The 42,432-nt window shown below is 71.2% G+C and carries 40 protein-coding genes and 1 tRNA gene (1 of these 41 cut by a window edge); 23 read left to right on the forward strand and 18 right to left on the reverse strand.

What is annotated here, in order from left to right; translation table 11 throughout:
• On the forward strand, positions 1-41 hold the end of the coding sequence (locus PSEJ35_RS0111400) for a Rieske (2Fe-2S) protein (protein WP_028917908.1). 322 nt of this gene lie to the left of the window's left edge; only the last 41 of its 363 coding nucleotides appear in the window; its start codon lies off the left edge, out of view; it ends in the stop codon at positions 39-41.
• Here PSEJ35_RS0111400 and PSEJ35_RS0111405 read toward each other — a convergent pair.
• From PSEJ35_RS0111405 to thiS, 4 genes are all read right to left on the reverse strand, one after another.
• Entirely contained in the window at positions 38-1,900 is a 1,863-nt protein-coding gene (locus tag PSEJ35_RS0111405) for an SLC13 family permease (protein WP_028917909.1), read from the reverse strand. The two genes, PSEJ35_RS0111400 and PSEJ35_RS0111405, sit on opposite strands and share 4 nt — an antisense overlap.
• Positions 1,901-2,004: 104 nt before the next feature.
• Positions 2,005-2,808, reverse strand: coding sequence for a tRNA (guanosine(46)-N7)-methyltransferase TrmB (gene trmB / locus PSEJ35_RS0111410; RefSeq protein ID WP_028917910.1), 804 nt, complete (start codon positions 2,806-2,808; stop codon positions 2,005-2,007).
• A gap of 2 nt (positions 2,809-2,810) precedes the next feature.
• Positions 2,811-3,605, reverse strand: coding sequence for a thiazole synthase (locus tag PSEJ35_RS0111415; RefSeq protein WP_028917911.1), 795 nt, complete (start codon positions 3,603-3,605; stop codon positions 2,811-2,813).
• A 55-nt stretch (positions 3,606-3,660) separates the two neighbouring features.
• The gene (gene thiS, locus PSEJ35_RS0111420; protein WP_028917912.1) at positions 3,661-3,861 is read right to left on the reverse strand and encodes a sulfur carrier protein ThiS; all 201 of its coding nucleotides are present in this window, start codon (positions 3,859-3,861) and stop codon (positions 3,661-3,663) included.
• A gap of 143 nt (positions 3,862-4,004) precedes the next feature.
• Here thiS and PSEJ35_RS0111425 point away from each other — a divergent pair, with 143 nt between their 5' ends.
• The 6 genes from PSEJ35_RS0111425 to PSEJ35_RS0111450 all read left to right on the forward strand — a co-directional run bounded on the left by PSEJ35_RS0111425 (position 4,005) and on the right by PSEJ35_RS0111450 (position 9,764).
• Positions 4,005-5,804 carry an autotransporter domain-containing esterase gene (locus PSEJ35_RS0111425; protein ID WP_037083148.1) on the forward strand — a complete coding sequence of 600 codons (1,800 nt, stop codon included), beginning with the start codon at positions 4,005-4,007 and terminating at the stop codon, positions 5,802-5,804.
• Positions 5,805-5,884: 80 nt separating this feature from the next.
• A tRNA-Gly gene (locus PSEJ35_RS0111430) sits at positions 5,885-5,958 on the forward strand.
• A gap of 76 nt (positions 5,959-6,034) precedes the next feature.
• On the forward strand, positions 6,035-6,973 hold the full coding sequence (gene rimK, locus PSEJ35_RS16115; protein ID WP_051412653.1) for a 30S ribosomal protein S6--L-glutamate ligase: 939 nt from the start codon (positions 6,035-6,037) through the stop codon (positions 6,971-6,973).
• Positions 6,974-7,239: 266 nt separating this feature from the next.
• Entirely contained in the window at positions 7,240-7,728 is a 489-nt protein-coding gene (locus tag PSEJ35_RS0111440; RefSeq protein ID WP_028917914.1) for a hypothetical protein, read from the forward strand.
• Between the two features lie 7 nt (positions 7,729-7,735).
• A complete protein-coding gene (locus tag PSEJ35_RS0111445) occupies positions 7,736-8,419 on the forward strand; it encodes a response regulator transcription factor (protein WP_024867715.1) in 684 nt (227 codons plus the stop codon).
• Positions 8,406-9,764, forward strand: a complete 1,359-nt coding sequence (locus PSEJ35_RS0111450; RefSeq protein WP_028917915.1) for a HAMP domain-containing sensor histidine kinase — start codon at positions 8,406-8,408, stop codon at positions 9,762-9,764. The genes PSEJ35_RS0111445 and PSEJ35_RS0111450 overlap by 14 nt, the downstream gene beginning before the upstream one ends.
• Positions 9,765-9,794: 30 nt before the next feature.
• Here the strand turns inward: PSEJ35_RS0111450 and PSEJ35_RS0111455 are convergent, their stop codons facing one another.
• From PSEJ35_RS0111455 to metF, 3 genes are read right to left on the reverse strand one after another with little or no spacing between them, the layout of a single operon-like run.
• Positions 9,795-10,706: a branched-chain amino acid transaminase gene (locus PSEJ35_RS0111455; RefSeq protein ID WP_028917916.1), complete on the reverse strand. Its 912-nt coding sequence runs from the start codon at positions 10,704-10,706 to the stop codon at positions 9,795-9,797.
• A 55-nt stretch (positions 10,707-10,761) separates the two neighbouring features.
• Positions 10,762-11,478 (reverse strand): DUF4124 domain-containing protein, encoded by a 717-nt coding sequence (locus tag PSEJ35_RS0111460; protein ID WP_028917917.1) that lies wholly within the window; start codon positions 11,476-11,478, stop codon positions 10,762-10,764.
• 57 nt (positions 11,479-11,535) lie between these two features.
• Entirely contained in the window at positions 11,536-12,360 is an 825-nt protein-coding gene (gene metF, locus PSEJ35_RS0111465) for a methylenetetrahydrofolate reductase [NAD(P)H] (protein ID WP_028917918.1), read from the reverse strand.
• A 196-nt stretch (positions 12,361-12,556) separates the two neighbouring features.
• Between metF and PSEJ35_RS0111470 the strand changes: the two genes are divergently transcribed.
• Entirely contained in the window at positions 12,557-13,111 is a 555-nt protein-coding gene (locus PSEJ35_RS0111470) for a DUF3228 family protein (RefSeq protein ID WP_028917919.1), read from the forward strand.
• Positions 13,112-13,183: 72 nt separating this feature from the next.
• On the opposite strand, the gene PSEJ35_RS0111475 is transcribed toward PSEJ35_RS0111470, so the two are convergent.
• Positions 13,184-13,759, reverse strand: a complete 576-nt coding sequence (locus PSEJ35_RS0111475; RefSeq protein WP_028917920.1) for a hypothetical protein — start codon at positions 13,757-13,759, stop codon at positions 13,184-13,186.
• Between the two features lie 269 nt (positions 13,760-14,028).
• Between PSEJ35_RS0111475 and PSEJ35_RS0111480 the strand changes: the two genes are divergently transcribed.
• Both PSEJ35_RS0111480 and PSEJ35_RS16120 read left to right on the forward strand, forming a co-directional pair.
• Entirely contained in the window at positions 14,029-15,189 is a 1,161-nt protein-coding gene (locus PSEJ35_RS0111480; RefSeq protein WP_028917921.1) for a zinc-dependent alcohol dehydrogenase, read from the forward strand.
• The gene (locus tag PSEJ35_RS16120) at positions 15,189-15,620 is read left to right on the forward strand and encodes a hypothetical protein (protein ID WP_232207648.1); all 432 of its coding nucleotides are present in this window, start codon (positions 15,189-15,191) and stop codon (positions 15,618-15,620) included. Before PSEJ35_RS0111480 ends, PSEJ35_RS16120 begins: the two co-directional genes overlap by 1 nt.
• Before the next feature lie 70 nt (positions 15,621-15,690).
• On the opposite strand, the gene ahcY is transcribed toward PSEJ35_RS16120, so the two are convergent.
• Positions 15,691-17,136 carry an adenosylhomocysteinase gene (gene ahcY / locus PSEJ35_RS0111490; protein ID WP_028917922.1) on the reverse strand — a complete coding sequence of 482 codons (1,446 nt, stop codon included), beginning with the start codon at positions 17,134-17,136 and terminating at the stop codon, positions 15,691-15,693.
• Between the two features lie 501 nt (positions 17,137-17,637).
• Between ahcY and PSEJ35_RS0111495 the strand changes: the two genes are divergently transcribed.
• From PSEJ35_RS0111495 to PSEJ35_RS0111510, 4 genes are all read left to right on the forward strand, one after another.
• A complete protein-coding gene (locus tag PSEJ35_RS0111495; RefSeq protein ID WP_232207650.1) occupies positions 17,638-19,959 on the forward strand; it encodes a prolyl oligopeptidase family serine peptidase in 2,322 nt (773 codons plus the stop codon).
• A 122-nt stretch (positions 19,960-20,081) separates the two neighbouring features.
• Positions 20,082-22,793 carry a phosphoenolpyruvate carboxylase gene (gene ppc, locus PSEJ35_RS0111500; protein WP_028917924.1) on the forward strand — a complete coding sequence of 904 codons (2,712 nt, stop codon included), beginning with the start codon at positions 20,082-20,084 and terminating at the stop codon, positions 22,791-22,793.
• 343 nt (positions 22,794-23,136) lie between these two features.
• On the forward strand, positions 23,137-24,231 hold the full coding sequence (locus tag PSEJ35_RS16125) for a glycosyltransferase family 4 protein (protein ID WP_051412654.1): 1,095 nt from the start codon (positions 23,137-23,139) through the stop codon (positions 24,229-24,231).
• A gap of 7 nt (positions 24,232-24,238) precedes the next feature.
• Complete coding sequence (locus tag PSEJ35_RS0111510) at positions 24,239-26,356, forward strand: amylo-alpha-1,6-glucosidase (protein ID WP_232207649.1); 2,118 nt, start codon at positions 24,239-24,241, stop codon at positions 26,354-26,356.
• Between the two features lie 85 nt (positions 26,357-26,441).
• Here PSEJ35_RS0111510 and metK read toward each other — a convergent pair whose 3' ends face one another.
• Positions 26,442-27,662, reverse strand: coding sequence for a methionine adenosyltransferase (gene metK, locus PSEJ35_RS0111515; RefSeq protein ID WP_028917926.1), 1,221 nt, complete (start codon positions 27,660-27,662; stop codon positions 26,442-26,444).
• Between the two features lie 185 nt (positions 27,663-27,847).
• Here metK and PSEJ35_RS0111520 point away from each other — a divergent pair, with 185 nt between their 5' ends.
• Positions 27,848-28,912, forward strand: a complete 1,065-nt coding sequence (locus PSEJ35_RS0111520) for a metal-dependent hydrolase (protein ID WP_028917927.1) — start codon at positions 27,848-27,850, stop codon at positions 28,910-28,912.
• Between the two features lie 4 nt (positions 28,913-28,916).
• Here the strand turns inward: PSEJ35_RS0111520 and PSEJ35_RS0111525 are convergent, their stop codons facing one another.
• From PSEJ35_RS0111525 to PSEJ35_RS0111540, 4 genes are all read right to left on the reverse strand, one after another.
• Positions 28,917-29,249: a hypothetical protein gene (locus PSEJ35_RS0111525; RefSeq protein WP_028917928.1), complete on the reverse strand. Its 333-nt coding sequence runs from the start codon at positions 29,247-29,249 to the stop codon at positions 28,917-28,919.
• 179 nt (positions 29,250-29,428) lie between these two features.
• Positions 29,429-30,427, reverse strand: coding sequence for a tRNA dihydrouridine synthase DusB (gene dusB, locus PSEJ35_RS0111530; RefSeq protein ID WP_028917929.1), 999 nt, complete (start codon positions 30,425-30,427; stop codon positions 29,429-29,431).
• 73 nt (positions 30,428-30,500) lie between these two features.
• Positions 30,501-31,466, reverse strand: coding sequence for a ribokinase (locus PSEJ35_RS0111535; RefSeq protein WP_028917930.1), 966 nt, complete (start codon positions 31,464-31,466; stop codon positions 30,501-30,503).
• An 84-nt stretch (positions 31,467-31,550) separates the two neighbouring features.
• Positions 31,551-32,849 (reverse strand): nucleoside transporter C-terminal domain-containing protein, encoded by a 1,299-nt coding sequence (locus tag PSEJ35_RS0111540; protein WP_028917931.1) that lies wholly within the window; start codon positions 32,847-32,849, stop codon positions 31,551-31,553.
• Positions 32,850-33,108: 259 nt separating this feature from the next.
• Between PSEJ35_RS0111540 and PSEJ35_RS0111545 the strand changes: the two genes are divergently transcribed.
• The gene (locus tag PSEJ35_RS0111545) at positions 33,109-34,083 is read left to right on the forward strand and encodes an aldo/keto reductase (RefSeq protein ID WP_028917932.1); all 975 of its coding nucleotides are present in this window, start codon (positions 33,109-33,111) and stop codon (positions 34,081-34,083) included.
• Between the two features lie 68 nt (positions 34,084-34,151).
• Complete coding sequence (locus PSEJ35_RS0111550; protein WP_028917933.1) at positions 34,152-34,343, forward strand: hemin uptake protein HemP; 192 nt, start codon at positions 34,152-34,154, stop codon at positions 34,341-34,343.
• Positions 34,344-34,472: 129 nt separating this feature from the next.
• Here PSEJ35_RS0111550 and PSEJ35_RS0111555 read toward each other — a convergent pair whose 3' ends face one another.
• Genes PSEJ35_RS0111555 through PSEJ35_RS0111565 form a run of 3 tightly spaced genes read right to left on the reverse strand, consistent with a single transcriptional unit; the run spans position 34,473 to position 36,939 of the window.
• Positions 34,473-35,531 (reverse strand): PDZ domain-containing protein, encoded by a 1,059-nt coding sequence (locus PSEJ35_RS0111555; RefSeq protein ID WP_028917934.1) that lies wholly within the window; start codon positions 35,529-35,531, stop codon positions 34,473-34,475.
• A 33-nt stretch (positions 35,532-35,564) separates the two neighbouring features.
• Complete coding sequence (locus PSEJ35_RS0111560) at positions 35,565-36,281, reverse strand: hypothetical protein (protein WP_028917935.1); 717 nt, start codon at positions 36,279-36,281, stop codon at positions 35,565-35,567.
• The gene (locus tag PSEJ35_RS0111565; protein WP_084635531.1) at positions 36,274-36,939 is read right to left on the reverse strand and encodes a sigma-70 family RNA polymerase sigma factor; all 666 of its coding nucleotides are present in this window, start codon (positions 36,937-36,939) and stop codon (positions 36,274-36,276) included. The genes PSEJ35_RS0111560 and PSEJ35_RS0111565 overlap by 8 nt, the downstream gene beginning before the upstream one ends.
• A gap of 148 nt (positions 36,940-37,087) precedes the next feature.
• Here PSEJ35_RS0111565 and PSEJ35_RS0111570 point away from each other — a divergent pair, with 148 nt between their 5' ends.
• The 6 genes from PSEJ35_RS0111570 (at position 37,088) to PSEJ35_RS0111595 (ending at position 42,091) form a co-directional block, all read left to right on the forward strand.
• On the forward strand, positions 37,088-38,050 hold the full coding sequence (locus PSEJ35_RS0111570) for an SPFH domain-containing protein (RefSeq protein WP_028917937.1): 963 nt from the start codon (positions 37,088-37,090) through the stop codon (positions 38,048-38,050).
• 4 nt (positions 38,051-38,054) lie between these two features.
• A complete protein-coding gene (locus PSEJ35_RS0111575) occupies positions 38,055-38,486 on the forward strand; it encodes an NfeD family protein (protein WP_028917938.1) in 432 nt (143 codons plus the stop codon).
• 42 nt (positions 38,487-38,528) lie between these two features.
• Positions 38,529-39,164: a cation transporter gene (locus tag PSEJ35_RS0111580; RefSeq protein WP_028917939.1), complete on the forward strand. Its 636-nt coding sequence runs from the start codon at positions 38,529-38,531 to the stop codon at positions 39,162-39,164.
• Between the two features lie 68 nt (positions 39,165-39,232).
• On the forward strand, positions 39,233-40,339 hold the full coding sequence (gene gcvT, locus PSEJ35_RS0111585; RefSeq protein ID WP_028917940.1) for a glycine cleavage system aminomethyltransferase GcvT: 1,107 nt from the start codon (positions 39,233-39,235) through the stop codon (positions 40,337-40,339).
• A gap of 76 nt (positions 40,340-40,415) precedes the next feature.
• Positions 40,416-40,811, forward strand: a complete 396-nt coding sequence (gene gcvH, locus PSEJ35_RS0111590; RefSeq protein ID WP_028917941.1) for a glycine cleavage system protein GcvH — start codon at positions 40,416-40,418, stop codon at positions 40,809-40,811.
• Between the two features lie 878 nt (positions 40,812-41,689).
• Positions 41,690-42,091 carry a hypothetical protein gene (locus PSEJ35_RS0111595; RefSeq protein WP_028917942.1) on the forward strand — a complete coding sequence of 134 codons (402 nt, stop codon included), beginning with the start codon at positions 41,690-41,692 and terminating at the stop codon, positions 42,089-42,091.
• A 72-nt stretch (positions 42,092-42,163) separates the two neighbouring features.
• Here the strand turns inward: PSEJ35_RS0111595 and PSEJ35_RS0111600 are convergent.
• A partial coding sequence (locus tag PSEJ35_RS0111600) for a transposase (RefSeq protein WP_028917943.1) occupies positions 42,164-42,432 on the reverse strand: 269 nt, incomplete at its 5' end.

The raw sequence follows: 42,432 nt of genomic DNA on the forward strand, positions 1-42,432 counted from the left end.
GCCAGGTCTGGCTGGCCGCGGCGCCGCGCGGCGAGGCCTAGCGCCCGCCCCAGAACATCAGGTTCACCACCACCACCACGATCAGCGTGTAGATCGCCGACAGCGGCGCGCCGACGCGCCACAGGTCGCGCGAGGCGTAGTTGGCCGGGCCGGTGATCATCGAGATCACCGGGTTGGAGGCGGTCATGAAGTTGTTGGACGCCGACAGCGCGGTGACCAGGGCGAACGCGGTCGGGTCGCCGCCCACCGCCAGCGCCAGGTTGATCGCGATGGGTACCATCACGATGGTCGCGCCGACATGGCTGATCACCAGCGAGAACGCGGTGGTCAGCACCGCCACCACGATCTGCAGCAGCCACGGCGGCGTGCCTTCGGGCAGCCGGTCGAGGGTGTTGCCGGCGACCCAGGCCGCCGCACCGCTGCTGTCCATCGCCCAGCCCAGCGGGATCAGGCCGGCGGTGAGGAACACCGTCTTCCAGCTGATCGCCGCGTAGGCTTCGTCCATCTTCAGCACGCCGGTCAACAGCATGCCGGCCACGCCGGTCATCAGGGTCAGCGACACCGGCAGCTTGGCGGTCAGCGCGATGAGGATGGTGAAGGCGAAGATCGCCATGGCGATCTTGAACTTGTGCGGGCGCTGCTCGCCCTTCGGATAGTCGGTGACCACGGCGAAGTCGCGGCTCTCCGCGGCCTGCGCCAGGTCCTGCCAGATGCTGTGGAACACCAGCATGTCGCCGGCGCGCAGCGGCACCGAGCGCACGTCCTCGCGGATCACCTGCTTGTCGCGGTTGATCGCCAGCAGGCTGATGCCCAGCTGCTTGCGCAGGCGCAGCTCGCGCGCGCTCTTGCCGATGAAGCGCGAGGTCGGCGGCAGCACCGCTTCGGAGATGCCGGCGCGCGCCGGATTGAACAGGTCGCCGAGGTTGCGCAGGCGCGAGGACATGCGCAGGAACTGGTTCTGGGCGAAGTCGGCCACCTGCTGGCGCGGGCCCATCACGCCGAGCACGCTGCCGACCCAGATGCGCATGTCCGCCGGCGGCGCCAGGCGGGTGTCGTTGCCGGACTTCAGCGCCAGCAGCAGCGGCGCGTTGTGCAGCGACTCGGCCTCGGCCACGGCCATGCCGACCAGCGGGCTTTCCGGGCTGACCACCAGCTCGAACACGTCGCCCTCGATGCCGTAGGTGCGGGCGAAGTAGCTTTCGGTGCGCGCGGGGGTGACGTTCTCCTCGCCGCCTTCGCTTTCCAGCTCGGCGAGCTTGCGGTTGCCGTAGAAGTGGAAGTACAGCAGCGCCGCGGCCAGCAGGGTCACGCCCACCGGCGCCGGCGCGAACATCGGCAGTTGTTCCAGCGTGGCGGCGCCCGAGGGCAGGTTGTTGTTGGCCGAGACCAGCAGGTCATTGAGCAGGATCAGCGGCGAGTTGCCGACCATGGTCAGCGCCGCGCCCATCACGATCGCCGCCGCCAGCGGCAGCAGCAGGCGCGACATGGACAGCCCGCTGCGCGCCGACAGCCGCGCCGCCACCGGCAGGTACAGCGACATCACCGACGGGTTCTGCATGAACGCGGAGTTGAGGCCGGCGACCAGCGAGGTCATCGCCAGCAGCCGTTTCTCCTTGCCGTGGCCGCGGCGCAGGAGCCAGCCGGCCAGGCGGTTCAGCGCGCCGGTGCGGTCAAGCCCGGCGCCCAGCACCATGGTGGCCATGATGCTGATCACCGCGTTGCCGGAGAAGCCGCTGAAGATCTCCTCCGGGGCCACCAGGCCAGTGACGCCCAGCACCACCAGCACCACCAGCGCGACCAGGTCGGCGCGGATCCGGTCGAACAGGAACATGGCCATCGAGAACCCGACCAGCCCCAGCACCAGGCGCATGTCGTTGGTCAGGGTGAGGCCGGATTCCATTGGCGCGCCGGGTCCTTATGGCGATGCGGGAACGGAGGCGGAAGCGGGACGCGCGCCCCCGGCAGGGCCGGAGCAGGAGGGGCGGGATGCGGACGGCGCGACGCTCATGTGGGATCGAGTTTAGCCGTCCGCGGCGGGGTTGGGTCCGCGATCGCCTCACCCCTGCCGCTTTTGCCGACGCGGTCGTAGAGCAGGTCCCACACCCCGTGGCCCAGCTTCAGGCCGCGGCGCTCGAAATGGGTTTCCGGCCGCCATTCCGGGCGCGGCACGTGGCCGCGCGGACCGGCGCGGTTGGCCAGGCCGGCGGTGGCCTCGAGCACGTCCCACATGTGTTCGGCATACGGTTCCCAGTCGGTGGCCAGGTGCAGGCGGCCGCCGATGCGCAGCTTGCGCACCAGCAGCGCGGCGAACTCCGGCTGCACCAGGCGGCGCTTGTTGTGGCGTTTCTTGTGCCAGGGATCGGGGAAGTAGATGCGGATCTCGTCGAGGGTGCCGTCGGCGACCTCGTTGCGCAGCACCTCGACCGCGTCGTGGTGGTAGACGCGCACGTGGTCGCTGCCGTCGGCGGCCAGGGCGTTGAGCAGGCGGCCGACGCCGGGAGCGTGGACTTCCAGGCCGATGTAGTCGCGCGAGGGATCCTGGCGGGCGGCGAAGCGCAGCGCCTCGCCGTTGCCGAAGCCGATCTCCAGCACCTTCGGCGCGCCGCGGCCGAACACCGCGTCGTAGTCGCGCAGGCGGCCGGTGTAGTCGAGGCCGAAGCGCGGCCAGGCCTCGTCGAAGGCGCGCTGCTGGGCCGGGGTGAAGCGGCCCTGGCGCAGGACGAAGCTGCGGATCTCGCGCCGGCCTTCGCTGGCGGTATAGGGCTTGGGCGGGGCCTTGGCGCCGTCGCTGCTGAACGGGTCGGTCATCGTCAGCCGATCAGTCCGTCCACCGGCGAGGAAGCGCTGGCGTAGCGCTTGCGCGGGATGCGCCCGGCGAGGAAGGCCTCGCGCCCGGCCTGCACGGCCTTGCGCATGGCGCTGGCCATCAGCACCGGGTCCCTGGCCCCGGCGATGGCGGTGTTCATCAGCACGCCGTCGCAACCCAGCTCCATGGCGATGGCCGCGTCGGAGGCGGTGCCCACGCCGGCGTCGACGATGATCGGCACCCTGGCGTTGTCGATGATCTCCAGCAGGGTGTAGCGGTTCTGGATGCCCAGGCCCGAACCGATCGGCGCGGCCAGCGGCATCACCGCGCAGCAGCCGATCTGTTCGAGCTGGCGGGCCAGGATCGGGTCGTCGGAGGTGTAGACCATCACGTCGAAGCCGTCGGCGACCAGCAGCTCGGCGGCCTTCAGGGTCTGCACCACGTCCGGGTACAGGGTGCGCTGGTCGCCCAGCACCTCGAGCTTGACCAGGTTGTGGCCGTCCAGCAGTTCGCGCGCCAGGCGGCAGGTGCGCACCGCGTCCTCGGCGGTGTAGCAGCCGGCGGTGTTGGGCAGGATGGTGTAGCGCTCCGGCGGCAGCACGTCGAGCAGGTTGGGCTCGCCGGGGTTCTGGCCGATGTTGGTGCGGCGGATGGCGACGGTGACGATCTGCGCGCCGGCGGCTTCGGTGGCCAGGCGGGTCTCGTCGAGGTCCTTGAACTTGCCGGTGCCGGTCAGCAGGCGCGATTGGAAGGTCCGCCCGGCGATGACCAGCGGATCGTGCGTGTGGGGGGTGTCCATGCGCCAATTATGGCCCGCCGGGGCGGCGGCCGATAGCGCGGGCGGCCCCGCCGGCTCAGCCGCCGCCGAGGGCGTGCACGATCTCGATCCGGTCGCCGGCGCCCAGCGCATGGTCGGCGTGGCGGCCGCGCGGGACGATCTGGCCGTTGACCTCCACCGCCACGCGGCGGCCGGCCAGGCCTTCGGCTTCGAGCAGAGCTTGCAGGGTGGTTCCGGCCGCGACGCTGCGCGGTTCGCCGTTGATCACGATGTCCATGGCGCGATTGTCGCATCGCCGGCGGCTTGCCGCAGCGCAGCGTGAGTGCCGGCGGCCATCGGCGGACCATTGGGACCATCCGCTCGCGTACGTCCTGTTGCGCCTGCGTCCGCATCCCAGTTCCACGAATCTCAGGAGATTCCATGACCGTATCCCGTCCGCTCCGCACCCCGCTGGCCCTTGCCCTGGCCCTCGCCGCCGCCCCGGCCTTCGCCGGGCAGTTCGACGGCGGCACCGTGTTCTTCGGCGACAGCCTCACCGACTCGGGCCACTTCCAGAACCAGCTGCCGGAAGCGGTGCGCCCGGCGACGGGCCGCTTCACCACCAATCCGGGCTGGGTGTGGGCCGAGTACGTGGCGAGGAACTTCGACGGCGACGGCCGCACCGACAACCAGGGCGGCGACAACTACGCCCAGGGCGGCTCGCGCGTGACCGTGCAGAACGGCGCCGCCGAATCGACCCTGTCGCAGGTCGGCCGCTACCTGGCGGCCAACGGCGGCCGCGCCAACCCGGATGCGCTGTACACGGTGTGGACCGGCGCCAACGACATCTTCGCGATCGCCGCCGGCGCCCCGGCGCAGTCGACCATCGCCACCGCCGTGGGCGGGGTGGTGCAGATCGTCGGCACCCTGGACGCGGCCGGCGCGCGCTACATCCTGGTGCCGAACCTGCCGGACATGGGCCTGACCCCGAACGCGATCGCCGCCGGCCCGGCCGGCCAGGCCGCGCTGACCCAGCTGGCCGCCACCTACAACACCGCCATGTACGGCGCGCTGGCGCAGCAGGGCTACCGGGTGATCCCGCTGGATACCTTCACCATGCTGCGCGAGGTGGTCGCCAGCCCGTCCACCTACGGCCTGCGCAACGTCACCCAGACCGCGTGCCTGCCGCCGGACGGCAGCTCGCTGACCTGCAACCCGACCTCGCTGGTCTCGCCGGACGCGGCCTCGACCTACCTGTTCGCCGACGGCGTGCATCCCAGCGGCGCGGCGCACGCGATCCTGGGCGACTATGCGATCTCGGTGCTGGAAGGCCCGCAGCTGGTCGGCCTGCTGCCGCAGTCGGCGCGCGCCATCGGCCGCAGCCGCGCCGAACAGGTCGCCTGGCACCTGGGCGGCGCGCCGGAAGCGGCGGGCCTGCGCTGGTGGGGCGGCCTGCGCGCCGACAACCAGCGCCGCGAGCACGCCGACCTGTACGACGGCCTCGCCCCGGCCGGGCTGTTCGGCCTGGACTGGTCCAACGGCCAGGGCCTGGTAGCCGGCGGCTTCGCCGGCTACGGCCGCCTGGACGCCGATTTCGGCGGCCGCCGCGGCGGCTTCGAGCAGACCGACGCCAGCATCGGCGGCTTCATCGGCTGGTACGGCGCGCACGGCTGGGTCAACGCCCAGGCCAGCTACACCGGCCTGGACTTCGACGTCGAGCGCCGCGTGCGGATGGGGCCGGCGGAGCGCCGCCACGCCGGCTCGGCCGACGGCAGCAACACCGCCATCGGCGTGAACGGCGGCTGGGAGTTCGGCCAGGGCGCGCTGCGCCACGGCCCGGTCGCCGGCCTGCTGTGGCAGAAGATCGAGCTGGACGGCTACGCCGAGGACAACCTGGCCTCGACCGCGCTGGCCTACCCGGACCAGGACCTGGATTCGCTGGTCGGCAGCCTGGGCTGGCAGGCCCGGATCGACGCCGGCAGCTGGTCGCCGTACGTGCGCGCCACCTGGGACCACGAGTTCGAGGACGCGCCGGCCGAGGCCTTCGCGAGCCTGCAGACCGTGCCGGGGATGGAGTACGCGGTCCCGGCGGCGATGCTGGACGACAACTCCGGCACGGTGGTGCTGGGCGCGCGCATGCGCCTGGGCGGCCTGGAGGCCGACGCCGGCGTCCGCGCCACGGTCGGCCAGCGCGGCGGCAACGACACCGGCCTGTTCCTGGGCATCGGCGGCAGCTTCTGAGCCGCCCGCCCCGCCGGGCGCCGCGCGCGCCCGGCGGCGTTGCGCCGGCGCCCCGCTGGCGCATAGACTTCCGGTCCCGCGCGGGTGTAGTTCAATGGTAGAACTGCAGCTTCCCAAGCTGCTAACGTGGGTTCGATTCCCATCACCCGCTCCAGACACCACGCCAGGCGCCGCGGATGCTCCCGCGGCGTTCTGCGTTTCCAGGGGCCAGGCTCCACGGCGGCGCATCGATGAAACTGGCGATCCTTTCGCGCAACGCTTCCCTGTATTCCACCCGCCGGCTGGTGGAGGCGGCGCGCGTGCGCGGCCACAGCGTGCGCGTGCTCGACCCGCTGCGCTGCTACATGCGCATCGCCCCGGACGGCTTCGCCATGCGCTACAAGGGCAAGCCGGTGAGCGGCTACGACGCGGTGATCCCGCGCATCGGCACCTCCATCACCCGCTACGCCACCGCGGTGCTGCGCCAGTTCGAGCTGATGGGCAGCTGGACCCCCAACGGTTCGGACGCGATCCTGCGCGCCCGCGACAAGCTGCGCACCCACCAGCTGCTGGCGGCGCAGGGCATCGGCCTGCCGACCACGGTGTTCGGCGACAACCCCGACGACACCGACGACCTGCTGTCGCTGCTGGGCCCGCCGCCGCACGTGGTCAAGCTGAGCGAGGGCACCCAGGGAGCCGGGGTGATGCTGACCGAGAAGCCCTCCGCCTCGCGGGCGGTGGTGGAGGCCTTGCGCGGGCTCTACGCCAACTTCCTGCTGCAGGAGTTCGTCGCCGAGGCCGAGGGCGCCGACCTGCGCTGCTTCGTGGTCGGCGACCGGGTGGTCGCGGCGATGCGCCGGCAGGCGGCCGAGGGCGAGTTCCGTTCGAACCTGCATCGCGGCGGCGAGGCCTCCCCGGCCCAGGCCAGCGAGGAGGAGCAGGCGATGGCGGTGCGCTCGGCGCGGGCGCTTGGCCTGGGGGTGGCGGGGGTGGACCTGATCCGCTCCAGCCGCGGCCCGCTGGTCCTGGAGGTCAACTCGACCCCGGGCCTGGAAGGGGTCGAGACCGCCTGCGGGGTGGATGTGGCCGGGGCGATCATGGATTACGTGGCGGCCTCGGTTTCCATTTCAAATCAATCAGATGGGCCGGTTTCCGGGGTCCGGGGCGGGGCCCGGCGCCGGCCCTTTTAACGCACCTTTAATCGGTTCCGGCTTAGGCTCCATCGGACCGCAGCTCCTTCGTCAGCCGGGGGGATCGCAGCCTCCCCGGCCGGCACACGAGATACGGTAATCGGGGCAATCCTTGGCCCAGGCGGTCTCCCCAGCCTGGGCCTTTTTGCATCCGGGCGTTGCCTCCGGGCGATGTCGTTTGCCCGGTCATGCATGCCTAGGCAGAATCGGGACGGCGGCCTCCGTCGCCGGACCGTCCCTTTCCACCCGTCATTCGCGAGGTTCCGATGTACAAGCTGCTCATCCTCTCCGTCCTCGCCCTGGCGCCGGTGGCCGCCGGCGCCACCATCAACGCGAGCGGCGAATCCTTCTCCCCCGAGAAGGGGTTGGACCTGGCGCGTTCGTTCGACGCCCAGCGCACCGCGATCCTGCAGGCGCTCGCCGACGGCGAGACCTACAGCGAGATCGGCGCCGAGGAACGCCGCCAGGTGCGCGCGTCCCTGGACCGCATCGACGCGTTGCTGAACGGCGTGCAGGACGTCAACCAGCTGTCCGAGCGCGACAAGGTCGAGGTCTTCAACGAGCAGGAGCGGATCAACACGCTGCTGACCAGGGCCCGCGAGGACAGCCGCCTGGTCTGCGTCCGCGAGAAGAAGGTCGGCTCGCACCGGGCCACCAACAACTGCCAGACCGTGGCCGAGCGCCGCCGTGCCCACGAACAGACGCAGAACGCGCTGATGAACAACCGCGGTGTCCGCCTGCCAATGGCCAACTGAGGCGCCCATGCGCATCCTCGTCATCGAAGACAACAGCGACATCGCGGCCAACCTCGGGGACTACCTCGAGGACCGCGGCCATACCGTCGATTTCGCCGCCGACGGGGTCACCGGCCTGCACCTGGCGGTGGTCCACGATTTCGACGCGATCGTCCTGGACCTGAACCTGCCGGGGATGGACGGCATCGAGGTCTGTCGCAAGCTTCGCAACGAGGCGCGCAAGCAGACCCCGGTGCTGATGCTCACCGCCCGCGACAGCCTGGAGAACAAGCTGGCCGGTTTCGACTCCGGCGCCGACGACTACCTGATCAAGCCGTTCGCGCTGCAGGAAGTCGAGGTGCGGCTCAACGCGCTGTCGCGGCGCGGCAAGGGCGTGCAGACGCGGGTGCTCAACGTCGGCGACCTCGAGTACAACCTCGACACCCTCGAGGTCCGTCGCGAAGGCCGCCTGCTGCAGCTCAACCCCACCGCGCTGAAGATCCTGCAGGCGCTGATGGAGGCCTCGCCGGCCGTGGTTACCCGCCAGGAGCTGGAGACCCGCGTGTGGGGCGAGGAGCTGCCGGATTCCGATTCCCTGCGCGTGCACATCCATGGCCTGCGCGCGGTGGTCGACAAGCCTTTCCCGGTGCCCTACATCCAGACCCGGCATGGCATCGGCTACCGCATCGCCGCGCCCGATGGCGGAAGCTGAGTCCACGACGCATCCCCGCCGGCACCGGAGGTTCCGGCGCCGGCTGCGTACCCGCATCATCCTCTCGTTCCTGCTGCTGGGCACGGGCCTGACGGCCCTGTTCGCGTTCCTCACCGACTACGCGCGCCAGCGCGTGGAGAGCCAACTGGTCGAGGACGTGATGAACCGCAACATCAACGAGTACGCGCGGCGTTTCTACCTCGACCCCGGCAACGCGCGCCCGGAACTGCCGGTGCAGCAGATGTACGGGCGCGTGGTCACCCGCGAGGGCTTCGAGCAGCTGCGCCGCGAGGAGCCGGACTGGTACGAGCTGCCCGACGGCATCCACAACATCAGCGGCCAGGACGAGGACGGCAACCCGTTCGCCTACAAGCTGGCGGTGCGCAAGACGCCGAACGAGTGGTTCTTCCTCGCCTACGACATGACCCAGACGCTGCGCGGCGAGGTCCAGCTCAAGCGCGCGCTGTACGTGTCGATCCTGCTGTTCAGCGGCCTGTCGCTGCTGATTGGCTGGTGGTCGGCGTCGCGGGTGATGCGGCCGGTCACCGAGCTGGCCTCGCGGCTGCGCGCCTACCGCGGCAGCAGCCAGCCGCGGCGCCTGGCGCCGCACTTCCCCGAGGACGAGGTCGGCCAGCTGGCCGAGGCGCTGGACGACTACGCCACGCGGCTGACCGAGGTGGTCCAGCGCGACCGCGAATTCAACGCCGACGTCAGCCACGAACTGCGCACGCCGCTGGCGGTGATCAAGGGCGCGGTGGAGCTGCTGCTGTCGCGCCCGGACTTGGACGAGCGCACCCGCGCGCGCCTGCTGCGCATCCAGCGCGCCGAACAGCAGTGCAGCGACCTGATCGGTTCGCTGCTGCTGCTGTCGCGCAACGAGCGCGGCCAGGGCCACAGCGACGTGGCGCGGGTGGCCGAGCAGCTGCTGGACTCGCACCGTGCGCAGCTGGGCGGCAAGCCGCTGGAGCTGCGCCTGGAGGGTGAACCGGGCCTGGTCATCGAGGCGCCGGAGGCGGCGCTGGCGGTGGCGCTGGGCAACCTGGTCGGCAACGCGGTCAAGTACACGCCGGCCGGCGAGGTGGTGGTGCGGTTGCTGGCCGACGGAGTGCAGGTGGTGGACACCGGGCCAGGCCTCAGCGAGGAGGACGCGGCGCGGCTGTTCCAGCGTGGCTACCGCGGCACCCACGCCGGGCACTCGCAGGGCGCCGGCATCGGCCTGTCGATCGTCGGCCGGCTGTGCGACCTGTATGGCTGGGATGTGAAGGTGCGCCCGCGCCAGGACGGCCGCAGCGGCGTGGTGGCGACGCTGTCCTTCGGCGGTGCGCCGCTCGACGAGCAGGGCTGAAGAAGCCGCGGCGGCCCACCGCCGCCGCGCTCACACGTAGTCGAGCCAGCCCCGCGTATCCGGCGTGCTGTCGTCGAACAGGCCGAAGAACAGCTGCTGCATGCGCCGGGTGACCGGCCCCGGCCTGCCGTCGCCGACCGGCTTGCCATCGACCGAGCGCAGCGGGGTGATTTCCGCCGCCGTGCCGCACATGAACAGCTCGTCGCACAGGTACAGGTATTCGCGCGGGATGTCGCGCTCCACCACTTCGATGCCCGCATCCCGCGCCAGGCGGATGATCGAATCGCGGGTGATGCCGGTGAGGATCGAGGCGCTGGCGGGGGTGGTGTGCAGCGCGCCGTCGAACACCAGGAACAGGTTCTCGCCAGCGCCCTCGCTGAGCAGGCCGCCGGCGGCCAGGGCGATGCCTTCGCCGTAGCCGTGGCGGCGCGCCTCGCGCGTGACCAGCTGCCCGGACAGGTAGTTGCCGCCGGCCTTGGCTCCGGCCGGCACCGTGTTCGGCGCGACCCGCTGCCAGCTGGACACGCAGGCGTCGATGCCCTGTTCCAGCGCCTCGGCGCCGAGGTAGCGGCCGAAGTCGAGCGCGGCGATGGCCACGTCGATCGGCGTCTCCGCGGCGATGCCGACGCTGCCGACGCCGCGGAACGCGACCGGGCGCAGGTAGGCGCTGCGCAGGCCGTTGGCGCGGACGATCTCGCGGCAGGCCGCGTCGATCTCGTCGGGCGTGTACGGGATGGCGATGTCGTAGATCTTCGCCGAGCCGAACAGGCGCCGGGTGTGGTCGCGGAGGCGGAAGATCGCCGTGCCCTTCGGCGTGTCGTAGGCGCGCAGGCCCTCGAACACCGACGAGCCGTAGTGGATGGCGTGCGCCATCACGTGGGTCGTGGCCTCGGCCCAGGGCTTGATGGCGCCGTTGTGCCAGATCTTCTCGGGGAACTGCATGGGCCTGCTCCACCGGACGGAAGCCCCATTCTGCCGCAGCCGGCGGCGGCCGGCGCTAGAACCCGATCCAGAAGCAGCCGTGGCTGCGGCGCAGGCTGAAGCGGGTGGTGAACGGGGTGGCGGTGCCGCCCCGGACCTGTTCCACCCGCAGGCCTACCGGGCGCGGCCGCGTGTAGGGGCGCGGCGGCGGCGCGGGCAGGGTGGACAGGTCGACCGGCCGGCCTTGCGCGGCTTCCGGCGCCCCGGAGCTCCAGGTGGGCATCCAGGCGGGCGGACCGGAGGCGGCCTGCGTCGAAGTATCTTCCGGCGGTGGCGCCGGCAACGGTGGCAGGGCGGCCGTCGAAGGCGGCGCGGCCGACACGTACGGGTCGGCCGGGTAGACCGGGCCGATGTCCACCAGCGGGTTCTGCACCATTGCTTCCAGGCGGTCGAGGATGCGCGGCGCGGCGCTGCGCGGGACGCCCTGCCAGTCGTAGATGCTGGCGAGGCGGTTGACGTCGCGCGCCTGGATCGCGCCCTGGATCTCGAGCACCAGCTGGCTGAGCCGGCGCGGACAGCCGTCGCGGAACATCCGCTGCGTCGCGTCCAGCACGGCCCCGTCCGTGGCCGGCTGCGGCGACGGGCGTTCGCTGGCGCCCAGTGCGCTGCACGGCTGGTCGGTGTAGACCGCCTGTCCGTCCGCGCCGAGGCAACGATGCACCTGCTGCGCCCGGGCCGCGTCGGGCGCGGCCAGCAGCAGGCAGGTGGACAGCAGGAGGGCGGTGGGGCGCATGGCCTGCCAGCCTAATCCGCCGCCGCCCAGGGCGGAATCACGGCGCCGCGGACGCGTTCACAGCCGGGCCAGCACCGCCTCGGTCGGCCGGGCCAGGTTCAGCGTGTAGAAGTGCAGGCCGGGCGCGCCGCCGGCGACGAGCTTGCGGCACAGGTCGGCGACCACGTCGGCGGCGAACTCGCGGATTGCCGCCACGTCGTCGCCGAAGGCCTGCATGCGCTTGCCGATCCAGCGCGGGATCTCCGCGCCGCAGGCTTCGGAGAAGCGGCGCAGCTGGGTGAAGTTGGAGATCGGCATGATCCCCGGCACCACCGGGATGTCCACGCCCAGCCGGCGCACGTCGTCGACGAAGCGGAAGTAGGCGTCGGCGTTGTAGAAATACTGGGTGATCGCCGCGTCGGCACCGGCCTCGACCTTGGCCTTGAAGTGGCGCAGGTCGGTGAGCGCGTCCTCGGCCTGCGGATGGGTTTCCGGATAGGCGGCGACCTCGATGCGGAAGCGGTCGCCGTGCTCGGCGCGGATCAGCTGCACCAGCTCGGCGGCGTAGCGCAGGTCGCCCGGATGACCCATGCCCGAGGGCAGGTCGCCGCGCAGGGCGACGATGCGGCGGCAGCCGATCGCGCGGTACAGCTTGAGCAGCTCGCGGATCTCCTCGCGGTTGCCGCCGACGCAGGACAGGTGCGGGGCCGCCTCGAAGCCGTGGTGCTGGTTGAGGTGGCGCACGGTCTCGGAGGTGTAGCTGAGCGTGGAGCCGCCTGCGCCGAAGGTGCAGGACACGTACTCGGGCGCGTAGGCGCGCAGCCGGGTGGCGGCGCGGTCCAGCTGCCGGCGCTGCTCGTCGGTCTTGGGCGGATAGAACTCGAAGCTGATCGGCGTGGTCATCGCGGCCGGCGGCTGGGGCGGTGGTGGCCGGATAATATCTCTTTATCGCGATGAAAGCATGTGTGTGATTGGTGATTGGTGATTGGTGATTCGAGAAAGCCGGGAGCGAGCCGCCCGGGTCCCCAAGTGGACGGCTTTGCCTGTTCGAAACACCAATCACTAATCACAAATCACTGGCTTCTGGGACAATCCCTCCATGAGCATCGCCATGACCCCGTTCGCCCAGGCCCGCCTGTTCCCGCGCACGCCGCGCGCCAACACCATCCAGGACTGCACACCTGAAGAGTTCGAGCGCTACCTCAACGAGCACGAGCCGCTGAAGGTGCTCGACGGCTACGCCCCTTTCTGCAAGCTGCACGTGCACCGCAACTGGACCGGCACCCGCTGCCTGACCGTGCCGATCACCGATGAAAACCGGCACCTGCTGCGCTCTGCCTACGAGGCGCCCACGCGCTCGGAGCTGCCGGTGCTGGTGCGCTGGTTCGAGGGCGTGGAGCCGCCGGTGGCCGAGTACCTGGTGGCGATCCTGTACAGCCGCGAGCAGCTGGCGAAGGAAGGCACGCCGATCGAGGCCGACTGGGGCGTGGTCGGCTGCCTGTACACGATGGAGCCGGCAGAGATCCCGATGGCGCCGATCACGATGATGCGCAACGCGCTGGGCGTGGAGGAGGGCGGTTCCGGGGTGCCGCTGGACCGCGAAGCCTACCTGCGCAGCGTCGAGTTCTGGGAGAACAACGCCAACTGGCGTTGAGCCGCGCGCCGCAGCCTGCATGGCGCGGCCGGCCACCTGGCTGCTGCGCAGGGCGCGGCGCAGCGCGCCGTATCAGGCCGACCAGCGGTGCTGCAGGAAATAGCAGCCGCGGTGGCGACGCACGTCGAAGTCCGCGACCTTCTGCCTCCCCGCTTCCTCCAGCAGGACCTGCAAGGTGCCGTCGCCGGCGCTGGGCGTCGAGCCGAAGAACTCCGCGTCGACCAGGGCCGCGCGACCGAGCCGCGTGAGCTGCGCCATCACCCGCATCGCCTGGCGGTGCCGCATGCCGGCCCAGTCGAAGCTCTCCGCGATGCGGTTCACGTCGCCCTGCGCCATGGAAGCGCGCAGGTCCACTGCCAGCTCGCGCGGGCTCGTCGCGCATCCCTGGCCTTTCGGTCGCCGCGATCCGCGCTGCGATTCCGCCAGCAGGCCCGCCGGCGGCAGGGACATGCCGGTCAGTTCGGCCTCGCGGCGCTGTTCGCGACGGATGCGGTTCTGGACCTCGGCCGACAGGGCCACGTGCCGTCCACCCAGGCGGCTGCAGGCGACGTTGGTATAGGCATGGGTGCCGTCGGGCATCGCACAGCGGGCGATGCCGGTGGCCGCTTCGGCGTTGCCTGGCGTGACCGACAGGGCGCAGGTGGACATCGCACAGGCGAGCAAGGAAGACAGGAACGTACGCATGGAGGCGGGGGGCGGCATGCCTTGGGCGGCATGCGCGGATGATCGGTTCGCGTTCGTGCAGGCCGCGTCCGGAAGCGACGAATCCCGGCTGAATCGCGCAGCGCCTTGCGGCGATGTTCAGTTTCGACTCCACGTTTCCGCCACGTCGCGGACGCGCGCTGTTCACGGCCGCGGCGCCAAGGTCGACGCGAGGGCCGGGCACGACCGGCGCCACCCCACCGGAGAAGCACCCGATGCTCGCCACCACCTACCACCGCCCGCGCAGGATGCGCATCGCCCATGTCGCCGAGCCGGTGATCGAGCATCCCAACGACGCCATCGTCCGCGTCACCCGCACCTGCATCTGCGGCTCGGACATCCACATCTACAACGGCCTGGTGCCGGACACGCGCGTGGGCTCGATCATCGGCCACGAGTTCTGCGGGGTGGTCGAGGAGGTGGGGCCATCGGTCCGGAACCTGAAGGCCGGCGACCGCGTGCTGGTGCCGTTCAACATCTTCTGCGGCAGCTGCTTCTTCTGCCAGAAGGAGCTGTACGGCAACTGCCACAACGTCAACTCACAGGCCAGCGCGATGGGCGGCTTCTACGGCTACACCCACACCGCCGGCGGCTACGACGGCGGCCAGGCCGAGTACGTGCGCGTGCCGTTCGCCGACGTCGGCCCGACGATCATCCCCGACGACATCCGCGTCGAGGACGCGGTGCTGCTCACCGACGCCTTCCCCACCGGCTACCAGGCCGCGGAGATGGGCAGCATCCGCGAGGGCGACACCGTCGTCGTGTTCGGCGCTGGCCCGGTGGGCCTGTTCGCGGCCAGGAGCGCCTGGTTCTTCGGCGTCGGCCGGGTGATTGTAGTGGACTGCGAGGACTACCGGCTGGAGTTCGCCAGGACGTTCGCGTACGCCGAGACGGTCAACTTCCGCGAGGTCGACGACGTCGCCACCCACCTGAAGAAGATCACCGACTGGCTGGGCGCGGACGTATGCATCGACGCGGTCGGCTGCGACGCCACCGGCAGCGCGTTCCACAGCCTCACCGGCAAGGTGATGATGCTGCAGGCCGGTTCGGCGATCGCCCTGCACTGGGCGATCAACAGCGCGCGCAAGGGCGGGCGCATCTCGATCGTCGGCATGTACGGGCCGACCTTCAACATGGTCCCGATCGGCAACGCCGTGAGCAAAGGCCTGACCCTGCGCATGAACCAGGCCAGCGTGAAGCGACACCTGCCCCGGCTGATCGAGCACATCCGCGCCGGCCACATCTCCCCGCGCGAGATCATCACCCACCGCATTCCGCTGGAAGAGGTGGCCGACGCCTACGACATCTTCATCAACAAGCGCGACAACTGCATCAAGCCGGTGCTGATCCCGCCCTCGGCGCAGGGAGAGGCGTGATGGCCGGCGAACGGGAGGACGCCATGGTCCGCGAGGGCTACACACATATCCCCGGCTGGGGTTCGGACCTGCCGCGCGGGAACCGTCCGGCGGTGCCGATGGAACGCACGCCGCCGCGGCTGGACGTGCCATGGAGCGAGCCGCCGCCGCAACAGCCGATGACGGTCGAGGTGCTGAAGTCGGTCGAGCGCCCGGAGCATTCGCGCACCTTCGGCACGCGCCTGCCGCCGAAGGGGCTCAGCGGCGCGATCCGCCGCGCCGCCTTCCGCCGCAGCGAGAACGACGCCGGCCACTGGCTGATGCTGGTCGCGGCCGATCGCGTCGACGTGGTCGAGGGCCTGTGCGAGGACGCGCGGCGTTCGCCGGGCAAGGCCGGGCTCGCCCTCGGAGGCGCCGCGCTGCTGGCCTGGTGGCTGCTGCGCCGCGACTGATCCGCAGGGCGCAGATGGCGGAACGGGCGCCCTGGGCGCCCGTTCCGGATCCGACGGCAGCGCCGGCGGCTCAGTAGCGGTAGTGCTCCGGCTTGAACGGGCCGTCGACCGGCACGCCCAGGTAGTCGGCCTGGTTCTGGGTCAGCCTGGTCAGCTTCACGCCGATCTTCTCCAGGTGCAGGCGCGCCACTTCCTCGTCCAGCTTCTTGGGCAGGCGGTACACGGTATTCCCGTACACGTCCCGGTTCTGCCACAGGTCGATCTGCGCCAGGGTCTGGTTGGAGAACGAGTTGGACATCACGAAACTCGGGTGGCCGGTGGCGCAGCCGAGGTTCACCAGGCGGCCTTCGGCCAGCAGGAAGATGCTGTTGCCCGAGGGAAAGGTGAACTTGTCCACCTGCGGCTTGATGTTGGTCTTTACCGCGCCGGAGGCGTACAGCCGGTCGACCTGGATCTCGTTGTCGAAGTGGCCGATGTTGCAGACGATGGCCTGGTCCTTCATCGCCTGCATGTGCTCGAGGGTGATGATGTCGCGGTTGCCGGTGGTGGTGACGTAGATGTCGGCCTTGCCGAGGGTGTCCTCGACGGTGGCGACCTCGAACCCTTCCATCGCCGCCTGCAGCGCGCAGATCGGGTCGATCTCGGTGACGATCACGCGGGCGCCGTAGGCGCGCAGGGAGTGCGCCGAGCCCTTGCCGACGTCGCCGTAGCCGCAGACCACCGCGACCTTGCCGGCCAGCATCACGTCCATGGCGCGCTTGAGGCCGTCGGCCAGCGACTCGCGGCAGCCGTACAGGTTGTCGAACTTGGACTTGGTGACCGAGTCGTTGACGTTGATCGCCGGGACCAGCAGCTTGCCGGCCTCGGCCAGCTGGTAGAGGCGGTGCACGCCGGTGGTGGTCTCCTCGGAGACGCCCTTCCAGTCGGCGACCACGCGGGTCCAGTAGCCCGGGCGTTCCTGCGCCACGCGCTTCAGCAGGTTCTTGATCACCTGCTCCTCGTGCGAGCCGGACGGCGAGTTGACCCAGCTGTCGTCGCCCTGTTCGAGCTCGTAGCCCTTGTGGATCAGCAGGGTGACGTCGCCGCCGTCGTCCACCACCAGCTGCGGGCCGGCGAGGGTACCGTCCGCCAGGGTGAAGGTCAGCGCGTCCAGGGTGCAGTCCCAGTACTCCTCGAGGGTCTCGCCCTTCCAGGCGAAGACCGGGGTGCCGGTGGCGGCGATCGCGGCGGCGGCGTGGTCCTGGGTCGAGAAGATGTTGCACGAGGCCCAGCGCACGTCGGCGCCGATGTCCTTGAGGGTCTCGATCAGCACCGCGGTCTGGATGGTCATGTGCAGCGAGCCGGTCACGCGCACGCCCTTGAGCGGCTGCGCGGCGGCGTACTTGCGGCGGATCGACATCAGGCCCGGCATCTCGTGCTCGGCGATGTCGATTTCCTTGCGGCCCCAGTCGGCCAGGGAGATGTCGGCGACCTTGTAGTCGCCGCCGGTGGAGAAGGTCTTGGCTACGGCATTCATGCGGATGCTCCGGTCAGGGCGGGCGTGTGCTCGCTTCGTCCGGGCGCCGTTGTCGCGGTGGGTATGCGCGTCGAGCCTGGCCCCGGATGCGGTGGCGTCCTCGCGGGACGCGCTCCGGCGGTGGTAACCGCGGGATCCTGGGTCGCAGCGCCCCTCGACGGGCGCGCGCATTATATCGGCCCATCGGGATCGACGGATGAACCCGCCCGGGACTTTCGTCATGGGTCGGGTCGGGCCTGCGCATGGTATCCAGACGGGTCGTCAAACCCGGGGAACCCATCGATGTCCGAAACCGCACCCAGGCCCGTCCGGACGGGCCGCCAGCGGCGCCTCCCGCGCCCGCTCGCCGCGTGCGCGGCGCTGCCGCTGCTGGCCTGCACCGTCCTCGCCGGCGGCTGGCCGCAGCCGGCCGACGCCCAGCCGCAGGCCAGCACCGCCAGCGCCTACCGTGAACCCGTGCCGGAACTGCGCGCGATCGTCGACGCGCCGCGTCCGCCGCAGATGAGCCTGTCGCCGCGCCGCGACCTCATCGCCATGCGCCAGGTGCCGGACCTGCCGGGCATCGACATGGTCGCCCAGCCGGAGCTGAAGCTGGCCGGCCTGCGCCTGCATCCGCGCGTGCACGCCGCCAGCCAGTTCTCCTTCTCCAGCGACCTGTGGCTGATGGAGGTCGAAAGCGGCGCCGAGCAGCGCATCGCCGGCCTGCCGCAGCCGCTGGGCCTGGCCGGCATGGCCTGGTCGCCCGACCAGCGCTGGATTGCCTTCAACCGCATCGACAGCGCCAGCGGCGCCAACGAGCTGTGGCTGGTCGACGTGGCCGCGCGCAAGGCGCGCCGCCTGGTCGCCGGGCTCAACACCGTCGCCGGCGGCGCCTACAGCTGGCTGCCGGACAGCCGCGGCCTGCTGGTCCGCCTGCAGACCCCGCAGGCGCGGCCGCTGCCGCCGGCCGACGCGGTGCCGACCGGCCCGTCGATCCAGCAGACCGACGCCGGCGCCGGCGTGCGTTCGGTGCGCACCTACCAGGACCTGCTGCGCAGCGAGAACGACGCGCAGGTGCTGGAACACTACCTCACCTCGCAGCCGGCGCGGGTCGGCATCGACGGCAAGGTCACGAAGCTGGGCGCGGCCGGCCTGTACATCGGTACCTCGCCGTCGCCCGATGGCCGCTACGTGCTGGCCCAGCGGGTCGAGCGCCCGTTTTCCTACCTGGTGCCGCTGTCGCGCTTCCCGCGCGTGATCGAGGTGCTGGACGCGGCCACCGGCAAGGCGGTGCACACGGTCGCGCGGTTGCCGCTGGTGGAAGGCCTGCCGACCGGCAACGACGCGGTGGCCACCGGCGTGCGTTCGATCGACTGGCGCAGCGACGCGCCGGCGACGCTGGTGTGGGCCGAGGCCCAGGACGGCGGCGATCCGGCGCGCGAGGCTGAGGTCCGCGACGCGGTGTTCGCGCACGCGGCCCCGTTCAAGGGCGAACCGGTGCGCCTGGCCGAGCTCGGCTACCGCTACGGCGGCATCTACTGGGGCCGCGGCGACCTGGCCGTGCTCGGCGAGTACTGGTGGAAGACCCGCCGCAGCCGCACCTGGCGGATCCATCCGGACGAGCCGGGCCGCGCGCCGCAGCTGCTGTTCGACCTGTCCTCCGAGGACCGTTACGCCGATCCGGGTTCGCCGGTGACGGTGCCGGACGCGGCCGGCCACCAGCGCCTGCTGACCAGCGCCGACGGCAACAGCCTGTTCCTGGCCGGCGACGGCGCATCGCCGGAAGGCGACCGTCCGTTCCTGGACCGCTACGACCTGGCCACCGGCCGGACCGAGCGCCTGTTCCACTCGCAGGCGCCGTACTACGAGGTGCCGGCGGTGATGCTCGACAACACCGGCAAGCGCCTGCTGGTCAGCCGCGAGTCGCCCAAGGAGCCGATGAACGTCTACGTGCGCGACGCCGACCGTCCGGACCCGCTGCGCGCGCTGACCCGCTTCGAGCATCCGACGCCGCAGCTGCGCGACATCAGCAAGGAGCAGATCCGCTACCGCCGCGACGACGGCGTGGAACTGACCGGCACGCTGTACCTGCCGGCCGGTTACGACGCCAGGCGCGACGGCCCGCTGCCGGTGCTGATGTGGGCCTACCCGCAGGAGTTCAAGTCGGCCGCGGCGGCCAGCCAGGTCACCGATTCGCCATACCGCTTCAACCGGGTCAGCTACTGGGGCCCGCTGCCGTTCCTGGCCCGCGGCTTCGCCGTGCTGGACGATCCGTCGATGCCGATCGTGGGCGAGGGCGATGCCGAGCCCAACGACACCTACGTCAAGCAGCTGGTCGCCAGCGCACAGGCGGCGGTGGACGAACTGGTCCGCCGCGGCGTCGGCGATCCGCAGCGCGTGGCGGTGGGCGGCCATTCCTACGGCGCGTTCATGACCGCCAACCTGCTCGCGCACAGCCGCCTGTTCAAGGCCGGCATCGCCCGCAGCGGCGCCTACAACCGCACCCTGACGCCGTTCGGCTTCCAGTCCGAGGAGCGCAACTACTGGCAGGCGCAGGAGACGTACCTGGCGATGTCGCCGTTCAACTACGCCGACCGGATCAAGGACGCGCTGCTGCTGATCCACGGCGAGGAGGACAACAACCCCGGCACCTTCCCGATCCAGAGCGAGCGCATGTTCGCCGCGATCAAGGGCCTGGGCGGCAATGCGCGGCTGGTGATGCTGCCGCGCGAATCGCACGGTTACCGCGCGCGCGAGTCGATCCTGCACATGCTCGCCGAGACCGACGACTGGCTGCAGCGCCACGTGCGCCAGGCGCCGGCCGGCCAGACGGCGGCGAACTGAAGCGAGGCGGCCCGCTCCCAGGGGGCGGGCCGCTTTCCATGCGCAACCGGTACTGCTGAAACTTTTGCGGCATCGCATAAGGCGCGGCTAAGCTCGGGACTCCCCCGACCCGCCGAGCCTCGATGAACGCACCCCGCCAGCTCGAATTCGCTCCGCCGGACCTTCCCCTGCGCGACGACGTACGCCGCCTGGGCGCGCTGGTCGGCGAGATGCTGGCCGAACAGGTTTCGCCGGCCTTCCTCGACGAAGTCGAGAAGGTACGCACCACCGCGATCGCCCGGCGCCAGAACGGCAGCCCGATCGAATCGCTGTCGGCACTGCTGGACGGGCTGGAGCCGGCCCACGCCGAAGCGCTGGTGCGCGCGTTCAGCACCTACTTCCAGGTGGTCAACATCGCCGAGCGGGTGCATCGCATCCGCCGCCGCCGCGACTACCAGCGCACCGGCACCGGTCCGCAGCCGGAGAGCCTGCACGACGCGCTGCGCCGGCTGAAGGACAAGGGCGTGGCCGCGGAGGAACTGCGCGACTGGCTCGAGCGAATCGACATCGAGCCGGTGTTCACCGCGCACCCGACCGAGGCGGTGCGCCGCGCGCTGCTGGAGAAGGAGCAGATCATGGTCGCCGCGCTGGTCGACGACCTCGACGGCGGGCGCACGCCGGGCGAACGCGCCGCCGACCTGGCGCGCTTCCGCATGGCGCTGACCTCGGCCTGGCAGACCGCCGATTCCTCGCCGGTGCGCCCGGGCGTGGAGGACGAGCGCGAGCACGTCGGCTTCTACCTCACCGAAGTGCTGTACCGGGTGATGCCGGTGTTCTACGAGACCCTCGAACACGCGATCGGCGAATACTTCGGCATCGCCACCGAACTGCCGCGGCTGCTGCGCTTCGGCACCTGGGTCGGCGGCGACATGGACGGCAACCCCAACGTCGACGCCAGCACCATCCGCGGCACCCTGGACGCGCAGCGCCGCGCCATCCTCGGCAAGTACCTGGCCGAACTGCAGCAGCTGGCGCGCCTGCTGACCCAGTCCTCCGGCGTGGTCGGGGTGGACGCGGCGGTGCTCGAGCAGGTGGAGCGCTACCGCGCGCTGCTGCCGGAGGCCGCCGCCGCCGCGCGCCCGCGCCATGCCGACATGCCGTACCGGCTGCTGATCGACCTGGTCCGCGCGCGCCTGCAGGCGACCCTGGAGGACCGCCCGGAAGGCTATGCCTCGCCGCAGGAGTTCGCCGCCGACATCGACCTGGTGCGGCAGAGCCTGGAGCACAACCGCGGCATCCACGCCGGCTGGTTCCAGGTGCGGCGCCTGGTCTGGCGCCTGCGCACCTTCGGCTTCCACCTGGCGCGGCTGGACGTGCGCCAGGAATCGAGCGTGCACGCGCGCGCGGTCGCCGCCGCGCTGGACGACGCGCAATGGGAGGCGCGCGAGCCGGTGGAGCAGGCCGCGGTGCTAGGCCCCTACGCCGGTGGCGAGCGCGTCCTGCCGGCCAGCGGCGAGGCCACCAACCAGCGCCTGGACGCGGTGTTCCAGGCGCTGGGCGACGCGCGCCGCCGCCACGGCGCCGACGCGCTGGGCGCCTACATCATCTCGATGGCGCGCAGCCGCGCCGACGTACTCACCGTGCTGGCGCTGGCCCGACGCGGCGGGCTGGTCGACGCCGACGGCCACGTGCCGCTGGACATCGCCCCGCTGTTCGAGACCGTCGACGACCTGCGCCACGGCCCGGATACCTTGCGCGACCTGCTCGCCGACCCGGTCTACCGCGAACACCTGGCCGCGCGCGGCGACGTGCAGATGGTGATGCTCGGCTATTCGGACAGCGGCAAGGATGGCGGCATCGCCGCCTCGCGCTGGGGCCTGCAGCGCGCCCAGGTGGAACTGCTGCAGGTGGCCGAGGAGCAGGGCGTGCGCCTGACCTTCTTCCACGGCCGCGGCGGTTCGCTCAGCCGCGGCGGCAGCAAGACCACGCGAGCGGTGGATGCCTCGCCGCGCGGCAGCGTCGACGGCCGCCTGCGCGTGACCGAGCAGGGCGAGGCGATCCACCGCAAGTACGGCATCCGCGCGCTGGCCCTGCGCTCGCTGGAACAGGCCACCGGCGCGGTGCTGGTGTCGAGCATCCGCCCGCGCGATCCGGAGCCGCGCGAGGCGCGCTGGCGCGAGATCATGGCCACCGTCGCCGAGGCCAGCAGCGCGGCCTACCGCGCCTTCGTCGGCGCGCCGCGCTTCATGGACTACTTCCGCGGTGCCACGCCGATCGACGTGATCGAACGGATGACGCTGGGCTCGCGGCCTTCGCGACGGCTCGGCCAGGACGCGGCGCTGTCCAACCTGCGCGCGATCCCCTGGGTGTTCGCGTGGAGCCAGGCGCGCGCGGTGATCCCGGGCTGGTATGGCCTGGGCACCGGCCTGAAGGTGGCGGTGGAGCGCCACGGCGAGGACGCGCTGCGCGAGATGGGCCGCGACTGGCCGTTCTTCAAGACGATGCTGGACGACGTGTCGATGGTGCTGGCCAAGGGCGACATGGGCATCGCCGGCATGTTCTCGAAGCTGGCCGGCGAGGCGCTGCACGCGGAGTTCTTCCCGCGGATCGAGGCCGAGCATGCGCTGACCAAGGAGTGGGTACTGCGCCTCAACGGCAACGAGTGGCTGCTGCAGCACGACCAGCGGCTGGCCCTGTCGATCCGCCTGCGCAATCCGTACGTGGATCCGATCAGCGTGCTGCAGGCCGACCTGCTGGCGCGCTGGCGGGCCAGCGGACGCGAGGACGACGGGTTGCTGCGCGCGCTGGTGGCCGCCGTCAACGGCGTCTCCCAGGGCGTGCAGAACACCGGTTAACGGTTCTTCGACGATCCTGAAAGATCGTTCAATGAGGCGCCGCGGTCGCTCTTGAAGCGCCCACCGCCGCGCCCATCTGCAGCGCCGCGGCGGCGCACGGCCGGCCGCGGGAAACACCGTTGCCATCGTCTATCCCGTTCCGGGACGCATGACGATGCCGGCCGTGCCTCCATCCACCTGCTGCGGCGGGCCCGCCCGGCCGCACCCGCGGGGCGTGGTCCGCCGCCGGCGTACCGCAACGAGGAGGAGCACGATGAACGACGCAAGGCCGTTGATCCTGTACCACCACGCGCGCAGGCCCATGCGCCGCCAAGGCCCGGCGCGGTCCAGCTGAGGTGCGTGCATGCGTATCGCCCACGTCGCCCCGCTGTACGAAGCCGTCCCGCCGCGCCTGTACGGCGGTACCGAGCGCATCGTCGCCTGGCTGGCCGATGCGCAGGTCGACCTCGGCCATGACGTCACCGTGTTCGCCAGTGGCGACAGCCGCACCCGCGCGCGCCTCGTGGCCTGCCGCGGGCAGGCGCTGCGCCTGGATCCGGAGCCGCTGAAGTCGGACCTCGCCGCGCACCTGGCGATGCTGCACGAGGTGCGCCGCCGCGCCGGCGAGTTCGACCTGCTGCACTTCCACGTCGACCTGCTGCATTTCCCGCTGTTCGCGGACATGGCCGGGCGCACCCTGACCACGCTGCATGGCCGGCTCGACCTGGCGGACCTGCCCGACGTGTACCGGCGCTGGCCGCAGTTCCCGCTGGTCTCGATCTCGGCGCAGCAGCGCCAGCCGCTGCGCTTCGCCAACTGGATCGGCACCGTGCCGCACGGCCTGCCCGCCGACCTGCTGCGGCCTCCGGAGTCGCCGCGCGGCGACTACCTGGCCTTCCTCGGCCGCATCTCGCCGGAGAAGCGCCCGGACCGGGCGATCGAGATCGCCAGCCGTGCCGGCATGCGCCTGCGGATGGCGGCGAAGGTCGACGCCGCCGACGCGGTCTACTTCCACGACGGCATCGAGCCGCTGCTGGACGCGGCCGGGGTCGATTTCGTCGGCGAGATCGACGATGCGCGCAAGCCGGGCTTCCTCGGCCACGCCGCCGCGCTGCTGTTCCCGATCGACTGGCCGGAGCCGTTCGGGCTGGTGATGATCGAGGCGATGGCCTGCGGCACGCCGGTGATCGCCTGGGACTGCGGCTCGGTACGCGAGGTGGTCGAGCACGGCGTGACCGGCTTCATCGTGTCCTCGATGGACGAGGCGGTGGCGGCGGTGGAGCGCCTGCACGAACTGGACCGCGCCACGATCCGCCGCGTGTTCGAACGCCGCTTCTCGGCCACGGTGATGGCCCGCGGCTACCTGGAGCTGTACCGGCGCCTGCTGGGCGGCGGCTCCCGCGTGGCCGGTGCGGGGAAGGCTGCCAACGACGAAGCCGGTCTGGCCCGGCTGGCCTGACATGCGCATGGCGCCAACCCTGCCGGCGACACACCAGGCGAGCTATTCGCTCAAGGATGGCGACAGCTTCCTGGTCTGCGACGCGCTCGGCGACCTCCATGGAGGGGAGGTCGCCGATGGGCTGTTCCACGACGGCACGCGCATCCTTTCGCGCCTGAAGCTGGGCCTGGACGGCACCACGCCGACCCTGCTCAGCGCCGCGCTCGGCCAGGACCGGGTGGTGTTCAGCGCGCACCTCACCAACCGCCCGTTGCCGCCGATCGGCGGCAACGCCGCGGGCAAGGGCGTGATCCACATCGAGCGTTCGCGCTTCCTGTGGGAGGGCAGGCTGCACGAGCGCATCGTCTGCTCGAACTACGACCGCACGCCGGTGTCCGTGCCGCTGACCCTGGAGTTCGCCGCGGACTTCCGCGACATGTTCGAGGTGCGCGGCATGGAGCGCGCGCGCCGCGGCAGCTATCCGCAGGCGCAGCTCGACGGCGACCGGGTGGTGCTGCACTACGAGGGCCTGGACGGAGTGGCGCGGCGCACCGTGATCGCGTTCTCGGTGGCGCCGGCGCACCTGGAAGTGGACCGGGCGCGCTTCGACTGCCGGCTCGCGCCCCGTGAGTGCTTCGAGCTGTACCTCGAGGTGGGCGGCGACGCGCAAAGGCCGGACGCGGCGCGGCACCGCCGGGCCATGGTCCATGCGCGCGGCGCGCTGCGCGCGCGGCGCCGCTCCGGCGCGCGCCTGCGCGGCAGCGGCCTGCTGTTCGACGCCTGGGTCGAGCGTTCGCGCACCGACATCGCCCTGCTGGCCAGCGACCTGCCGTCGGGGCGCTACCCGTATGCCGGCATTCCCTGGTTCTCCACCCCGTTCGGGCGCGACGCGATCATCACCGCGCTGCAGACGCTGTGGCTGGACCCCGGCCTGGCGCGCGGCGTGCTGGCCTACCTGGCCGAACGGCAGGCCGCGGAGGATTCCAGCTTCCGCGATTCGGCGCCGGGCAAGATCATGCACGAGACCCGCAAGGGCGAGATGGCGGCGCTGGGCGAGGTGCCGTTCGGCCTGTACTACGGCGGCGTCGACACCACGCCGCTGTTCGTCCTGCTGGCCGGGCGCTATTTCCGCCGCACCGGCGACTCGGCCTTCATCGACAGGCTGTGGCCGGCGCTGCGCCGCGCCACCGGCTGGATCGAGCGCAGCTGCGACGCCGACCCGGACGGCCTGCTCGCCTATGCGCGTGGCGAGGCCAGCGGCCTGACGAACCAGGGCTGGAAGGACAGCGGGGATTCGGTGTTTCACGAGGACGGCCGCCTCGCGGAAGGGCCGGTGGCGCTGGTGGAAGTGCAGGGCTATGCCTGGGAGGCGTTGCGCTCGATGGCGTTGCTGGCCCTGGAGCGCGGCGAGGTGGAGGCGGCGGCGACCTGGCGCACGCGCGCGCAGGCGCTGCGCGACACGGTGGAGGCACGCTACTGGGATCCGGCGCTGGATTTCTACGCGCTGGCCCGCGATGGCGAGGGCCGGATGTGCCGGGTGCTGGCGTCCAACCCCGGACACCTGCTCTACGTGGGCCTGCCCACGCCCGAGCGGGCGCTGCGCGTGGTGGCACAGCTGGGCTCGCCGCGTTTCGACAACGGCTGGGGCGTGCGCACGCTGGCGGCCGACCAGCCGCGCTACAACCCGATGTCGTACCACAACGGCTCGGTGTGGCCGCACGACGTGGCCCTGTGCGCGGCGGGAATGGCCCGCTATGGCGCGCGTCGCCAGGCTGCGCGCCTGCTCGGCGAGGTGTTCGAGGCGGCGACCCACTTCGGCATGCGCCTGCCGGAGCTGTTCTGCGGCTTCCCGCGCAGCGCCGGCCAGCCGCCGATCGCCTATCCGGTGGCCTGCCTGCCGCAGGCGTGGTCGGCCGGGTCGGTGTTCATGCTGCTGCAGGCCTGCCTCGGCCTGGAGGTGGATGCGCGTAATGGCGAGGTGGCGATCACCCATCCGCAGCTGCCGCCGGGCGTGGACCACCTGCGCGTGGAACGGCTGGACGTGGGCGGGGTGCGCGTGGACCTGGCGTTCACCCGGATGGGCGACCGCGTGGTCGCCGCGCGCGCGGGCGGGCCGGAGGATGTGCGGGTGACGGTACGGACCTGACCGGCACGGCCTGGCTGTCGGAAACGAAGACGGGCCGCTTGCGCGGCCCGTCGTCCAGCAGCATCGCCGTTCGCGCGGCGCGCGCTTACTTCAGCCTGGCGTCGGCGCGCAGCGCCTCGGCCTTGTCGGTCTTTTCCCACGAGAACGCGGTGGCGACCTGCTTCTTGCCGGCGCCGTCGGTGTAGGCCAGCTCGAACGGCTTGCGGCCGAAGTGGCCGTAGGCGGCGGTCGGCTGGTACACCGGGTGGACCAGGTCCAGCATCTTGATGATGCCGTACGGACGCAGGTCGAAGTGCTTGCGGATCAGCTTCTCGATCTGCGCGTCCGGGATGCGGCCGGTGCCGAAGGTGGTGACCGAGATCGAGGTCGGCTCGGCCACGCCGATGGCGTAGGAGACCTGCACCTCGCACTTGTCGGCCAGGCCGGCGGCGACCACGTTCTTGGCCACGTAGCGGGCGGCGTAGGCGGCCGAGCGGTCGACCTTCGACGGATCCTTGCCCGAGAACGCGCCGCCGCCGTGGCGGGCCATGCCGCCGTAGCTGTCAACGATGATCTTGCGGCCGGTCAGGCCGCAGTCGCCCACCGGGCCGCCGATCACGAAGATCCCGGTCGGGTTGATGTGGACCTTCTTCTTCGGCAGCGATTCCAGCCACTTCTTCGGCAGGACCGGCTTGAGGATGTGCTCGTACACGCCCTCGACCAGGTCCTTCTGCTTCACGCCGGGGTCGTGCTGGGTCGACAGCACCACCGCGTCGAGGCCGACGACCTTGTGCTGGTCGTCGTAGCGAAGGGTGACCTGCGACTTGGCGTCCGGGCGCAGCCACGGCAGCGGCGAGTTCTTCTTCTTGCGGACCTTGGCCTGCTGCTCGACGAGGCGGTGCGAGTAGTAGATCGGGGCCGGCATGAACTCCGGCGCCTCGTTGCAGGCGTAGCCGAACATCAGGCCCTGGTCGCCCGCGCCCTGCTCCTCCGGCTTCTTGCGGTCCACGCCGGCGGCGATGTCCGGGGACTGCTTGCCGAGCATGTTGATGATGGCGCAGGTGTGGCCGTCGAAGCCCACGTCCGAATTGTTGTAGCCGATGCTGTTGATGACCTGGCGGGCCAGGCCCTCGATGTCGACCCACGCGCTGGTGGTGACTTCGCCGGCGACGATGGCCGCACCGGTCTTCACCAGGGTCTCGCAGGCCACGCGGGCGCGCTTGTCCTGCGCCAGGATGGCGTCGAGGACCGCATCGGAGATCTGGTCTGCGATCTTGTCCGGATGGCCCTCGGAGACCGATTCGGAGGTGAAGAGATAGCTGGACATCGGGCTATATCCCTGTATTCGGATGAAAAGATGGCCGCGCATGATACACGGCCGGGGGCGTGGGTGCATTCTGCCCGCCGCGGCAGGGGCGGCAGGTTAAGGATTCATGCATGGGCCGACGCCCAGCGCCCCGCGCGCGCCACTGCCGGCGCTGCCGCATCCGGGCCTGCTGCTAGCATCCGTGGATGGATTCGCTGACCCAGATCGTCCTCGGAGGCGCGGTCGCCGCCGCCATCGCGCCGGCCGGCCATCGCCGCGCCGCGCTGCTGGCGGGCGCCGCGCTTGGCACCCTGCCGGACCTCGATTCGCTGCCGCTGGCGCTGTTCACCGACGACCCGGTCGCGCGGATGACCCTGCACCGTGGCCTCAGCCATTCCCTGCTGGTGCTGCCGTTCGTGGGCTGGACGATCTGGTGGCTGTTCCGGCGCTACGGAAAGGGGCGGGTGGCGGAGTCGCCGCGGCGCTGGTTCTGGGCGATCCAGCTGGCGCTGGCGACCCATCCGCTGCTGGACGCGTTCACCGTCTACGGCACGCAGCTGCTGTGGCCGCTGCCGCTGCGGCCGGTGATGTGGTCGAGCGTGTTCATCATCGATCCGGCGTACACGCTGTGGCTGCTGCTGGCCTGCGCGGTGGCCTGGTTCGCGCGCGGGCGGAAGCTGGCCGGGCACGCGCTGGTGGCCGGCCTGGCGCTGAGCAGCGCCTACCTGGGCTGGTCGCTGCTGGCCAAGGCGATGGTCGAGCGCGAGGCACGGCGGAGCCTCGCGGAGATGAGGCTGGGCGAGGCGCCGCGTTTCTCGGTGCCGATGCCGTTCAACACCCTGCTGTGGCGGGTGGTGGCGATGACCCCGGACGGATTCGTCGAAGGCGAGCGTTCGCTGGTCGCCGACCACGGGCCGATGCAGTTCCGTGCCTACCGTTCGGACACGCAGGCGCTGGCCGAGGCCGCGCAGATTCCGGCGGTGGCGCGCCTGGCCTGGTTCAACCACGGCTTCATGAAGGCGCGCGTGCACGACGGCCGGCTCGAACTGAGCGACCTGCGCATGGGCGCCGAGCCCGATTACACCTTCGTCTTCGCGGTCGCCGAGCGCGACGGCGAGGCCTGGCGTCGGATACCGCCCGAGCAGCTGCGCCTCCCGTGGGAAGCGTCTCGCCGCATCGCCTCGATGTGGGACCGGATCTGGCACGCGCCGCCGCCGGCCGGGATGCCGGAAACCGGCACCCCGGTGCAGGACGCGGTCGGCGGGCGCTGACCGCTCAACCCTGGTTGCGCGCCCTGGCGGCTTCCGCTTCCTTCTCGCGGGCCGCAGTGGCGGCGGCGCGCTCGCGGTAGGCCTCGCTGGCCGCGGCGACTTCGCCCTTGAGCAGGTGGTGGTAGCCCTCGTCGCCCAGCGTGCTCTTCAGCTGGCGCTCGACGCGGTCGAACACGATCCGGTACTCCGGATACGGCGTGCGTGCTCCGGCGACCATGCGCAGGTGGCGTTCGCTGACGCCGGTGTCGCGCGACAGGTCGGCGAGGGAGACATCGGCGGCGAAAGCGGAAGGAGCGACGGCCAGCGCGGCCGTGACAACGGCGATGCGTGCAAACATGACAACCTCCTGGGGCGGGGGAGCCCACGTGGAAGGGCCGGGAGGGATGCCTCGGCCCGGAAGTCCGGCGCGTCCAGAATCTTCCCGTCGCACGCGATTACCCAGTGCCGGAATGCACGTGTCCATAGTCACGTTTACGCGAAGGATGGTTACATGAAGCAACCTTCGGGACAGCGGTTCTACGCGGCCGAAAGCATCGGCGGCGGCACGCCGGCGGCGAGCGCGTCGAAGTAGTCGGCGGTGAGCCGCAACTGTTCCTCCGCGCCCTGCGCGCGGTTGACCACCGCGCGGAACGCGGCGTTTTCCGGCCGGTCCTTCGCGTACCAGCCCAGGTGCTTGCGGGCGATGCGCACGCCGTGTTCCTCGCCGTAGAACGCGTGCAGCGCGGCGAGGTGTCCGAGCAGGATGTCGCGCACTTCCTCCACTCCGGGCTCGGGCAGTTCCTCGCCGGTGGCCAAGTAATGCGCGATCGCGCGGAAGATCCACGGCCGGCCCTGCGCGGCGCGGCCGACCATCACTGCGTCGGCGCCGGTGTGGCGCAGCACGTAGGCGGCCTTGGCCGGCGAGTCGATGTCGCCGTTGGCGACCACCGGGATGCGCAGGCGCGACTTCACCTCGGCGATGGTGTCGTACTCGGCCTGCCCGGTGTAGTGCTGGTTGCGGGTGCGGCCGTGGATCGCCAGCGCGGCGATGCCGGCGTCCTCGGCGATGCGCGCGATGGTCGGCGCGTTGCGCACCTCGGCACACCAGCCGGTGCGGATCTTCAGCGTCACCGGCACCTCGACCGCGGCGACCACCGCCTCGAGGATGCGCGCGACCAGCGCCTCGTCGCGCATCAGCGCCGAACCGGCCCAGGCGTTGCACACCTTCTTGGCCGGGCAGCCCATGTTGATGTCGATGATCTGCGCGCCGTGGTCGACGTTGTAGCGCGCCGCCTCGGCCAGCTGGCGCGGCTCGGTGCCGGCGATCTGCACGCTGACCGGTTCCGGCTCGCCGGCGTGGTCCATGCGGTGCAGCGACTTGCGCGTGCCCCAGAAGCGCGGATCGGAGATGGTCATCTCCGACACCGCCAGCCCCGCGCCCAGGCGCTTGCACAGCAGCCGGAACGGCTTGTCGGTGACCCCGGCCATCGGGGCCAGGACCACGCGCGGTTCGATGCTGTAGGGGCCGATGCGCATGGCGCGGATTCTACGTGCCACCCCGTGGCCGCGACGGCGCGACGGGCCCGGAGGCCGCCGCGAGCCCGTCGGCTCAGCCGGGGAAGCGCTCCTGCACTTCGGCCAGCTGCGGCATCGCCACGGCCGCGCCCGGGCGCTCGGTCGACAGCGCGGCGTAGCGGTTGGCGAAGCGCACGTGGCTGGCGAAGGCGGCGCCGGCGTTGTTCGCCAGCGAGGCCACCAGGGCGCCGTTGAAGGCGTCGCCGGCACCGGTGGTGTCGCTGGCCGACACGCTTTCGGCGCCGACGCGGTAGTAGGGCTGCGCGTCGCCGCGCGTGGCCTCGTCCGGATGCGAGACGAAGGCGCCGACCGAGCCGAGGGTGACGACCACGGTGCCGTGCGGCAGCAGCTTGCGGCACAGGCCGTGCAGGCTGGCGCCGTCGAGCGCGGCCACCGCCTCGGCGTCCACGCGCTCGCCGACGTGGCGCGAGAGCAGGGCGGCGAACTCGGTCTCGTTCGGGGTCAGCACGTCGGCCAGGCGCAGCAGGCTGATGCTGGTGGAGGCGTTGGCCGGGGCCGGGTTGAGCACGGTGGTGGCGCCGGCCTGGCGGGCCAGGGCCAGCGCTGCCTCGATCGTGTCCACCGGCGACTCGAGCTGGGCCAGCAGCACGCGGGCGCCGGCCAGCAGGGCCGGGTCGGCACCGACATGGGCGGCCGAGAGGGCGCCGTTGGCGCCCGGGCCGATCACGATGCTGTTGCGGCCGCGTGCGTCGACGTAGATGCCGGCGGTGCCGGTGGGCTGTTCGCTGGCCTCGGCGCGCAGGTCGATGCGGTCGGCGGCGGCCAGCTGGCGGGCGAGGGCGCCGCCGGCATCGTCGCCCAGCGCGCACACGAACGCGGTGCGGGCGCCGGCGCGCGCCGCGGCCACGGCCTGGTTGAAGCCCTTGCCGCCCGGTCCGGTGGCGTACTGGCCGGCGATGGTCGCGCCCACGGCCGGCAGCTCGGCGCAGCGCCAGACGTGGTCGACATTGAACGAACCGACGACGATGACCGGATTCATGGGATTACCTGCACAAGCTCTGCAACGGGAAACGGAAACGGCGGGCCACGCGGGCCCGCCTCTTGCTGGAATCTGGCGGACGGCTCAGCCGAAGTGCGTGAGGACGCCGGCGATCGTCGCGGTCATGAAGGTGGCGATGGAGCCGCCGAGCACGGCGCGCAGGCCGAAGCGGGCCAGGTCCTGGCGGCGCTCCGGGGCCAGGCCGCCGATGCCGCCGATCTGGATCGCGATCGAGCTGAAGTTGGCGAAGCCGCACAGCGCGTAGGTGGCGATCAGCGCGCCCTCGGGGCTCAGCGAGACGTTCGGCACCTGGCCGTTCACCACGCTGGCCAGCTGGGTGTAGGCGACGAACTCGTTGATCACGATCTTCTGGCCGATCAGCGAACCGACCGTGGTCGCGTCCGCCCATGGGGTGCCGATCACCCAGGCGATCGGGGCCAGCACGTAGCCGAGGATGGTCGACAGGCTGGTCGGCTGGCCGAGCGCGGCGGCAATGCCGGTGACCTCGCCGAACCACTTGAGCGGGGCGTCGACCAGCGCGATCAGGGCGATGAAGGCCAGCAGCATCGCGCCGATGTTGAGCGCCAGGCGCAGGCCATCGCCGGCGCCGGCCGCGGCCGCGTCGATGACGTTGGCGGTGGTCTTCTCGACCTCCATCTTCACCGTGCCGCGGGTCAGCGGCTCGCCGGTTTCCGGCACCAGGATCTTGGCGATCACCAGGGTGGCCGGCGCGGCCATGATGCTGGCGGCCAGCAGGTGCTTGGCGAAGAACGCCTGCTGCGCCGGGTCGCCGCCGCCGAGCATGCCCACGTAGGCCGCCAGCACGCCGCCGGCGATGTGGGCCATGCCGCCGATCATCATGGTCAGCAGCTCGGACTGGGTCATCTTGGCGATGTACGGGCGCACGGTCAGCGGCGCCTCGGTCTGGCCGATGAACACGCTGGCGCAGACGCTGGTGGTCTCCGCGCCGGATACGCGCATGAGCTTGGTGATCGCCCAGGCCATCGCCCGTACCACCGCCTGCATCGCCCCGAGGTGGTAGAGCACGCCCATCAGCGCCGAGAAGAAGATGATCGTCGGCAGCACCTGGAAGGCGAAGATGAAGCCGTTGGACTGGATGTCCATCAGGCTGCCGAAGATGAAGTTGGAACCCTCGGCGACGAAGCTCAGGATCTTCACGAAGCCGTGGCTGAGCCAGTCGAAGACGTTCTTGCCGCCCGGCACCAGCAGGACCAGGGTGGCGAAGGCGATCTGCAGGACCACGCCGGTGATGACCAGCTTCCAGTCCACCGCGCGGCGGTTGTTCGAGCACAGCCAGACGATGCCGATCAGCACGGCCAATCCGAACAGGCCGAAGCCGATCCGTCCGAGTGCCTCGATCATGGGGTTCCCTGTGGATGTTAAAGAATCGCGAAATCGTAGCAGTTTGGCGGTCCCGGCGCCCGTGCACGAAGGTCCAGCCCGCCGGGAGCCGCGCTACGCGCGGCTGCGGCCGTTCCTGCGCCGCCGGTGGCCGTGCTCACCTGGTCCGGCTGCGCAGGCCTGCCACCTGCGCGGCCGGCGGGCCGGCGCGGGCGGCACGACCCTCGCGGCCTCCCTGGCATGGCCGGCCTACAATCGGGGTTTTCCGCGGAGACCGCCCATGCAATACCGCCGCCTCGGTGCTTCCGGCCTGAAGCTGTCCGCACTGTCGTTCGGCGCCTGGATGACCTTCGGCCGCCAGGTCGGGCGCAGCCAGGCCCGCGAGCTCGTCGCTGTCGCCTGGGACCACGGCATCAACTTCTTCGACAACGCCGAGGCGTACGCCAACGGCGAGGCCGAACGGGTGATGGGCGACGTGATCGCCGACCTGAGGCTGCCGCGCGACGGCTTCTGCGTGTCGAGCAAGGTGTTCTTCGGCGCCGTGGAAGACCCGCGGCCCACCCAGCGCGGGCTGTCGCGCAAGCACGTGGTCGAGGCCTGCCACGCCGCGCTGAAGCGCCTGCGGGTGGAGCACCTGGACCTCTATTACTGCCACCGCCCCGATCCGGACACGCCGGTGGGCGAGACCGTGGCGGCGATGGACCTGCTGGTGCGGCAGGGAAAGGTCCTGTACTGGGGCACCTCGGAGTGGCCGGTGGACCTGATCCGCGAGGCGGCGAAGTTCGCCCGCGCCAACCACCTCACCCCGCCGACCATGGAGCAGCCGCAGTACAACCTGCTGCACCGCGAACGGGTGGAGCTCGAGTACGCGCCCCTCTATTCGGAACTGGGCCTGGGCACCACGATCTGGTCGCCGCTGGCCTCCGGCCTGCTGACCGGCAAGTACACCGACGGCATCCATCGCGAAGGCCGCCTCGCCCAGCCCGACGCCGGCTGGCTGCAGAAGCTGGTGGTAGGACACAGCGGCGAGCGCCGCCTGGAGCGCGCGCAGCGTTTCGTCCAGGTCGCCGCCGGGCTGGGCGAGAAGCCGGCGCCGCTGGCCATCGCCTGGTGCCTGCGCAACCCGCACGTCAGCAGCGTGATCCTGGGCGCCAGCGGCCTGGCCCAGCTGGAGGAGAACATGCGCGCGCTGGAACTGGTGGACCGCTACGACGAGCAGGTGTGGCGGCAGCTGGAGGTGGCCGCGGCCGGCTGAGCGGTTGACAAGTAAATGCGAATTATTATCATCAAGCGGGTTCCACGCCCCTCCACCTGGAGCTCCCGATGAACGTGCATCGCCTCACCCTGCCGCACGCCGAACCCGCCCGCGAGGCCGTGCCCGCCCTGCAGGCCGATGACCTGGTGCTGGACAGCGACCAGCTGCTCAGGGGTCGCCGCGAAATCCTGATCCGCCACGGTGACCGGGTATACCGCCTGCGCCACACCAGCAACGACAAGCTGATCCTGACCAAGTGACGGTGTGCCGGCGCTGGCAGCGCCGGCCGTCGGAAGCGACACGGCCGGCACGAGGCCGGCCGTCACGTCGCACCTTGCGGTTCTCCCGTGCGGACGGCATCCCCGGATGCCATCCGCCGGGGATCGCACCTACAGCACCGCCGTGTTCTTCGGCCGCGGCGCCGGCGCAGGCGGCGCGGGCGGGGCCGGTGGCGCCGGAGGCGCGGGCACGAAGTCCAGCGTGCGCAGCCGCTCGGGCACGGTGACCATCACCTCCTTGCGGCTGCGGTCGCGCAGGACGCCGACCCTGGCCTTCTCGCCAGGCTTCTTCGCGCTCATCGCCTGCATCGCCTCGCGCGGGCTGGCGACCGCCTTGCCTTCGATCTCCTGGATCACGTCGCCCGGCTGCAGCCCTGGCAGGTTGCCCTGCTGCAGCACCAGCACGCCGCGATCGGTGCCGAAGTAACGGCCCAGCTGCGGTTCCAGCGCGAGCAGGTTGAGGCCGTCCCAGCGCAACGCCTCGGCCAGCAGCGGGGCGCTGCACTTGCCATCGGTGCAGTCGAGCGAGCGCGACAGCTGCAGCACTTCGCCGCGCAGCTTCGGCGCCAGTTCCCTCAGCCTGGCCAGCTCCGGGCTGTCGGCCAGCGTCGCCAGCTCGCTGGCATCCAGGCCGAGGCCGCGGGTGAAGGCGAAGCTCCGGGTCGGCGCGGGGGTGACGTCGACGTCGTGCTGCCTGCCGTCGCGCTGGTAGGTGATACGCACCGGCTTGCCTTCGGCCAGGTCGGCCAGGGCCTCGCGCGCGGCTTCGACGCGGGCCTCGCCGTTGCTGCCGGCGATGGGCTTGCCGCCGATGCGCAGCAGGCGGTCGCCGCTCTTCAGGCCGGCCTTGTCGGCGCCGCCGCCCGGGGTGACGCCGGCGATGCGCACGCCGCTCTGTTCGTCCACGCCCAGCAGCACGCCCAGGCGCGGCTTCGCCGACACGCCGGCGCCATCGATCACGAAGCGCAGCGCGTCGCCGTCAAGTTGCAGTTCGCGGCTCAGTTCGGCGACGCGGGCGGCGGCGGCCTGCAGTTCCTTGCGCGCCTGGTCGAGTTCCTTGCGCTGCGCCGCGTCGTCCTTGTCGGCGGCCATGGCCGGGGCGGCGATCGCGCAGGCCAGGGCCAGCGCAAGCGGGGCGAGCCGGCGGAAGGGAAGGGAACGGGTATCCATGGTGTCGTTCTCGGGTAGGGAAGCGGATGGGGATCAATAGACCTGGACGAGCGCGTAGGCGCTGGAGTCGCCGCCGTACAGCGCCTGCCAGCGCTGGTCGGCGGCGAGGCTGGCCAGTTCGCGCAGCGCCTCGACGCGCTGCTGCCACAGCCCGGCGCGCGCACCGTCGTCGAGCGCCGGGCGGGCCAGCGCGTCGTCGATGCCGGCGACTTCCGCCTGCAGCGAGGCGGCGAGCGCCAGCTGCAGGCCGTCGCCGCCCTGGGTGCCGGCGAGGCTCCCGAGCAGTCGTTCGAGGCGGGCCGATTCCTCCTGCAGCGGGCGCAGGTCGGCGGCGGGCTTTGCGACCGGTTCCCGCGTCGCCGCCACCGTCGCTGGCGGCGTGGAAGCGGGCTGGACGGGGCCGTCGGACGTCGTCGGTGCGATGGGCGCCGGTTCCGGTGCCGGATCCTGGTGAATGGCGACCGTGCCGCTGGTGGCCGGCATCGAAGTGGTGGGCGCCGGCACATGCGTATCCGCTTCCGGTTGCGGCGCTGGCTGGCGCAGCAGCTGCAGCGCCGGCAGCGCGGCCAGGCAGGCGGTGGCCGCGGCCAGCGCCCAGGGCAGCACGCGCCGCGGGCGGCGTGCGCCGGGAAGCGCGGTGGCGATGCGCGGCCACTGGTCCTCACGCGGCGCTTCCAGCGGCAGCGCGGCGAAGGCCTCGTGCCAGTCGGCCGGCGGCGTCGTGGCGGGCGGATGATTGCGCTCAGGCATGGGACACCTCCTGGACCTGCAGCAGCGCCCTCAGGCGGCGGGTGCCGCGCGAGAGCTGCGATTTGGAGAAACTCGGGCTGCGCTGCATCAGTTCGGCGATTTCCTCGTGGGTATAGCCTTCGGCGTGGTACAGCCAGAGCACGCTGCGGGTGGCCGCCGGCAGGGACTGCAGCGCACGCTGCAGCAGCGCGCCGTCGGCGGCGGCCGGCGGGGGTGGCGCCTGGTCCTCGAAGTCCTGGCCGTCCAGCGGCAGGGTGTCGTCGAGGCGGCGGCCGCGGCGCAGGCGCAGCAGCGCCTCGTTGATCGCGATCTGCCGCAGCCAGCCCCAGAACGGGCCGCTGCCGCGGTACTCGCCGATCCGGCGCAGCAGCTTGAGCATGGTTTCCTGCAGCGCCTCGCAGGCCTCGTCGTGGTCGCCGCACAGGCGCAGCGCCAGGGTGAACACCGGGCGCTCGAACCAGCGGTACAGCTGCTCGAAGGCCGCCGGCTCGCCGCGTCGCGCGCGAGCCAGCAGGGTCTCGGGCACGTCGATGGCGAAACCCGAGCGTGGCGCGGCCGCGTCGCCGCGCGTGTGGGCCGCCGGCATCGCCGGGACGAAGGCCCGGCAGCTGGCCGGCGCGGCCAGGCTGGCGGAAGCGGGCGGGAACGGTTGGCTCATATGCGCTGTGGATGCACGGGGCGGGCAAACCGTCGCAGCCGGTCGCCGTTCCCCTGCGACCGCGCCCGCCGCCCGCCGGTTCCCGCCGCCGGCCGACCCTATACTGGGACCGACCGGGGATGGCCCGACGGGCCAGGAGGAGGAAAGGATGACGACGGGTTTCCTGACGCTGGTACTGCTGGTTGCCGGCGCCATCGTGCTGTTCAAGACCGTGCGCATGGTGCCGCAGGGCTACGAATGGACGGTGGAGCGTTTCGGCAGGTACACGCACACGCTTGATCCGGGCCTGCACTTCCTGGTCCCGATCGTCTACGGCATTGGCCGCAAGGTGAACATGATGGAGCAGGTGCTGGACGTGCCCAGCCAGGACGTCATCACCAAGGACAACGCGGTCGTGCGCGTGGACGGGGTGGTGTTCTTCCAGGTGCTGGACGCGGCCAAGGCGGCGTACGAGGTGGCGAACCTGGAGGTGGCGATGATCGCCCTGGTCCAGACCAACATCCGTACCGTGATCGGCTCGATGGACCTGGACGAATCGCTGAGCCAGCGCGAGGCGATCAACGCCCAGCTGCTGGGTGTGGTCGACCACGCGACCAGTCCGTGGGGCGTGAAGGTGACCCGCATCGAGATCCGCGACATCCAGCCGCCGCGCGACCTGGTCGACGCAATGGCGCGGCAGATGAAGGCCGAGCGCGAGAAGCGCGCGCAGATCCTCGAGGCCGAGGGCCTGCGCCAGGCCGAGATCCTGCGCGCCGACGGCGAGAAGCAGGCGGCGGTGCTGGAGGCCGAGGGCCGCAAGGAGGCCGCGTTCCGCGACGCCGAGGCGCGCGAACGCCTGGCCGAGGCCGAGGCCAGGGCCACCTCGATGGTGTCCGAAGCCATCGCCAAGGGCGACGTGCAGGCGATCAACTACTTCGTCGCGCAGAAGTACGTGGAGGCGTTCAAGGAGCTCGCCACCGCGCCGAACCAGAAGTTCGTGCTGATGCCGATGGAGGCCAGTGGCGTGATCGGTTCCATCGCCGGCATCGCCGAACTGGCGAAGGAAGCGCTTTCCGGCCAGCAGGCCTCGACGTCGTCGCGGCGCGCGCAGCCGCCGCGGCTGGGGGAGTGAGGCCATGCGCTGGGACGTGGTGACCTGGGCGGCGGCGGCCCTGCTGCTGATCGCCGCCGAGACGCTGGCCCCCGGGGCCTTCATGCTGTGGATGGGTTTCGCCGCCGCGGCGGTGTTCCTGCTGGTGCTGCTGCTGCCCGATGTGCCGGTGCTGGCGCAGGTGGCGGCCTTCGTGGTGCTGAGCTTCGTCTCGATCCAGATCTACCGGAAGTGGTTCCGCGACACCGGCCGGCAGAGCGACCGCCCGCTGCTCAACCGCCGCGCCGAGCAGAACATCGGCGTGGTCGCGCCGCTGGACCAGCCCATCGCCGGCGGCCGCGGCCGGATCAGGATCGGCGACGCGTTCTGGGTGGTCGAAGGTCCGGAGCTGCCGGCCGGCACGCCGGTGCGGGTGGTCGCGGTCGACGGCATGGTGCTGAAGGTGCAGGAGGCCTGATCGCCATGGCCTCCATGCGCGGGGCGCCAGGGGAAGGCTGAGGTGGCCGGCCGCTGCGGCTGCGAGGTCGAGGCGCGGCGGCTGCAGGCGCGGCAGCGCCGCGTGCTGTGGATCGTGCTGCTGCTCAACGCGGCGACCTTCGTGCTGATGGTCGCCGCCGCCTTGTCCGCGCGTTCCACCGCGCTGCTGTCCGGTGCCCTGGACAATCTCGGCGACGCGCTGACCTATGCGCTGAGCCTGGCGGTGGTCGCCTCCTCGCTGCGGGCCAAGGCCCGGGTGGCGATGTTCAAGGCGGCGATGATCCTGGTCGCGGCGCTGGCGGTGGCCGCGTCCATCGCCTGGCGGCTGTTCGTCGATCCGGCCCTGCCGCTGTTCGAGACCATGGGCTGGGCCGGCGCGGTGAACCTGGCCGCCAACCTGCTGTGCCTGGCCCTGCTGCGCCCGCATCGCCGTGGCGACGTCAACCTGGCCTCGGCCTACGAGTGCGCGCGCAACGACATCGCCGACGGCCTGGCGGTGCTGGCGGCCGGCGCGGCGGTGTGGTGGACGGGCGCGGCCTGGCCCGACCTGCTGGTCGCGGGGCTGCTGCTGGGCGTGTTCCTGCGCTCGGCCTGGCGCGTGGCCGTGGCCGCCCGGCGGGCGCTGGGGCAGGCCGTGACCGGCATCGCGCCGCATTGATGGCTGGTGCATCACCGGCCCGACGGTCCCATCTGGGATAATGGCGTTTTTCCTCCGGGCGAGATGCCATGACCCGCAAGACCATCCTCAACGAAACCCATCGCGCGCTCGGCGCCAAGATGGTCGACTTCGGCGGCTGGGACATGCCGATCCACTACGGCTCCCAGATCGACGAGCACCACCTGGTCCGCCGTGAGGCGGGCATGTTCGACGTCAGCCACATGACCGTGGTCGACCTGCACGGCGAGCGCGTGCGTGGGTTCCTGCGCCACCTGCTGGCCAACTCGGTCGACAAGCTGAAAGTGCCGGGCAAGGCGCTGTACAGCTGCATGCTCGACGAGAAGGGCGGGGTGATCGACGACCTGATCGCCTATTACATGGACGAGTCGTTCTTCCGCCTGGTGGTCAACGCCGCCACCCGCGACAAGGACCTGGCGTGGATCGGGGCCCAGGCCGCGGCCTTCGGCGTCGAGGTGCGCGAGCGCCCCGACTTCGCCCTGGTCGCCGTGCAGGGTCCGCAGGCCCGCGACAAGGTGATCGCGCTGCTGCGCGAATCCGACCGCGACGCCGCCACCCGCCTGGGCCGTTTCGCCGCGGTGGAGGTGCAGTCGGCCGCCGGCGTGCCGCTGTTCCTGGCGCGCACCGGCTATACCGGCGAGGACGGCTTCGAGGTGGTGCTGCCGGAAGGCGAGGCGGTCGCGTTCTGGAACGCGCTGCTGGAGGCCGGGGTGAAGCCGGCCGGCCTGGGCGCGCGCGACACCCTGCGCCTGGAGGCGGGCATGAACCTCTACGGCCAGGACATGGACGAGTCGACCACGCCGTGGGAAGCGGCGCTGGGCTGGACCGTCGCCCTGGACGAAGGCCGCGACTTCATTGGCCGCGCCGCCCTGGAGGCGCAGAAGGCCGCCGGCGTACCGCGGCAGATGGTCGGCCTGGTGATGGACGACAAGGGCGTGCTGCGCCACGGCCAGAAGGTGCTGACCGCCAGCGGCGAGGGCGAGATCCTGTCGGGCACCTTCTCGCCGACGCTGGGCAAGGCGATCGCCTTCGCCCGGGTACCGGCCGGCGCGACCGGTAACGTGCGTGTCGACATCCGTGGGCGCGAAGTGCCGGTGCGGGTGGTGAAGTTCCCGTTCGTGCGCGACGGGCAGGCGCAGCCGGGCGTGCTCGGCTGAGGCGTTTCCCGCCCGGCAGGGTCCCCGCTAAACTAGCCATCCCATCCAGACCAAACGCGTGACCGGAGCAGCCCCCATGAGCGAGATCCCCGGCGACCTCAAGTTCCTCAAGTCCCACGAGTGGGCCCGCGTCGAAGGCAACGGCCGCGTGACCGTGGGCATCTCCGACCACGCCCAGGGCCTGCTCGGCGACCTGGTCTACGTCGAACTGCCGAACGTCGGCGATTCGGTCGAGGCCGGCGCCGCGGTGGCGGTGGTGGAGTCGGTCAAGGCCGCCTCGGACGTCTACAGCCCGGTCAGCGGCAAGATCGTCGAGGTCAACTCGGACCTGTCCGACAAGCCGGAGACCATCAACGAGGACGCCTACGGCGAGGGCTGGCTGTTCGTCGTGGAAGCCAGCGACCCGGACCAGCTGGCCGAGCTGCTCTCCCCCGACGACTACGCCGAGCTGATCGAAAGCGACGACGACTGACCGCCCGCCGCCCGCTTCCAGGAAGAACGCCCGCCCCGCGCGGGCGTTTTCTTTTCCGGCGACGCGGAAGGACGCGGGGCTGGGCATGCGCACATGCATGAAGGCCATGTGCACGACGCGTCGATGGCGCGTTGGCCGCGGGGCATGGGCGACCGTCGTGCGGAATGCGCGCGGGGCGGCAATCGGGACGGCCGGGTGCACGCGTTCGGCGTCGACGACGGGATGCGTCGGCGCGCGATGGCGTCGTCGAACCCCCTCCGAGGCTTGCGCAGTTCTTGCGCAAATCGGCTTGTGCGACGCGAACAGGAAACGTCGCGGAAGAAATTTTTTCGCACCCCTGGACGATCGGCGGAACGCCTCCGGCGCGGTCGCTGCGTGCGCATGCGGACGGCGACGAAAATGCCGCGCGAATCGCACGCGAAAAAAAACCGCTTGTTTTCAGCACTGGAATTGCGCGCGCCTGGAATGCGTTCGCGCGTTGCTTCGCCGTCGCGTCGCCGGACCGCCCGGAAGTTGCGCCGGCGTGGCCCGGACCACGCCGGAAAAAATCCCGGCGGGGTGTTGACAGTGAAAAAAACCGTGATTAGGTTTCGCCCAGCAGACGCTGCCTGCCGAAGCGAGTGAGTCGAATCAACACCACAACGCGAAGCAAAACTCGGGAATCCGCCAGGAACCTTCGAACGGTGGATACGGCCCGCTTCCCCCGAAGAAAAGCAGCGACCACCCGATTGACCGCCCGCGCCGAGACTTCGCGCGGGCGTTACCGTATCCGTATCGACGTGCCCATCGCGCCGACGGACTCTCTCCCCGGCGGACACCGCCGCGGGTTTTCGAGACTGGGCGTTACCCATCCGTAGTTCACTGACGAGGAGCCACCCATGGCAACGAAGAAAGCTGCGAAGAAGAAGCCCGCCGCCAAGAAGGCGGTGAAGAAGGTCGCCAAGAAGGCCGCCGCCAAGAAGGCCGTCAAGAAGACCGCCAAGAAGGCCGCCGCCAAGAAGACCGTGAAGAAGGCCGCCGCCAAGAAGACGGTGAAGAAGGCCGCGAAGAAGACCGCCAAGAAGGCGGTGAAGAAGACCGCGAAGAAGACCGCCAAGAAGGCGGTGAAGAAGACCGCGAAGAAGACCGCCAAGAAGGCTGCGAAGAAGCCGGCCGCCAAGAAGGCCGCCAAGAAGCCTGCCGCGAAGAAGGCCGCCGCCAAGAAGCCGGCCAAGAAGAAGGCCTCGAAGAAGAAGGCCGCCCCGGTCACGCTGCCGGCCACTCCGGCTCCGCTGATCTGATCAAGCCCCGATAGCCGTAGAAAAAAATGGCCCCCTCCCCGAAGCCCAGCGGGGAGGGGGCTTTTTTGTGGTTCATCTCCCAACTCCGGGGAAGGCCGCCCGGATCTTGAGGAAGAAGTAGGCGTCATCGCGGAAGCCGTAGGCCATGCGCTTGATGACCTTGATCTTGTTGTTGATGCCCTCGACCAGGTTGGTGCCCAGCGGCCACCGGCAGTGGGCCAGGATGCCGGGCAGGTAGGGCTCCAGGCGCCGGACGAAGATCTTCAGCGGCTCCAGCCCGCTGCGCAGGGCCCGGCGCTTCCACTGCTTCCAGGCGCGTAACGCCCAGGCGCGGCTGCGAT

Source organism: Pseudoxanthomonas sp. J35 (assembly GCF_000513995.1).
Taxonomy (GTDB): Bacteria; Pseudomonadota; Gammaproteobacteria; order Xanthomonadales; family Xanthomonadaceae; genus Pseudoxanthomonas.

Excerpts from the sequence above, each read along its gene's own strand:
- PSEJ35_RS0111405 (WP_028917909.1), bottom strand. The coding sequence starts at position 1,900 with ATGGAATCCGGCCTCACCCTGACCAACGACATGCGCCTGGTGCTGGGG.
- trmB (WP_028917910.1), bottom strand. The coding sequence starts at position 2,808 with ATGACCGACCCGTTCAGCAGCGACGGCGCCAAGGCCCCGCCCAAGCCC.
- PSEJ35_RS0111415 (WP_028917911.1), bottom strand. The coding sequence starts at position 3,605 with ATGGACACCCCCCACACGCACGATCCGCTGGTCATCGCCGGGCGGACC.
- thiS (WP_028917912.1), bottom strand. The coding sequence starts at position 3,861 with ATGGACATCGTGATCAACGGCGAACCGCGCAGCGTCGCGGCCGGAACC.
- PSEJ35_RS0111425 (WP_037083148.1), top strand. The coding sequence starts at position 4,005 with ATGACCGTATCCCGTCCGCTCCGCACCCCGCTGGCCCTTGCCCTGGCC.
- rimK (WP_051412653.1), top strand. The coding sequence starts at position 6,035 with ATGAAACTGGCGATCCTTTCGCGCAACGCTTCCCTGTATTCCACCCGC.
- PSEJ35_RS0111440 (WP_028917914.1), top strand. The coding sequence starts at position 7,240 with ATGTACAAGCTGCTCATCCTCTCCGTCCTCGCCCTGGCGCCGGTGGCC.
- PSEJ35_RS0111445 (WP_024867715.1), top strand. The coding sequence starts at position 7,736 with ATGCGCATCCTCGTCATCGAAGACAACAGCGACATCGCGGCCAACCTC.
- PSEJ35_RS0111450 (WP_028917915.1), top strand. The coding sequence starts at position 8,406 with ATGGCGGAAGCTGAGTCCACGACGCATCCCCGCCGGCACCGGAGGTTC.
- PSEJ35_RS0111455 (WP_028917916.1), bottom strand. The coding sequence starts at position 10,706 with ATGCAGTTCCCCGAGAAGATCTGGCACAACGGCGCCATCAAGCCCTGG.
- PSEJ35_RS0111460 (WP_028917917.1), bottom strand. The coding sequence starts at position 11,478 with ATGCGCCCCACCGCCCTCCTGCTGTCCACCTGCCTGCTGCTGGCCGCG.
- metF (WP_028917918.1), bottom strand. The coding sequence starts at position 12,360 with ATGACCACGCCGATCAGCTTCGAGTTCTATCCGCCCAAGACCGACGAG.
- PSEJ35_RS0111470 (WP_028917919.1), top strand. The coding sequence starts at position 12,557 with ATGAGCATCGCCATGACCCCGTTCGCCCAGGCCCGCCTGTTCCCGCGC.
- PSEJ35_RS0111475 (WP_028917920.1), bottom strand. The coding sequence starts at position 13,759 with ATGTCCACCTGCGCCCTGTCGGTCACGCCAGGCAACGCCGAAGCGGCC.
- PSEJ35_RS0111480 (WP_028917921.1), top strand. The coding sequence starts at position 14,029 with ATGCTCGCCACCACCTACCACCGCCCGCGCAGGATGCGCATCGCCCAT.
- PSEJ35_RS16120 (WP_232207648.1), top strand. The coding sequence starts at position 15,189 with ATGGCCGGCGAACGGGAGGACGCCATGGTCCGCGAGGGCTACACACAT.
- ahcY (WP_028917922.1), bottom strand. The coding sequence starts at position 17,136 with ATGAATGCCGTAGCCAAGACCTTCTCCACCGGCGGCGACTACAAGGTC.
- PSEJ35_RS0111495 (WP_232207650.1), top strand. The coding sequence starts at position 17,638 with ATGAGCCTGTCGCCGCGCCGCGACCTCATCGCCATGCGCCAGGTGCCG.
- ppc (WP_028917924.1), top strand. The coding sequence starts at position 20,082 with ATGAACGCACCCCGCCAGCTCGAATTCGCTCCGCCGGACCTTCCCCTG.
- PSEJ35_RS16125 (WP_051412654.1), top strand. The coding sequence starts at position 23,137 with ATGCGTATCGCCCACGTCGCCCCGCTGTACGAAGCCGTCCCGCCGCGC.
- PSEJ35_RS0111510 (WP_232207649.1), top strand. The coding sequence starts at position 24,239 with ATGGCGCCAACCCTGCCGGCGACACACCAGGCGAGCTATTCGCTCAAG.
- metK (WP_028917926.1), bottom strand. The coding sequence starts at position 27,662 with ATGTCCAGCTATCTCTTCACCTCCGAATCGGTCTCCGAGGGCCATCCG.
- PSEJ35_RS0111520 (WP_028917927.1), top strand. The coding sequence starts at position 27,848 with ATGGATTCGCTGACCCAGATCGTCCTCGGAGGCGCGGTCGCCGCCGCC.
- PSEJ35_RS0111525 (WP_028917928.1), bottom strand. The coding sequence starts at position 29,249 with ATGTTTGCACGCATCGCCGTTGTCACGGCCGCGCTGGCCGTCGCTCCT.
- dusB (WP_028917929.1), bottom strand. The coding sequence starts at position 30,427 with ATGCGCATCGGCCCCTACAGCATCGAACCGCGCGTGGTCCTGGCCCCG.
- PSEJ35_RS0111535 (WP_028917930.1), bottom strand. The coding sequence starts at position 31,466 with ATGAATCCGGTCATCGTCGTCGGTTCGTTCAATGTCGACCACGTCTGG.
- PSEJ35_RS0111540 (WP_028917931.1), bottom strand. The coding sequence starts at position 32,849 with ATGATCGAGGCACTCGGACGGATCGGCTTCGGCCTGTTCGGATTGGCC.
- PSEJ35_RS0111545 (WP_028917932.1), top strand. The coding sequence starts at position 33,109 with ATGCAATACCGCCGCCTCGGTGCTTCCGGCCTGAAGCTGTCCGCACTG.
- PSEJ35_RS0111550 (WP_028917933.1), top strand. The coding sequence starts at position 34,152 with ATGAACGTGCATCGCCTCACCCTGCCGCACGCCGAACCCGCCCGCGAG.
- PSEJ35_RS0111555 (WP_028917934.1), bottom strand. The coding sequence starts at position 35,531 with ATGGATACCCGTTCCCTTCCCTTCCGCCGGCTCGCCCCGCTTGCGCTG.
- PSEJ35_RS0111560 (WP_028917935.1), bottom strand. The coding sequence starts at position 36,281 with ATGCCTGAGCGCAATCATCCGCCCGCCACGACGCCGCCGGCCGACTGG.
- PSEJ35_RS0111565 (WP_084635531.1), bottom strand. The coding sequence starts at position 36,939 with ATGAGCCAACCGTTCCCGCCCGCTTCCGCCAGCCTGGCCGCGCCGGCC.
- PSEJ35_RS0111570 (WP_028917937.1), top strand. The coding sequence starts at position 37,088 with ATGACGACGGGTTTCCTGACGCTGGTACTGCTGGTTGCCGGCGCCATC.
- PSEJ35_RS0111575 (WP_028917938.1), top strand. The coding sequence starts at position 38,055 with ATGCGCTGGGACGTGGTGACCTGGGCGGCGGCGGCCCTGCTGCTGATC.
- gcvT (WP_028917940.1), top strand. The coding sequence starts at position 39,233 with ATGACCCGCAAGACCATCCTCAACGAAACCCATCGCGCGCTCGGCGCC.
- gcvH (WP_028917941.1), top strand. The coding sequence starts at position 40,416 with ATGAGCGAGATCCCCGGCGACCTCAAGTTCCTCAAGTCCCACGAGTGG.
- PSEJ35_RS0111595 (WP_028917942.1), top strand. The coding sequence starts at position 41,690 with ATGGCAACGAAGAAAGCTGCGAAGAAGAAGCCCGCCGCCAAGAAGGCG.